Here is a 57,671-nt window from a genome sequence, read left to right as displayed (position 1 = left end):
AACCTGAGTGCGGCGATCCTGTGCGCGCTGTGCGGCATTACCGTGGCGCTATTTCTGCCGCATGTTGCCCCCGAGGCTCCTGCTGCTCCGCCTGCGGACGCGCAGGCGAAAGACATTCCCCGCACACGGCTTTGGGCGCTGTCGCCGATTCCCGGTTTGCTGCTGATTTCCGGCCTGTTGCTGACCAGCCGCATGATCCCGCAAACGCCGTTTTCCCTCTATATGGATGGCTTCTTTCAGGTGGATAAGTGGATTATCGGGCTGTGTTATGGCTTGCAGGCGACGGGCGTGATTGTTTCTGCGTCGCTGTGGGCGCGCTATTTTGAAAACCTTTCGCTGTCGCAGACGCTGAGCCGTCTGTGTGGGGTGATGCTGGCCTGCGCCATCGTGACGTTGACGGCGGCTACGATCCTGAATATTGCGATTTTCATCCCGCTTTATTTCCTGTGGGGCGTGCTGCTGGGGGCGACGACGCCTGTTCTGATGGCGTTGATTTCCCGTGCGGCTGGGGCTGGGCAGCAGGGTTACATACTCGGTGTGGCGCAAAGCGTCAGCCAGTTTGCCTCAATTCTGGGCATTTCTTTGGGCGGATTGGTGCTCTACTCCCCCGGACTACGTTCGCTGTTCTTCTGCGTTGGTGCCGCTTATCTGGTGACCTTTCTGGTCTCTCTGATGCTGCTACGACGCCTGCGGAGACAGGCGGAAAAACATGACTCTCTCTCGACGAAGGGAAATATCGAAAATGTGTAATCGTTGGACGCGGCAACATTGCCGTTGGTTATTGCTGAGTGCGCTGTTGATGGTCGGCCTGTCGCCGCTGGCTGGTCAGGCCGAACAAACTGCGCAAACCTCAACCGTCATCAAGGACGTGTTGGGGCGCGAAGTGAGAGTCAACACGCCGGTGCAGCGCGTTATGCTGGGAGAGGGGCGTCAGCTTTATCTGGTCGCGATGCTCGACAGGGAAGATCCGGCGAAAAGGATTGTCGCCTGGCGGCGCGATCTGATTCAGTCCGATCCAGCAACGTGGCACCAGTATCGCGATCGTTTTCCTCAACTGACGAAAATCCCGACGTTTGACGGCACGGAAAAGGGCACGTTTGACGTGGAACAGGCGGTGTCGCTGAAGCCGGACGTTATCATTATGAACATTGAGGCGCAGCGGGCGATTGTCGATGCGGGCTACGATCGGATATTGGACAGCGTCGGCATTCCGATTGTGTATGTCGATTTTCGCTATCACCCGTTGGAAAACACCGCGCCGACCATGCGCCTGTTCGGCAAGCTGTTTAATCAGGAAGCGCGTGCCGAAGCGTTTCTCGCCTTTCGCGAGGCGCAGTTAAAACGCGTTTCCGACGTGCTGGCGGCGAAAAAACCGCACTCACCACGCATTTTTATTGAGCGATTGGGCGGCTACACCGATGAATGCTGCCTGACCTTCGGCCGGGATAATTTCGGTAAGTTTGTGCAACTGGCCGGTGGCGATAACGTCGCGGCGAAAAGTGCGCCGAACACGTTCATGCAGATGCACCCTGAACAGGTGATTGTGGAAAACCCGGAAATTGTGGTGATCACCAGCGGCAACTTTGAGGCCTTTGTGCCCGGTGGACGCTGGATTGGTCTGGGGCCGGGGCAGGATATGACGGAAGGACGCAAGCGTCTCGAATGGTTTCTGGGGCGACCTGCCTATACCAACACCATCGCAAAACAGAAACGGGCGTTCCACGCCATCTGGCATCAGTTTTACAACGGCCCCTATGATTTCATCGCGATTCAGCAACTGGCTGAGTGGTTTCACCCTGACCTGTTCCGCGATCTCAATGCGGATGACACCTTCCGCCAGCTTCATCAGCAATTTTTACCGGTTGACTACCAGCCGGGCTATTTCGTCAGTCTTGCGCCGTAAATGAAAAGCGGCCCCGGTGTTATGTCGGGGCTGCCGCGCGATCATTACGTCAGGAGGTGGATAATGTTTGAAGGTATGACCTACCAGATTGCTCTTACGCCCGTGCAGTTCCTGCTTCCCTCTGAAAATGTCGATATGTCGAACGTGGAATGTCTGATGGAGGATATTTGCCGCTGCGGATGTTGGACGACGCCTGTACCGATAGAGAAACAAACCGGAATTATTATGGATGGCAATCATCGACTGCGTGCGGCCACCGAATTGGGATTAAAGCATATTCCCTGTGCGCTGCTCGATTACGAAGATCCCCGCGTGTCTGTTTACCATTGGAAGACCGGGCAGCCTTTTTGCAAGAATTTGATTATGCAGACGATTGTGACAGAAAAGAGTCTGTTTCCTTACAAAACGACGCGTCACCTTTTTCAGCCCGCGCTGCCGTCAGTGAGCGTGGTGCTGGATGAACTTATGCGTTAACCGCTTCACGCTATCGCCCAGTCTTAGGGCGATAGCACCTTCCCGCCTTGCCTTTTCCTGTTTTTGCCGCCAGCCCGTCTTTTTATTAGCGACGACGTTACTATAATCATCGTGGGCGATAGTCTTCGTAAACTGCGGTCTTCGCTCGCTGCAAACTTCGTAACTCGCCGATTATTTTATGACTGACGGCAAAGGAAATGATTGATTACACGAATTTTAATATGCTTTGTAACAATTTTGCCTAGAATGTATACCAGAAACGACTGTCAGTAATTCGTATGTTTCTGAACAATAGCAGCGTCGGCGCTATTACGCCTTTGGAGAAAGAGAATGCAAGAGAACTATAAAATTCTGGTTGTAGATGACGACATGCGTTTGCGGGCGCTGTTAGAGCGTTATCTGACCGAGCAGGGTTTTCAGGTACGTAGCGTAGCCAATGCTGAACAGATGGACCGTTTACTGACCCGTGAATCCTTTCACCTCATGGTGCTGGATCTGATGCTGCCGGGCGAGGATGGGCTGTCCATCTGCCGTCGCTTGCGTAGCCAGAGCAACCCAATGCCGATCATCATGGTGACGGCGAAAGGGGAAGAAGTGGATCGTATCGTCGGACTGGAAATTGGTGCGGACGACTATATTCCTAAACCTTTCAACCCGCGTGAACTGCTGGCTCGCATCCGTGCGGTGCTGCGTCGTCAGGCGAATGAACTGCCAGGCGCGCCGTCGCAGGAAGAAGCCATTATCGCGTTTGGCAAATTCAAGCTGAATCTGGGCACGCGCGAAATGTTCCGCGATGATGAACCAATGCCGTTAACCAGCGGCGAGTTTGCGGTGCTTAAGGCGCTGGTGAGCCACCCGCGTGAGCCGCTGTCTCGCGATAAGCTGATGAATCTGGCACGTGGTCGCGAATACAGCGCGATGGAGCGTTCCATCGACGTACAAATTTCCCGCCTGCGCCGCATGGTGGAAGAGGATCCGGCGCACCCGCGCTATATCCAAACCGTGTGGGGGCTTGGCTACGTGTTTGTTCCGGACGGCAGTAAGGCATGATGCAATGGCGCTTTTCTCCGCGCAGCTCATTTGCACGGACGTTGCTACTGATTGTCACGTTATTGTTTGTCAGTTTGGTCACCACCTATCTGGTGGTGCTCAACTTCGCTATTCTGCCGAGTTTGCAGCAGTTTAATAAGGTGCTGGCATACGAAGTAAGAATGCTGATGACGGACAGTCTGCAACTGGAAGATGGCACCACGCTTGAGGTGCCGCCAGCGTTCCGGCGTGAGATTTACCGCGAATTGGGTATATCGCTGTACACCAATGCGGCGGCGGAAGAAAGCGGCCTGCGTTGGGCACAGCACTACAAGTTTTTGAGTGACCAGATGGCGCAACAGCTGGGTGGCCCGACGGATGTGCGGGTTGAGGTCAGCAAGAATACGCCGGTGGTGTGGCTGAAAACCTGGCTGTCACCGGATATCTGGGTGCGCGTTCCCCTCACTGAAATTCATCAGGGCGATTTCTCACCGCTCTTCCGCTATACGCTGGCGATCATGCTGCTGGTGATTGGCGGCGCATGGCTATTTATTCGGGTGCAGAACCGACCTTTGGTTGAGCTGGAGCATGCGGCGTTGCAGGTCGGGAAGGGCATTATTCCGCCGCCGCTGCGTGAATATGGTGCCTCCGAAGTGCGTTCCGTGACGCGAGCCTTTAACCAGATGGCCTCCGGTGTGAAGCTGCTGGCCGATGATCGCACGCTGTTAATGGCAGGCGTCAGCCACGATCTGCGTACGCCGCTGACGCGAATTCGTCTGGCGACGGAAATGATGGGCAAGGAAGATGACTATCTGGCGGAGTCGATCAATAAGGACATTGAAGAGTGTAATGCGATTATTGAACAGTTCCTCGACTACCTGCGCACCGGTCAGGAAATGCAGACGGAAGTGGCTGACCTGAACGCCATTATGGGCGAAGTGGTGGCCTCGGAAAGCGGTTATGAACGCCAGATCGACAGCGAGTTTGCTGCCGGCGAGCTGCTGGTGCGTATCAGTTCGCTTTCGATCAAACGTGCGGCGTTGAATCTGGTCGTGAATGCCGCGCGTTACGGGAACGGCTGGATAAAAGTCAGTACCGGACGAGAGCTACAGCGCGTCTGGTTTCAGGTAGAAGATGACGGAGAAGGCATCGCGCCCGATCAGTTGAAGCACCTGTTCCAACCGTTCGTTCGCGGCGACAGCGCGCGAACCACCAGCGGTACAGGTCTGGGGCTGGCGATTGTGCAGCGTATTATCGATGCGCATAATGGCGTGCTGGATGTCGGCAGCAGCGAACGCGGTGGGCTCTGCGTCCGTGCGTATCTGCCGCTGCTCTCGGACGTCGCAGTAGCGGATACGGGGGCTGCGAAAGAGTCATAAGTATGTTGGGCAGTACTGGCAAGCTATTCAGATATGAATAAAAGAAAGGCGCGGAGTCCGCGCCTTTCTTCGATTACGACAAAAACCGTCGAGCGGTAGTAACGGATAGATCGTAAAGACGCTGTGAATACGTCCATGTACGCTCGGCTTGCGCCATCCCTGGCGCAAACGCTTTACTCTTCTATTCCGTTACTCCCGTTTTCATTCGGCAAATAGGTTGTCAACGATCTGAAGGCGCGGAATCCGCGCCTTTTTCGTTATAGGCTTTTCTGCAAGCCGTTTACCGTTTTGGTCCGGCTTTCACCAGCGCCGCACCGGCTGGTGCATCGGTGTATTTATCGAAGTTGGTGATAAAGCGCTGTGCCAGATCGTCCGCTTTTTCCTGCCACTGTTCGACGCTCGCGTAGGTATCGCGCGGGTCGAGAATGTCAGGATTGACGCCGGGCAGCGAGGTTGGGATAGCCAAATCGAAGACAGGCAGCGTCTGCATTTCTGCATCATCAATACTGCCGTTCAGAATGGCGTCAATAATCCCGCGCGTATCCTTAATAGAGATACGTTTGCCGCTGCCGTTCCAGCCGGTGTTCACCAGATAGGCCTGTGCGCCAGCCGCCTTCATGCGCTTCACCAGCACTTCAGCATACTGCGTTGGGTGCAGCATCAGGAATGCCGCGCCGAAGCAGGCAGAGAAGGTCGGTGTGGGTTCCGTCACGCCGCGCTCGGTTCCTGCGAGTTTGGCGGTAAAGCCGGACAGGAAGTGATACTGCGTCTGATCGGACGTCAGGCGGGAAACCGGTGGCAACACGCCGAACGCGTCCGCTGTCAGGAAGATCACTTTGGTCGCATGACCCGCTTTAGAGACCGGTTTAACGATATTCTGAATGTGGTAGATCGGGTAAGAAACGCGGGTGTTCTCAGTTTTGGAACCGTCGTTAAAGTCCACGTTGCCGTCAGCCAGCACGGTGACGTTCTCCAGCAGCGCATCGCGTTTGATGGCGCCAAAGATATCCGGTTCGGCTTCCTTAGACAGCTTGATGGTTTTGGCATAGCAGCCGCCTTCAAAGTTGAAGACGCCATCGTCGTCCCAGCCGTGCTCGTCATCGCCAATCAACTGGCGTTTCGGATCGGTGGACAGCGTCGTTTTACCCGTACCGGACAGGCCGAAGAAGACGGCAACATCGCCTTTTTCACCGACGTTTGCTGAGCAGTGCATCGAGGCGATGCCTTTCAGCGGCAGCAGGTAGTTCATGATGGAGAACATCCCTTTCTTCATTTCGCCGCCGTACCAGGTGCCGCCAATCAGCTGGATACGCTCTGTCAGGTTGAACGCGACAAAGTTCTCGGAGTTCAGCCCCTGCTCCTGCCAGTTCGGGTTGGTGCATTTTGCGCCGTTCATCACGATGAAATCCGGCTCAAAGCCTTCCAGCTCTTCATCGCTCGGGCGGATAAACATGTTTTTGACGAAATGCGCCTGCCAGGCCACTTCCGTCACGAAACGTACGCTGAGGCGGCTGTCAGGGTTGGCACCGCAGAAAGCATCGATGATGAACAACCGCTTGCCGGACAACTGCGTAGTGACGAGCTGTTTCAGGTGCGTCCAGGTTTCCTGGCTCAACGGGTGGTTATCGTTCTTACCTTTACCCTGATCGGACCACCACACGGTGTCGCGCGTAACGTCGTCGCGCACGATGTATTTGTCTTTCGGGGAACGGCCGGTAAAGATGCCGGTATCGACGGCTACTGCACCCAGTTGGGTTTCGATGCCGCGTTCATAGCCTTGTAGGGTAGGGGAGCGTTCTTCTTCAAAAAGCAGTTCATAGCTGGGATTGTAGACAATATCGCGGACATCGTGGATTCCATAAGCCGTCAGGGCTTGCGGGGTAATACCGTTGATCTGCATGTTGCTACTCCTCAAGTTATAGTCGTACTACTAAACATTGTAGGGAGTGAGCTTATTTTAACCGCGATAGCAATCATAAAATTAAATAAATTCATTAATAACTTTGCTTATTTAGGCTGTTTGAAAAATAATCACGGCAGTTTACTGATGGGAAAATAAGCAAAATAAAACGGGTACTTTCGTACCCGTTAAAACAATTAATGCAACAGATTTCCTGATGAATCGTGCCGTATAGCGCGGATGTCCAGCGAATTAAACAAGTAGTGCGTACCGCAATAATCACAGTGCATATCGATTTCACCGTCCTGCTCGATCATCTCATTCACGTCCTGATCGGACAGCGTCATTAATGCATCTGCGCAACGATCGCGCGAACAATGACAGCGAAACTCGACATCCTGCGGTTCGTACACGGTAACCTCTTCCTGATGGTAAAGGCGATACAGCACCTCGGTGGCGGGCAGGGTAAACAGCTCGTCAGCTTTGACTGTCGTAGTGAGCTGGGCCAAATGATCAAAATCATTACGATCGGCATCCTGTGCGGGCAATACCTGAAGCAGCATGCCTGCGGCGGCCTGCTTGCCCTCGTGCTGTCCCGTACGGATAAACAGCCGTGTCGGCAACTGCTCGGACTGCTGGAAATAGCTCTCCAGACATTCAGCAACGGTTTCACCTTCTAAACCCACGACGCCTTGATAACGCTCACCCTCAGTCGGCGTAATAGTTATGACCAGATAGCCATTGCCAACCATCTCTTTCAGCGAACTCTCCGGTGCGATATCCCCTTGCAGACGGGCAACACCGCGCATCTGCTGCTGGTGATTACCGTTAATCACCGCCAGTTTCAGGGGGCCATCGCCCTGAAGCTGAACGGTAATATCGCCGCTGAATTTCAGCGTGGCTGTCAGCAGGCTGGTGGCAACCAGCATTTCGCCTAACAGCGTTTGTACCGCAGCCGGGTAGTCGTGGTTGGTCAAAATACGTTGATATGTTTCGTTAACTGTCACCAACTCGCCACGAACGGCATAATTTTCAAACAGATAACGGTATAGTTGGTCGTGAGCCATAATATTTTCTCGTAGTGGTGCGACGATGAATGGTGCGGCGATCGCGGGGTCTTCTCTGAAGGGCGGAGTGCTATTCCTGATCGCTGTATTTAAATTTAATCAGATCGCGTCGCTCTTTTTTATCAGGGCGGCGATCGGGGTGTGGCATCGTCAGCGCATTCATTTTCCGCGCCTGCGCCAGCTTTTCTCGTTTCTCAATACTTGTAGCCGTTTCCTGATACAGCGCCTGTGCCTCTGTTGCGCTTCTACGCTGGCCGCTGATAGCCAAAATGACTACGGTGCGTTCATCATTGCCCTGACGCAGTTTGATCTCGGCATTCAGTTCGACCTGTTTGCTTGGCTTGCCGCGTTGTCCGTTATAGTGCACCTTGCCGCCGTCGATCATCTCACGAGCCATCGCCCGGGTTTTATAGAAACGGGCAGCCCAAAGCCATTTGTCCAGACGAACGGCGTCATCGGCCTGCTCGGTAGCTTTCACCATAAATCCCCCTGATTACCCTAATGACGATCGTTTAAGAATCGAGATACTGGGGTCGACCACGCGCGAGGCGTCCCTGCGGGGACCTCATCGCCGTGTTTTCCCCCTCAGGCCACTGCACTATCCGGCGTTAACGGAGTCACGCAGGGCTGGTAGCAGCGCAAGGTAGTCGTTCATTGACGGATGTTGCAGGAATGCCTTTTCCTGCTGGCCGGAGTCGGGATTACGTACGCCCAGACAGTAATGGATGCCGAACGTTTTCGCGGCATCCAGAATCGGTTCGCTGTCATCCACGAATAACGTTCTGGCGGGGTCGAAGCCGGTCTGCTGCTGTACGGCCTGCCACAAGCGCTGATTCTCTTTCGGATACCCATAAGTATGGGTGGAAAGTAATAAATCAAGGTGCTGATCCAGCCCCGTATGTTCGATTTTTACCGCCAGACTGTGTGGGTGAGCGTTGGTCAGCAGAATCGTCTCTTTGCCGCATTCGCGCAGCGCCGCTAAGAACGGCGTCGTGTCATCACGCAATCGGGCTCGCGTGCCGATATCCGTCGTCATTTGATAGATATCCAGGTCGAGACGTTCTGACCAGTAATCGAAACAGTACCAGTTTAGCGTGTGCTGAACGGCCCGGTACTCCTGTTCGATAAGCTGGTGCGCCTGTTCAAGGCTGATGCGACGTTTTTCACTGAGCGACTGCGGCACCAATTGAAGCCAGAAATAGCTGTCAAACGCCAGATCGAGCAGCGTGCCATCCATATCCAGTATTACGGTGTCGATGTCGTGCCAGTTAACGTGGGGATTCATAACGACTCCAGATGTCGCGCCGCGCTATGGGAATCATGCAGCAGACGCGCAATGCAATAGTGACGGGGAACTATTCCGCTAGGTTAGCATAACCGCAGGGCGGGCACGATGCCGCTAGCGGGGGAGCAGTGGGCGATTATCCGGGAACGAATTCGTCATCATATTAAATCGTGAGGCGTAATAGCGCTGAATATCGGCCACTCGCTTCTGGCTTTTACGCATCTTAACGCCCGTCAGAACCGCATTAACGATAAACGTCGCGGAAAAGAGCAGTAGCAGCAGGCAAGTGCCGAGATAGCGCCAGACGGTAATGACGTCGGGTTCGCTGTGCAGGCTGATGTGCTGGGTTCCGTTAGCATCGATATTAAGCTGCGTGATGACGCCCGTGGCATTAAACGGCGTATGCAACAGCATCGCGGAAAGCCGCTGGAGTTCCTGCCACTGATCCGATGGACGATATTCATTCAGCGGCATCGGCGGGAGCGGATGGTTAACGAATTGTCGGCCTTCGTCACTGCGAATCAGGAACCCTCCCGGTGGTGGGCTGTTCAGTGAGTCTGCCGCGTTATTGATTTCCTGATAGAAGAATTGATCGGTAGAACTGTTGACCAATGACTCCAGCGTCTCTGCGCTGACGGCGGGCAGCACCACATTCATGCCTTTCAGCGTGCCGGAATTGGCGTCTTTTACCAGCGTACTCCAGTTCTTGACGTCGCTCAGGTTCACCAACGCATTTTTCAGGCGAGAGCAATCGTTTTCCTGCCGACACAAATCTTGTGTTCTCAGGACAACTTCAGCGAAGTTTTTCATCAGAATCAACCCGGATTTCTGGATCGTAGACGCTAATTGAGAGTTAACCTGACCTTCTTTGTCCGCTTGCGGATGGAGTTGACTGTTGACGGATTTTAGCAAGGCAGAGGCTTTTTCAATCGTCTCGGATTCCGGTAATGGCAGTGGCTCGGCTTTATTCCAGTAAATAGCGGAACAGTCGAAAGGGCTGAACGCATAGGGCGACGGTGCGGAGACGGGGTGAATGCCTGCTGGCACATAGCACATGCCGTTGCCCTGAACAGCCAGTGTGTCGCCAATGCGGAGCGGAGCGGTTTCCAGATCGCTGACCTGTGTGACCTCAATACGCTGTGCACCCTGAAGCCAGGCCAGGCTGAGCTTAAGCGGCAGTTCAAGCGGCACGTTAGTGACGAGCAAAATCAGGCTGAGTAGCGAACCAACGGCCAGCAGCAGATTCTTGCTCCAGCGCTGTAGCGGAAAATGTTTTACTTCATCATGCAGAGAAAGGTGCTCTCCCTGACGGATGACTTGTCGGTTGAGATAGATATCGACATCTGTTTTTCGCCCGAGATCCTGCGTGATATAGGGCTGCCAATGCGGTGGGTAAATCAGATCGATATTCCCGAGCGAGATATTGCCGAGCGGCCCCTGATTGGATTCGCCAAACAGACCCAATCCTTGCGGCGTGCCATGAAGGCAATGCACATCGCGCAGTTCCTGAGTGGACGGCGATCGGAAAAGCTGCCACAGGCTCCAGCCTGCTAATAATGATGCGGTACCGATCAGCCAGGGGAGCAGGGCGATAGGGCTATTCAGGCTAATGAACAAAAGTAGAAAAGACACGCAGAGCACGGCCGTTTCCTTTAAGCCCCCAGAGTGGTGTATGGCGTGTTCTTCACGTGTTTCCTTGCGGATGGTGACCAACTCGGCATGCTCACTGTCTTCCTGACGGATGGAGGCATTCGGAACCGGGACTTCACTCGGCAGCGGGGCGAGTGGACGATCGTCGAGACACTCGGTTAGCGAGTGTCCATTCAAAGAAATGACCAGCGGGATCGAGCGCGTCTTAATCAGTTCGACGGTGTTATTTTCGGTAATAAACGGTTCCCAACTGGGAGGCAGATGGATTTCTTGTGTATCAATATAGTAGCGCCACTTATTCTGAGCATCAGTGCTCAGGCCGTAGCGCGTAATCGTATGGGTGATGGGGTAAACCCGATTACTTTGCAGGGAACGCGGCAGTTTGGGCTGCGCATTGGGGGTATCAAGCGGTGTGGTTTGCTGACTGTTTTCCTGAGCCAGATAACGCTCAATGGCGATGCGTTCATCTTCAGTTAACCGTCGGGGAAGCGATTGCGAAACGGGTAACGGCGGAGTGGATAAGAAACGGTGTCGCATACGGTAGGCCACAAGACCTCCGACAACGAGCAGACAGGCAAGCAATATCGCCAATAGGGTAAATATTGTGCTCATGTCATCTCCATTCCAAAACGCAATGCTCCTTGTTCTCGTGGGAGTTTAACAAAATTATACAATCGATGATAACCCGTATGGCATTGTTTTCTTAGATTAATAACGTAATTGTGAGCAGAATTAATCGCATAAGGTGATGATAGTAACAAGCCAAAAACGCCTCTTGAATGAGGATATTCCTATTTTTTTAAAGTTATTGACTTTTGCTGGTGATTTCTTATACCGGATGTATTCTTCATGTTGCCCACACGTAAATTCATCGTCACGATAGTTGCAGCGAAGGTGACTGTTAACGCACAATGTGAACAGAATCAAAAAAGAATATTTACGATCTCTTCTTATTCAACAGCATGTCATGTTCAGGTTGTGATAAACCCAGCCTCTCATGCACGTTGGGCTAAGGTGCCGTTCTGGTCGTAATTCTCTGGGGGCATCAATGAGTCATAACCTGAAAAAACCTAAAATCCTCAAGGTGGAAACCATAGCGCGTTCGCGCTTGTTCAATGTGGAATCCGTCGATCTTGAATTTAGCAACGGGGTTCGTCGGGTTTATGAACGGATGCGTTCGAGCGGCCGACAGGCGGTGATGGTTGTCCCGATCATTGATGATGAACTGCTGTTGATCCGTGAATACGCCGTCGGCATTGAAGAATACGAACTGGGTTTTCCCAAAGGGTTGATTGATCCCGGCGAAACGGTCTTTGAAGCCGCTAACCGCGAACTGATGGAAGAAGTCGGTTTTGGCGCGGAAAAGCTGGAATTGTTGGCGACGTTAACGATGGCACCCTCCTATTTTTCCAGCACGATGAATATCGTGGTGGCACGCGGACTGTATCCGCAGAGCCTGGAAGGCGATGAACCGGAGCCGTTGCCGCAGGTCCGCTGGCCAGTAGATAACATGATGTCGCTGTTGCAAGAGCCTGATTTCCGCGAAGCACGTAACGTCAGTGCGCTGTTTCTATCCCACGACTGGCTGCGTCGGACATCCCGCTAATTTTCATGTCTAGCGTATCAGGGTCATCAAAAAATCAGCGTAAAAAAAGAAGAAGGTGCCACACTGGACACCTTCTTTTTATTTCTGCGTTACGACATTGAACGCCGACTAGAATAGCTCTTCGCTTTGCCCGTTATCCATCAGCGTGGTGCCGACTTCATGCACTTCGTATTCTTTCGGCTGCGTTCCATCAATGAAGTATTCGGAACGGCTGTTTCCGCCACCGCTAGACAGCTTGCCGCTGCTGCGGTCAATTACCACACTGACGATGCCGGGCGGCGGCGTCAGCGGTTGTTCCGGTACGCCATCCAGCGCGGCTTTCATGAAATCATCCCACGCAGGCTGCGCCGATTTCGCCCCGCCTTCATAGCCGGAAATCTGATCTTTGATGACGCCAGATGCGCTGCTGGCACCCAGATCGCGACGGTGATCGTCGAAGCCAATCCACACCGATGTCACCAGATTTGGGCCATAGCCGGAGAACCAGGCGTCTTTGGAACTGTTCGTTGTACCGGTTTTACCGCCGATATCACGACGTTTCAAGTCACGGCCCGCACGCCAGCCCGTACCCATCCAGCCCGGTTCGCCAAAGACGTTGCTGTTCAGCGCGTCTTTAATCAGGAATGCCAGCGGCGTGTTGATCACGTGTGGTGCATAAGGTTGTGCGGCGTTTTGCTGTGCAGCTTCTGGCGTGACAGGCTCCAGCTCGGGCTGCGGCAGACCTACCGGCGGAGCTTCGTTTGACGTGGCAACATCTTCAACGTTAGTGGTCGCTAATACTGGCGAGCGCGGTGTTTCACCGTAGACCAGCGGGAGATTACAGCTATCGCAGACCACTTTAGGCGTAGCGGTAAACACCGTGCCGCCCGCCTCGCTCTCTATCTTACTAATCAGATAAGGGTCGACCAGATAGCCGCCGTTTGCCATGACGGCATAACCACGTACGACTTGTAGCGGCGTAAATGAGGCGGCGCCCAGCGCCAGCGATTCGGTATGGACGATATTCTGCGCCGGGAAACCGAAGCGTTGCAGGTAATCCGCCGCATAGTCCACGCCCATTGCACGCATGGCACGTACCATCACTACGTTTTTGGATTGACCCAGCCCCTGACGCAAGCGGATTGGACCATCATAGGTTGCCGGTGAGTTTTTCGGCCGCCAGTCAGAGCCTGCACCGGCATCCCAACGGGTGATCGGTACGTCGTTCAGAATCGTTGCCAGCGTTAAACCTTTGTCCATCGCCGCGGTGTACAGGAACGGTTTGATGTTGGAACCAATCTGACGCAGTGCCTGAGTCGCACGGTTGAATTTGCTGTGGTTAAAGTCAAAACCGCCAACCAGTGCTTCTATCGCCCCGTTTTTCGGGTTAAGCGAGACGATGGCAGAGTTGACGTCCGGCACCTGTGCCAGCCACCAGTCATTGTTCACTTTACGTACCCAAACCTGCTGGCCTGCCTGTACCACATCCGTGACGCGTTTTGGCGTTGGCCCTTGCTGCGTATCGGAACGGTATGCACGTGCCCAGCGCATGCCCGACATCGGCAGGGCAATGTTGCTGCCGTCAGACATGAGCGCAATCGCGTTGTCCGCCGTGGTGCTGGTGACTATGGCCGGATAGAGCGGGCCGTAGACCGGCAACGCTTTCAGTGCGGCAATCATCTTCGCCTGATCCCAGACACCTTCACCTACTTTCCAGAGCACTTTACTCGGGCCGCGGTAACCGTGGCGCATGTCATAGGCGAGGATGTTATTACGCAACGCATCCTGTGCAGCGGTTTGCAATTTTTTGGTGACCGTCGTGTAGACCTTATAACCGTCGTTATAAGCATCTTCGCCGTAGCGTTTGACCATCTCCTGTCGTGCCATTTCTGCGACATACGGGGCGGAGAACGAAATATCCGGTGCGTGATAATTCGCGACCAGCTTTTCGTTACGTGCCGCATCGTATTGCGACTGCGTGATGTAGTTTTCATCCTTCATACGAGCAAGGACGACGTTGCGACGAGCAACGGCACGGTCGTAGGAATAGAGCGGGTTGAACGTCGATGGCGCCTTCGGCAGACCGGCGATCATTGCCATTTCGCTCAGCGTCAACTGGTCAACAGGCCGGCCAAAGTAAACCTGTGCCGCCGCGCCAACGCCATAGGCGCGATAGCCGAGGTAAATCTTGTTCAGATAGAGCTCAAGGATTTCATCCTTGGTCAGCAACTGCTCAATACGGATAGCGAGAAACACTTCCTTGATCTTACGAATCAGGGTGCGCTCTGGGCTCAGGAAGAAATTCCTGGCGAGCTGTTGCGTAATGGTACTTGCCCCTTGAGAGGCGTGACCCGATGTGAGCGCGATAGAGGCGGCACGGATGATCCCGACGGGGTCGACACCGTGGTGATCATAGAAGCGGCTGTCTTCGGTCGCGATAAAAGCGTGTACCAACTCAGGGGGAACCTGGTCTAGCTTGAGCGGGATACGGCGCTTTTCACCAAACTGAGCGATCAGTTCGCCATCGGCGCTGTAGACCTGCATAGGCGTTTGCAGCCGAACGTCTTTCAGCGCGGCGACATCGGGCAGTTGAGGTTCGATATAACGGTATAAACCATATATCGAGGCAGCTCCCAGCAGAATGCAAGAGACTGCAAGGATGAATAGATACTTTACGAACTTCACCTGGGATTTTCCATTCAGTAGCGTTTGGACAGTTTATAAACAATCGGGCGCTAGTATAAAGGTAAGCCAGCACTGTGGATATGTTTATTGGATAAGGAAATCGGGTTGAACATGGCTTATCACATCTGGCAGGTTGGAGTAGATATACAAAACGGCTTCATGCGCGCGCTGGCGGTTCAACGCCGCCGCGATGGCTGGCAGCTTCGTCACTGGTGGCAATGTCCGCTACCAGACGATACGTTGCGCTCGGGTAGTTTACACCATACTGAGGCGCTTTGTGAGGCCTTACGTACATGGCGTCGTTTACTGCCTGGACACATTTCTCTACGGGTGGGGTTTCCTGCTCAACTGATTTTACAGCAGCATTTACCGCTGCCTGACCAGCGTTTACAGGAGCCGGAGCGCAGCCTCTACATCGAAACGATGGCGGCTCGCAAGCTACCGATCGGCAGCGAATCGCTGGCGATAGACTATCGGGAAGACCCGCAGATGCAGGGTTCGCTGCTGGTAACCGCCGCACGTCGGCAGGAAGTCGATAAATGGCTGGCATGTCTGAATAACGCAGGTCTGCATCCTGATGTGCTTGAGATTTCAACGTGTGCGCTTCGAGCAATGGCGCAGCGAGCTGGGCTTGAAGCTAACCGCCTGTTGTTGCATCGCCTGTTGGATGGCTGGCTGTGGGTCTCTCCGTTGAACCACGCTTTTCACTCAGGCGTGATACACCTTGACGAGCTGAATGACGAGACGGATATCTTATCAGTAGTAAGTACTCGCTATCAGCATGATATCGATGGAATAGCTTATTACTCTAGCGTCTCGCCTGATTTACCTAGCCAGCAGACCGACGTATTACAGACGTGGTCGCCGTTAACGGTGTTTAATCACATGCAGCCTCCTCTGCCAGGTTTCCCTTCGGCTTTTGCGATCGCGGGTGGGTTGGCACTGCGTCCTGAGGATGCCTGGCTATGCTGCTGATTAATCTTTTACCCTGGCGCAAAAACCGGATGCGTCAGCGGGCACGTCGTTGGTTAGGGCTGCTGTGGCTACAGACGGGGTTGATGCTATGCCTTATCGCCGCGAGCTATCTGTTTTGGCAGCACAAACAGCAACGTGCACAGGATGAACTCAATGTAGCGCTGGCTCAGAAACAGCAACTGACGGCGCTGTATCAACAAACGCATCAGGCGCGGGAAACACTACGTCGCTATCAGGCGCAGGAACGCGACGAGGTGATAGTCCGGCATGGTAATCGTCGTAACCTCCACTTGCTAGAACAGCTAGCTGGCATGATGCCCGCGCGTCTGTGGCTGACAGAAATTGTCGACCGCGGTTCGCATCTGCTGCTTTCCGGTTTGGGTGAAAATTATCACGATATCATTACGTTACAGCACGCGTTATTACGCCATGTTTCCGTCGAGCGCGTACAACTGCTGCATACGTCCCGAGAGCGTGGTGTGAATACTGGGCTGCGTTTTTCCTTTCAGGCCAACTGGCGCGATACAGACGTTTCCCAGCGGGAGGAAGGCCATGATTAATAAAACGATCTTGATTGACGTCGTGATGAATCAACCTGGACTGGCGAATAAACCGCTCTGGCAGCAGATAGCCCTTCAACTAGTGTTTGTCGCCGCTGCTGGGCTGCTATCTGGTTGGTTTCTCATCGGTGAGGTACGGCAGACGGTAATTGGCATAGAGGAGCAAACTGTTCAGGCGCGTCTGGATAGACAGGGCGTCCAGCAAAAGCTCGATGCGATGCCTTTACTGTCAGTGCTACGCGAGCAATTAGCGGGGAAAACCACGCAAGACGAACGTTTCCAGCCTGACAAACTGTTGCAGCTTATCGTCGAGCCACTGTCACAGGCAGGGGCTTCGCTTCTATCCTGGCAGCCCGCGCCGCCTCAAGTGGGGGGATCGCATCAGGAGCGTTGGCAATTGGCATTTAGCGCGGATTACACCGGTGTGTTGCAGGTGCTTCGTGCGCTGACGGCGTTACCTTATGTGCTGCGAATAACGCAACTGACCGTAAAGCCTGATGCCGTGCCAACGGAGCCGTCGTCAGAAATACCACGGTTACAGGTTGAGCTATTGCTAATCAGGCCGGAGAGAATGCCATGAGTCATATCTCGATCTGTATCGCATTGATGTTGCTCTTCGTGCCCCATAGCGTGCAGGCAGAAAAGCTCGCAGAACGCCTCGACCCTTTTCAGCCTCTGGATGCTGCACGTTGTCTGACCTCTGCGACATTGCGACCGTGCCAGCTAAAAGGCGTGATTGGCTCTGGCGATCGCTGGGTTGGTTGGCTGGCACAGCCGGAGGTCGGTTGGATCAGGCTGACAAGTGGCGAAACGATTCCCCCAGGATACTGGCTAGTCAGCCAATTGGATAAATCAGGAGCCAAGCTTATCCCAACAGCGCGTGAGGCTGGCTGTGATGGCCTGCCGGATAGCCTGCTGCTGGTTTCTCCGTTTATCAATAAGACAGAGGAATAGGCGAAGTCTGACTGATGCTGCGTATTCGTTTTTTAGCAGATCTCTTTTGACCGATTTCTTTTGACCACAGCGTATCTCAATAACAAGGAAAGTGATGAACATGAGGATGTTATGTCAGGTGGTGGCGTGGATTGGACTACTTCTTCTCGCCGCGCCGTTTCAGTCCAGTGCGGAAAGTTCGGTATCGATGGCGTTTGAAGACTCACCGATACCTCGGGTGCTACAGGCATTAGCCGATCACCAGCAGCTCAATGTGGTGATCGCACCGGGCGTGACGGGGAATCTTAGCCTAAGGCTGGCAGATATTCCCTGGCAGCAGGCACTGGATATTGTTTTGCGCATGGGGAAGCTCAGCGCTGAGCGTAACGGCAACGTGCTGATGATTTTCCCGGCCGATCACCTTCAGGCCTTGCAGAAAGAGCAGGACGAGCGTGTAGCGGAGCAGGCGCAGAAACTGCCGTTGCACAACCTTTCTGTGGCGTTGCAATACGCTGATGTCACTGACGTTGCGACGAGTGTTCAGGCTCAACGTGGGACGCTGCTGTCTACGCGTGGCAGCGTAACCGTGGATAAACGGACGAATACTTTATTGATTCGCGATACGGAAGAGGCGCTGGCACAGCTCGAGTCGTGGGTGAAGGAACTTGATCTGCCCTTAGCGCAGGTACAACTGGCGGCGCATATCGTCACCATCAGCAGCGAGCACCTACAGGCGCTGGGTGTGAACTGGGGGCTGGGAGAAGGAGACGCGGCAAACAAGGCGCTTAGGCTGAATAATTTTAACGTTGGCCTGCCTGTGGATACGCCAGCGATCAATGCCGGATTCCATTTGGCGCGATTGAATGGTCGCCTGCTGGATCTGGAGTTAATGGCGCTGGAACAGGAAAGTCAGGTCGAGATTATCGCCAGCCCTCGCTTGTTTACTGCACACCAGCAGACCGCCAGTATTAAACAAGGCACGGAAATTCCGTATCAAGTCTCCAGCGGCGCCAGCGGATCGACGTCTATCGAGTTCAAAGAAGCGGTGTTAGGGATGGAAGTTACGCCGGACATTCTGCGTGCCGGACGGATTACGCTGAACCTGAAAATCAGCCAAAACATGCCGGGGCAGACGATCAAACAGGGCGATAATGGTGAAGCGTTAGCGATCGACAAACAGGAAATCCAAACTCAGGTGACGGTCGCTGATGGGGAAACTATCGTTTTAGGCGGCATTTTCCAGCAGCAAAAAAAGAACAGCGACAGACAGGTGCCACTACTGGGTGAGGTTCCCGTATTTGGTCATCTGTTCAGAAACCATACTCAGCAGCATACGCGACGAGAATTGGTCATTTTCATTACGCCGACGCTGATACCCGCGTCATCGTGAGTAAACCCAGGCGGGCTCTGATGTCATACGGTGTTTTTTATTCGGATTGGGCGCAATATTTTGTCACGTTCGTCGCTTATGAGTTTGACGCTGCGGCGGATTTAGCTTACAAGGGTTAGCGAATTGAGCACTGAAGTGTTGTTCCTCCGAAAATGTCGATAAAACATACTGCATTGACCCCCTGTGGTCGGTGTGACATTTTATTCGGTTGCCAAACTACCCTGAGTCTTGAGATAATTTTTTGTCTGATTCTCGCACTATCGCTCATGAGGTTTCAGTTTAGGTCCCGCCGCTGGGTTGATTGGCGGGGCGGGTTATCATTAACGAATTGTCTTAGTAATACCAAAAAACATGGCAGAGAAACGCAATATCTTTCTGGTTGGGCCTATGGGTGCCGGCAAAAGCACTATTGGCCGTCAGTTAGCTCAACAACTCAATATGGAGTTTTTCGACTCCGATCAAGAAATTGAGCGACGCACTGGGGCTGATGTGGGCTGGGTATTCGATGTGGAAGGCGAAGAAGGCTTCCGCGATCGTGAAGAGAAAGTCATTAATGAATTGACGGAAAAGCAAGGCATCGTACTGGCGACAGGCGGTGGCTCAGTCAAATCACGTGAGACGCGCAATCGTCTTTCCGCGCGCGGCGTTGTCGTTTATTTGGAAACGACAATCGAGAAACAGCTGACCCGCACGCAGCGTGATAAGAAGCGTCCGTTACTTCAGGTTGAAACCCCTCCACGTGAAGTATTGGAAGCGTTGGCGAAAGAGCGGAATCCGCTTTATGAAGAAATCGCTGACGTGACCATTCGGACTGACGAGCAAAGTGCCAAGGTCGTTGCTAACCAGATTATCAATATGCTGGAAAGTAACTAAGAGCATACCTTATCCGCATTGAGCGGATCCTGAACGGGTTGTTTAACGCGCATGGAAAGAATTACCGTAACACTTGGGGAACGTAGTTACCCCATTACGATAGCCGCTGGATTATTTGATGATTCGGCTTCTTTTATGCCGTTGAAAGCGGGGGAGCAGGCCATGCTGGTGACGAACCAGACGTTGGCTCCTCTCTACCTTGACCGCGTTCGTGGTGTGTTGGAAAACAGTGGCGTGCATATCGATCAGGTTATCTTACCTGACGGCGAGCAGCACAAATCGCTGACCGTATTGGATCAGGTTTTTACCGCGCTGTTGGCGAAACCGCATGGTCGTGATACGACGATTGTTGCCTTGGGGGGCGGTGTCATCGGCGATTTAGCCGGTTTTGCCGCGGCCAGTTATCAGCGTGGCGTCCGGTTTATTCAGGTGCCAACAACGCTGTTATCGCAGGTAGATTCTTCTGTCGGTGGTAAAACCGCCGTCAATCACCCATTGGGTAAAAACATGATCGGGGCGTTCTACCAGCCCGTATCGGTCGTAATCGATCTGGACTGCCTGAAATCTTTACCGGCACGGGAATTGTCATCCGGGCTGGCGGAAGTCATTAAATACGGCATCATTCTGGATCGCGATTTCTTTCTTTGGCTCGAAGAAAACATTGAAGCCGTACGTGCGCTACAGCATGACGCGCTGGCTTACTGTATTCGTCGCTGTTGCGAGATTAAAGCGGCGGTGGTTGCCGCAGATGAACGTGAAAGCGGTATGCGCGCGTTGCTCAACCTGGGCCATACTTACGGGCATGCCATTGAAGCAGAAATGGGCTACGGTAACTGGCTCCACGGCGAAGCGGTGGCGGCAGGCATGGTGATGGCTGCGCATACGGCACGTCGTCTTGGGCAGTTCTCCGCTGAGGATGTTGAGCGAGTTAAGTCTTTGCTAATTCGCGCTGGCCTGCCAGTGAACGGCCCGACGCAAATGACACCTGAATCCTATCTTCCTCATATGATGCGCGATAAGAAAGTGCTGGCGGGCGAGTTACGTCTGGTGCTGCCAACGGCAATAGGTCAATCAGAAGTTCGTGGCGGCGTAGCGCATGACATGGTGTTGGCTTCGATAGCAGATTGCCTTGCCTGATGCGTAATGCTATCGGGTGATGAAAGACGATCGGTTATGAAAGATAAGTATTAACGACAGATACGCCCTGATGGGTTATGGTTAATAAAATACAATGCGTTACGATTCAATGATTCGCCTTGGCGACTGCGTGGCGAATTCGAGCTTTTTAGTGGGGAGATGTTAAATGGATGAGTTCAAGCCGGAAGATGAGCTGAAGCCTGATACCAGTGACCGTCGACCTACTCGTCAACAGAAAAGCAGCAGCTTCGCGGTACCTAAGTTCGCGCTTTCCAGACAGCACCTGATGATTGGTATCGGGATTGTGGTGTTGGTATTGCTGATCGTGGGTATCGGTTCTGCTTTGCAGGCACCTTCTCAGCCACAAACGTCACAGACGCAGAATCAAGCGAATGGCGAGCGCAATATAGACCTGTCTTCCTCGTCCTCCATGACACAGAACGCGCAGCCTTCCTCACCGGGTGAAAGCCCTGCGGCAGTGTCTGGCGAAGCCAGTCATGGGCAAATCCCAGGGCAGGTGTCTTCTCAAACGCCGACGTCGCCTCAGACATTAAGCGCTCCACCGATTTCTGGTACGCCGACGGATGCGCAGGTTCAGCCGCCAGTGGCAGGCCAGCAGCGTATTGAGCTGCCGGGCAATATCACTGATGCGCTGTCGCAACAGCAAGGGCGCGTGAGCGAATTCTCTCAGGGTGTGGCAGGAAATTCGACGTTGCCAACGGCACCTGCGACGGTTGCTCCGACGGGGAAAACGCCAGCGACCTCATCCGCTAAAAATACGCACAGCACGACGCCTGCACACGCTAGCAACACTAAGCCTGCGGCGAACAACGCGCCAAAAGCGTCAGTAGCAAGCAAACCTGCCGCTAATGCAAAAGCGACTCCTGCTGCGGCCGGACAAAATGTCTCTGTACAGAATGCGCCTGCCAGCCACTTTACTTTGCAACTGAGCAGCGCTTCACGCTCGGATACGCTGAAAGCCTACGCGAAACAACATAATCTCGCCCATTCGTGGGTGTATGAAACGAAACGAGACGGAAAATCCTGGTATGTGTTAGTGACCGGAGTCTATGCTTCTTCTGCGGAAGCGAAACAGGCGATTGCCGCGTTGCCCGCAGAGGTACAAGCGAAAAAACCATGGGTTAAGCCGATCCGCCAGGTGAAGCAGGACTTGAATAAGTAACACCAATTTTAGCCCTGATGTGCTGTCTGACACAGAGTACAATCCGCGGCTCTGAAACGTATGAGTAACTAACGACGGCATGAAGAAGAACCGCGCTTTTTTAAAATGGGCTGGTGGTAAATATCCGCTGGTAGAAGAAATTCGTCGCTATTTACCCGCAGGAGACTGTCTTATTGAGCCCTTTGTTGGCGCGGGTTCTGTATTTTTGAATACGGAATACGATCGCTACATACTGGCTGATATTAATAGCGATCTGATTAATCTCTACAATATCGTCAAATCGAATGCAGATGAATTTGTTACCGACGCCCGTAAACTTTTTACGGATGAGGTCAACACGTCAGAGACATTTTATCTGCTGCGTGACGAATTTAATCTTTGCAACGATGCCTATCGGCGCGCGTTGCTGTTTCTCTATTTGAATCGCCACTGCTATAACGGCCTGTGCCGTTACAACATGCGCGGTGAATTCAATGTTCCTTTCGGGCGCTACAAGAAGCCCTATTTTCCTGAAGAAGAAATTCGCTGGTTCGCCTTCAAAGCGCAAAATGCCACTTTCGTCTGTGAGCATTATCAGGACACGTTGGAAAAAGCAGAGAAGGGATCGGTTATTTATTGCGATCCGCCTTATGCACCGCTGTCTGCTACCGCGAATTTTACGGCCTATCACACCAATAATTTCAGCCGTGCCGACCAGCAGAGTTTGGCGCAATTGGCGCGCCGTTTATCAGTAGAAAGCAAGATTCCGGTGCTGATCTCCAATCATGACACTGTGCTGACCCGTGAGTGGTATCAGGAAGCTGTGCTGTATGTTGTTAAAGCGCGCAGAACGATTAGCCGTAATATTTTAGGGCGTAGTAAAGTAAACGAGTTATTAGCCCTATATCGGTAATACCGTTTGGGGTAAACAGAGCGCGGTGAATCGGTTGATGCCGTCTGAGAGGCGTCATTAGCCGGGAAGAGGTTACCCGCAGGCATTCAGACTTTATCGTTTGGAGAAATGAATGAAACCGTTTTTAATCGCGCCGTCCATTTTGTCGGCTGATTTTGCCCGTCTTGGTGAAGATACCGCTAACGTATTGGCTGCCGGGGCTGATGTGGTCCATTTTGATGTCATGGATAACCACTATGTGCCAAATTTGACGATTGGCCCACTGGTTCTGAAATCCCTGCGCGATTACGGCATTACCGCGCCGATTGACGTTCACCTGATGGTGAAACCGGTTGATCGTATCATCCCGGATTTCGCCAACGCGGGTGCCAGTTTCATTACCTTTCATCCCGAAGCCACGGATCATCTCGATCGTTCATTGCAGCTGATTAAAGATCACGGCTGCAAAGCCGGCTTGGTGTTTAACCCAGCGACGCCGCTAAGTTATCTCGATTACGTCATGGATAAGCTGGATATCATTCTGCTGATGTCAGTTAATCCTGGATTTGGCGGCCAGTCCTTTATTCCCAGCACGCTGGATAAGCTGCGTCAGGTTCGTCGCTTGATCGACGACAGCGGTTACGACATTCGACTGGAAGTCGATGGCGGCGTAAAAGTGGACAATATCGGTGCCATTGCTGAGGCGGGCGCGGATATGTTTGTGGCGGGATCGGCTATTTTTGGTCACCCAGATTACCGTGCCGTCATTGATCAAATGCGTAGTGAAATTTCAAGGACGACACATGACTGAATTAACCGCAGTTCGCGGCTTGGCTTTTGATTTGGATGGGACGCTGATTCACAGCGCACCGGGTCTGGCGGCGGCGATCGATCAGGCTTTAGTGGCGCAGTCGTTGCCTGCCGCGGGCGAAGCCCGTGTTGCCACCTGGATTGGTAACGGTGCGGACGTGATGGTGGAACGGGCGCTGCGCTGGGCTGGCGTTGAACCCACTGCTGTGCGCTTGCAGGAAACCCGTGAGCGGTTCGATCGCTATTATGCGCAGACGGTGGATAGCGGTAGTACGCTGTTTCCACAGGTAAAAGAGACGCTGGCGCAGTTGGCACAGCAGGGCGTTCCGATGGCGGTGGTGACCAATAAACCCACGCCGTTCGTTGCACCGTTGCTGGCAGGGTTAGGGATCGGCGACTATTTTTCGCTGATTATCGGTGGCGATGACGTCATTGTGAAAAAGCCGCATCCTGCACCGCTCTATCTGGTACTCGCTAAACTGGGGCTGCGTGCCAGCGAACTCCTGTTCGTCGGCGATTCCCGCAATGATATTCAGGCGGCACAGGCGGCGGGCTGTCGCAGTGTCGGCATGACGTATGGTTATAACTATGGTGAAGCGATCGAGCTGAGTCAGCCTGATGTCGTTCTGGATCGTTTTGCCGATATTTTGCCCCTGATCGGGCATTCTTCTTCACACAATCAGGAACCCTTAGTATGAGCAAGCCCATTGTATTTAGCGGTGCGCAACCGTCTGGTGAATTGACCATTGGTAACTACATGGGGGCGTTACGTCAGTGGGTCAACATGCAGGACGATTACGACTGCATCTATTGCATCGTGGATTTGCATGCCATCACGGTACGTCAGGATCCGCAGGCGCTGAGAAAAGCGACGCTGGATACGCTGGCGCTGTATCTGGCCTGCGGCATCGATCCGAAAAAGAGCACCATTTTTGTTCAGTCTCACGTGCCTGAGCACAGCCAACTGAGCTGGATACTGAACTGTTACGCGTATTTCGGCGAACTGAGCCGTATGACGCAGTTCAAAGATAAATCCGCGCGTTATGAAGAGAACATCAACGCTGGTCTGTTTAGCTATCCGGTGCTGATGGCGGCAGATATCCTGCTGTACCAAACGAATCAGGTACCGGTGGGTGAAGATCAGAAGCAGCATCTGGAATTGAGCCGTGATGTTGGGCAGCGCTTCAACAGCCTGTATGGCGACATTTTCAAAGTGCCAGAGCCGTTTATCCCGAAATCGGGCGCCCGCGTGATGTCGCTGCTGGAGCCGACCAAGAAGATGTCCAAATCTGACGATAACCGCAATAACGTTATCGGGCTGCTGGAAGATCCGAAAGCGGTGGTGAAGAAGATCAAACGCGCGGTGACGGATTCCGATGAGCCGCCAGTCGTTCGCTATGACGTAGCGAATAAAGCCGGGGTATCGAACCTGTTGGATATTCTGTCTGGTGTGACGGGAAAAACCATCCCTGAGCTGGAGCAGGAATTTAACGGCCAGATGTATGGTCACCTGAAAGGCGCGGTGGCGGAGGCTGTATCCGGTATGTTGTCTGAGCTACAAGAACGTTATCATCGCTACCGTAACGATGAGGCTTTCTTGCAACAGATCATGCGTGAAGGGGCTGAAAAAGCCAGTGCTCGCGCACAGGAAACGCTGAAGAAAGTTTACGACGCTATCGGTTTTGTTGCCCGTCCGTAAGTCTTAATGACCGTCAGGAGACTCTCTCCTGACGGTTCCCTACTACTTCTTATCTATCTCTTTGAATCAGCGTCTTATCCCTGTGGGATAGGCGGAAACACGTCGTCTGGAATCGGGTTCTCAAACGGTGTCTGCTGTAATCTTTCCTGATGGTCGGCTTTTGCCTGTGCAATCAGTTCGGGCGTGACCAGCAGATCGATAGCCAGTGATGCCATCGCTTTCGCTGCGTATTCCGTACCTTTGTGTGCGGCACCGGTTTTCCCCTGTGCGACCAACTGCCACGAATGCGCCGGTGTGCCGATGGCATAGGTGGCGCTGCGAATTTGCACGGTCGGCACAACCCAACTCACCGTACCCACATCGGTAGAGCCGATGAAGGCGTCATTCGGGCTATACAGCGGATAAATCCCGTCGTGCAGCGTTAAGCCCGGTTGAGGTTTAACGCCGAAACGCGCGTAGGATTCGGCGATGTCTTCTGCGCTCAGCGCGGTCTGGAACATCGCTGCCATCTTACGGTCTTCGTCATCGAACGGTATTGGGCCAAGCGCCAGCAGATGTTCGTGCATACGCGCTTCCAGCGGCGGATTTGCCAACAGATTGGCATCGCCGCTAATCACTTCGCTACTGACTTCGGTTTCTGTCATCAGCGCCGCGCCCTCTGCAATTTTCTTCACACGTTTGACCAACTGGTGCAGTTCCGGCAACTGACGTGCCCGTACGAGGTAACGCACGGTGGCGTTGGCCTGAACGACGTTCGGGGCGTGGCCACCGCTGTCGGTAATGGCATAGTGGATGCGGGCGGAGGACGGCATGTGCTCGCGCATGTAGTTCACGCCAACGTTCATGAGTTCCACGGCATCCAACGCGCTGCGGCCCAAATGCGGGCTGGCTGCGGCATGCGCGGCGCGGCCTTTGAAGTAAAAATTCAGTTCGTTACAGGCCAGCGATACCGGGCTGTTGACGCCAGTGAAGGTTGCTGGGTGCCAGCAGAGGGCGATATCGACGTCGTCAAAAACGCCTTCCTTGACCATAAAGCCTTTGGATGAGCCGCCTTCTTCCGCAGGGCAGCCGTAAAAGCGTACGGTTCCGGACAACGCGTGCTTTTGCAGATAATCTTTCACTGCCGTCGCCGCCTGTAGCGCTGCGGTACCGAGCAGGTTATGTCCGCAACCGTGGCCATTGCCACCGTTTTCCAGCGGCTTTGGCTCAGCGACATTCGCCTGCTGGCTCAGCCCCGGCAGCGCGTCGTATTCACCCAGAATGGCAATAATCGGCAGACCTTCGCCGAATTCTCCTAATAGCGCGGTTGGCATGTCGGCGATGCCTTTCGTCAGACGGAAGCCTTCTGCTTTGAGGACGGCTTCGTGCTGCGCCGCCGAACGATGCTCTTCGTAGTTCAGTTCCGGCGTATCCCAGATGCCGTCGCTCAGCGTACAGAACTGCTGCCGCTTGGCGGCAATCAGATCGCAGATCTCTTCTACGTTCTGGTGATTGACGGCTGGCAGCGTTCCTTCAGTGTGTATTGCATTCATGCGTGGTGTGCTCGTTTGATTTTTCTGATGGCATTAACGAGGGGCGTGTCACAGCCCGTTAGCCATGACACGCGGTTCAGCGATGGAGTAACGCTTAGAGTGGCGTGGTGTCCATACCGAACCATTTTTCGCTCAGTTTTCTGATGGTGCCGTCTTCTTTGGCTTGATCAATCGCCTTGTTGAACATGGCTTTCAGCTCAGGATCGCTTTTACGCAGGCCAACGGAAGAACCGCTGCCCAGAATGCCGCCGATGAACTGTGGCCCTGGCGTGACGATGTCAGCATTGCCCGGTTTTTCCGAAATGCTTTTGAGATAAGGCGCGGAAGCGATAACCAGATCCACACGGCCCGCTTTCAGATCCAGATCGTGTTCCTGCGTGGTTTTATATTCGCGTACCTTCATCACGCCTTTCATATATTTATCCAAAAAGGCGCTGGCGATAGAGGCGGACTGTACGCCGATGGTTTTGCCTTCCAGCAGCGGTTTCAGCTTCTCAATCTCTGCCTTGGCGGTGGCTTCGTCGGCTGGGTTAATGGAGAAGCGCTGGCCCGCGTCTGGGAAATCTTTAGCGAGTTTGCTGGATTTAAGCACGGCGAACGTCTGCCCTGCCTGCGTGTACGGCTGGCTGAAATCGATCACTTCACGGCGTTTGTCCGTGGCGGACATACCAGAGATGATCGCGTCGAACTTGCCGGCATTCAGTGCAGGAATGGTGCTGGTGAACGGCTGAACCATGATCTCGCATTTCACCTGCATGTTGTTACACAGCACTTTATACAGCTCGATCTCCATACCATCCAACGTGCCGTCTGGTTTGGTGAAGTTGTACGGGTGGTAAGCGCCTTCGGTCGCGATGCGGACGGTCGTCCATTTTTTCTCTTCTGCTGAGGCGGTGAATGAGGCAGCCAGCGTTCCTGCCATACACAGCGAGCAGGCGAGCAGTGTGAGTTTTGATTTGATCATGATGGTGTTCTCCTGGTACTTCATATAATTATGTTTTTCCCACTTTCATCACGTGACAGAGAGATAAATCTGCACATGAAGCTAGCGGGGCTGTGTTTACCAACTGGCAATAAATTGCCGGAAGCGCGCCGACTGGCTGGCGGTGAAAACGTGCTCCGGCGTGCCTTGTTCTTCAATTTCCCCCTGATGGAGGAAAACGATGCGGTTGGAGACTTCGCGGGCAAAATCCATTTCGTGCGTGACGACCAGCATGGTCATTCCTTCATCCGCTAGCGTGCGCATCACGCGCAGCACTTCGCCGACCAGCTCAGGGTCGAGCGCGGAGGTCGGCTCATCAAACAGCATCACTTTCGGTTCCATCGCGAGCGCACGGGCAATCGCGGCGCGCTGTTGCTGACCACCGGATAAATGTGCGGGATAGTAGTGACGCTTATCTGCCAGACCGACTTTCTCTAACAGCTGTTCGGCGTGCTCCACGCACTCCGCCTGTGGACGCTTTAAGACGTGCACGGGCGCTTCGATGATGTTTTCCAGTACGGTCTTGTGTGACCAGAGGTTAAAATTCTGAAATACCATGCCCAGTTGGGTACGAATTCTGTCGATCTGTTTGAGGTTCGACGGACGGTTCTGCCCTTTGCGGTTCGGCTTCATTTCAATCGCTTCTCCGCCGACGATAATCTCGCCCTGATCGGGAAGCTCAAGCAGATTGCTACAGCGCAGCAGCGTCGATTTACCTGAACCGGACGATCCCAAAATTGAGATGACTTCCCCCTGATTGGCCTCAATCGAAATCCCTTTCAGGACGTCCAGAGAGCCGAAGCTTTTATGAATGTTGCGCAGGCTAATGGCGGGTGTCGTCATTGCAGATCTCCCAAGTTCTTCATTTTTTTCGCTGCCGGTTGCGCACCCGGCGCACGGAGATGAGGAGTAAGCGTAAATTCTGTCCACATCAGTAAACGTGTCAGAATAAGGTTAATAAACAGATAAATAGCACCAGCGACCAGGAACACTTCGAGCGCACGGTAGGTTTCCGCGATGAGGCGTGCGGCGATCCCGGTGATTTCCATCAGCGTGATGATGGAAGCCAACGAGGTCGACTTAACCATCGAGATCAGCTCATTACCGTAAGCGGGAAGCGCCTGACGGATTGCCAGCGGAAAAACGATACGCTTGAAAATCATGAACGACGGCATGCCGCAGGCGCGTGCCGATTCGATCTGGCCAACCGGAACGGACTGCAACCCGCCACGGATAATTTCACTGGCATAGGCACCGGTACACAGGCTGAGCGACAGCAGGGCGCACCAGTGTGGCTCCCGCAGGAAGGGCCAAAGCATACTTTCGCGAACCCAGGGGAATTGCCCCAGCCCGTAGTAAATCAGGAACAGCTGCACCAGCAACGGCGTACCGCGGAAAAACAGGACGTAGGTCCGTGCAATTGAGCGCAGGATGGCAAAGGATGATAGCTGCATCAACACCAAGCCCAACGCCAGAAAGAAGCCCAGAAAGACCGAGCTGACCGCCAGTTGCAGGGTTAACGGGATACCGGGAATAATCTCCAGAAACGTTTCGTACAGAAAAGGAAAATCCATCAGCGTTTCACACCCCGGGAATAATGAGACTCGGCACGGCGCATAATCCAGCCGGAACAGATTGAGATAGCCAGATACAGCAGTGCGGCCGCCATGAAGAAATCAAACGGTTTACCGGTAGAACCTGCGCCGGTTTGCGACTGCGTCATTAGCTCTGCGACACCAGTAACGGAAACCAGCGCGGAGGTTTTCAGCACCAACTGCCACACATTGCCGAGTGGCGGGATCGCGTGGCGCAGCAGGAGCGGTATGATGATGCGGCGCAGGCGCAATAGTGTTGGCATACCACAGGCTTTGGCGGCCTCAATTTCCCCTTTGGAGACGGCGTAGAACGCGCCGCGATAAACTTCCGTCTGCTGTGCACCGGAGGAAATACCAACGGCGAATACCCCGGCGAGGAAGCCCGGAAAACCAAAGAATTCATTGCTGCCAAACAGTGTGGCGAGCAGGGTTAATGCAGAGCTTCCGCCGAAATAAAGCAGGTAGATGATGAGGAGATCGGGGACGCCACGGATGAGAGTGGTGTAGCCATCGGCCAGATAGCGCACGGGGCGGTTGCCGCAAATTTTGGACCAGGCACCGATCGTGCCGATCACCGCCCCCAGCAGGAAGCCGCCGATCGCCAGTGCGATCGTCATTCCTGCCCCAATCAGTAATAATTTCCCCCAGCCATGTTCACCAAAACTGATGAGCTGCCAGAAAGTAACGTCTTCCACAAGTGACTCCAAACTGCTTACTTATTGTTCTGCTGAACAGAACTGTTTTTGTGATGAGAGGACGACATACTCCGTTCAGGAACGAGAGTAGAAATACGTCATGATGCGATGCATCACCCTTCGATATGTACGTATTCGATGAGGCACTCATTTCGATAAAGCACGATGGCTTGACGATGAAATCGGTTCGATAGGAACGCTTCAGAGGTCGTGCCGCGAATCTATTAGAAAGCTAAGCAATAGTCGGGCCACGTTTTACGTAAAAGATTATTGATTATTTATTCATATAGTCTGCTTATTAATGAGTTTTGTTTTAGTCAAAATAAGGCAGATGTGGCCTGCGGTAAAGCATTAAAGTGACATTTTGTAAGGGAGTATGTTCAAAATAGTGCATTATTATGCTATGTGGCGGGGCGTTGCATTATGATGGTGCAATAACCGCTATCCGGTAGAACGGATAGCGGGTGAGTAGAGTATCAGGGAGAGGATTATGCTGTCTGGTCAGAGAACCAGTTCAATTTTTCCCGTAGACCAACGACGTCGCCGATGATGATCAAACTCGGGCTGCTGGCCTGCTGTGCTAATTCGCTCAGTTGGGAGAGCTGTCCACTCAGAACGCGCTGCTTGGTTGAGGTGCCGTTTTCAATAATCGCGACAGGTACGCTTTCCGGTAACTGCTGTTCGATTAACTTGCTTTGAATGTACTCAGCCTGCTGAAGCCCCATGTAAAACACCAGCGTCTGTTTTTCCGCTGCGAGGCTAGACCAGTCCAGATCGTTGTCGTGCTTAACGTGTCCGGTGATCAACCTGACGCCCTGCGAGTGATCGCGATGGGTGAGTGGGATACCGCTGTAAGCGGAACAGCCTGACGCGGCGGTAATACCAGGTACGACGGAGAACGGTACACCGGCCTGTTGCAGGTGTTCCAGCTCTTCGGCACCACGGCCAAAGATAAAGGGATCACCGCCTTTCAGCCTGACGACCCGGTGGCCTGCTCGCGCCTTTTCTTCCAGCAACTGATTGATTTGATCCTGAGGAACGCTGTGATAGCCAGATGATTTACCGACGAAGATGCGCTCGGCGTCACGGCGTGACAGGTTGAGAATCTCTTTCGATACCAGTCGATCGTAAACGACGATGTCGGCCTGCTGGAGATGCTGTAGGCCTTTTAACGTCAGTAATCCTGCGTCGCCTGGCCCAGCGCCGACCAGCGTGACTTCACCTCTGTCATCCAACGGTGCGGAGAAAAGCAGTTCTGTTAGTTGTTGAACGCGCTGACTGTCTTCATTGGCCAGCGCCTGCGCCAGCCGATCGTGTACGAAGAGTTTTTCCCAGAAGCGGCGGCGTGCGCTCATCTTGCAGAAGCGTTTTTTTACCCGGCTGCGCAATTCGCCAGCGAAGGCTGCCAGCTTACCGAGATTTTGCGGCAAAATACTTTCCAGCTTTTCCCGCAGTAGCCGAGCCAAGACCGGGGCGGCACCGCCAGAGGACACGGCGACCATCAGCGGTGAACGGTCGATGATCGACGGCATAATGAAACTGGCGCGTTCGGGTGAATCAACCACGTTGCAGAAAATCCGGCGCTCGCTGGCGCTGGCATAGACATGGTTATTGACATCCTGATCGTCGGTGGCGGCAATCACTAGCCAGACTTCGTCCAGTAACGTGGGATCGAAGGTGCCGTGTACCAGCGTTAATTGAGCATCCTGCTCCCACGCCCGAAATTGATCGTTAAAATCGAGCGCATTGACGGTAATCACTGCGCCAGCATCTAGCAATAGCCGGGCTTTGCGCTCGGCTATTTCACCACCACCTACCAATAGACAGGGTTTATCATGCAACTGACAGAATATTGGCAGGTAATCCATGTAACGCCTCTTGAAAGCTCAGGTTGTCTTGAAAAATCAAATGGTGATGTGTCCTGCGCGGTATGCAGGACACAGATCATTAAGGTAATGGTTGGCTATTATCAACCGCGCTATCACGATCTGCGATGGATATTTGCACATTACCGTTGGTTACCTGAGCATCATAAGCGGCAACAGAATAGGCTCCATCCTCCAGGCAGAAGCCATCATAAAGGCGGAAATGCTGTTTTTTCAATGGGCTGGCTACCCAAAGATCGTCCTGATGTTCGGCCAGTATCCCACGGCTTAACACGCTAGCCTGTGCGAATGGATCGATATTGCTGATGGCGTACACCTGCTCATCGTTACGTGGGCGGAACACGGCAATCTGTTGCTGCTCGACGAGTGCACAAACGCCGGTGCCGGGCAGGATGTCGTCTAACTTACATACAGTAGTCCACTGGCTCATGCGCTTTCCCCCTCCAGTTCAATCTGTTTTACCGGAATGCGCTCGGCAGGGCGCGCCGGACGGTGCTGTTGACGTTCACCGACCATTTGCACATTCGGATCACGTTCAGGGCTGTTAATGAAGTGGGCAAAGCGTTTCTGTGCCTCTGGATCTTCCAGCGTCGCCTGCCATTCGCAGATATAGCCTTCTCGCAGCCGTGCGATATCGGCTTCAAGCTGATCGTTAATGCCCAGCTTGTCTTTCACAATCACATTGCGCAGATAGTCGATGCCGCCTTCGAGGTTATCCAGCCAGACGGACGTACGCTGGAGCTTATCGGCTGTACGGATGTAGAACATCATGAAGCGGTCCAGATAGCGGACGACCGTTTCGCGATCTAAGTCGGCTGCCAGCAGGTCGGCGTGGCGCGGCTTCATCCCGCCGTTGCCGCATACATAGAGGTTCCAGCCTTTTTCGGTGGCGATAATCCCCACGTCTTTACCCTGTGCTTCTGCACATTCCCGCGTACAGCCGGAGACACCAAATTTCATTTTGTGCGGCGTGCGGATACCTTTGTAGCGGTTTTCTAATTCTACGCCAAAGCCCACGCTGTCGCCGACGCCAAAGCGGCACCAGGTGCTGCCGACGCAGGTTTTTGCCATACGCAACGCTTTGGCATAAGCGTGGCCGGTTTCAAATCCGGCTTCGATGAGCTGAGCCCACACGTCAGGCAGGTCGTCTTTCTGTACGCCAAATAGCGCCATGCGCTGAGAGCCGGTCATTTTGGTGTACAGGTTGTATTGCTTCGCGATGCGACCAATGGCGATCAGGCCATCCGGGGTGATTTCCCCGCCTGCGGAACGTGGGATCACGGAGTAGGTGCCGTCTTTCTGGATATTGCCGAGGAAGTTATCGTTAGAATCTTGTAACGGCGTGTGCTGCGGTTTGAGCACGTATTCGTTCCAGCAGGAAGCCAGCAGGGATGCAACGGTCGGTTTGCAGACTTCACAGCCGTAGCCTGAACCGTGTTTCTCCAGCAGTTGATCGAACGTTTTGATTTTTTCGATTTGGATGAGGTGATACAGCTCTTGGCGCGAATAGGCGAAGTGATCGCACAGGTGATTATTGACTTCGATCCCCTGCTTGCTGAGTTCCGCGTTCAACACCTGTGTAAGCAGTGGGATACAGCCGCCGCAGCCAGTACCAGCTTTGGTGGTTTCCTTAAGCGCCGCGACGGTATGACAACCGCCGTTAATCGCTTTGATGATGTCGCCTTTGGACACGTCGAAGCAGGAGCAGATTTGCGCACTTTCCGGCAGCGCATCGACACCCAGCGTCGGTTTCGCACTGCCAGCGGATGCAGGAAGAATCAGTGCTTCGGGGGAATCCGGCAGCGGGATTTTGTTCAGCATGAATTGCAGCAGGTTGCCGTAGTCCCGCGTGTCGCCGACCAGTACGGCACCGAGCAGCGTTTTATTATCGGCGCTGACGATCAGACGTTTGTAGGTTTCTTTGTTTTCATCCAGCCACATGTAACTGCGAGATCCCGGCGTATGGCCGTGCGCATCGCCAATCCCGCCGACATCGACGCCCATCAGCTTGAGCTTGGCGCTCATGTCGGCACCCTGGAATCGGTTTTCATGCCCCAACAGGTGGTCGACGGCAACCTGCGCCATCTTGTAGCCGGGGGCGACCAGCCCAAATGGCCGGCCCTGCCAGGCGGCACATTCGCCGATAGCGTAGACGTCCGGATCGGAGGTTTGGCACCAGTCGTTAATCGCGATACCGCCGCGTGGGCCGATTTCCAGCGCACACTGGCGCGCCAGTTTGTCCTGTGCGCGGATGCCGGTAGAGAACACGATAAAGTCGACTTCCAGCGTGCTGCCGTCGGCAAACACCATCGTCTTGCGGTTTTCCAGACCGGAATGCTGAATGGCCTGCGTATTCTTGCTGGTGTGTACACGTACACCCATGTTTTCAATCTTGCGTTGCAGCAGGGTGCCGCCCTGTGCATCCAGCTGTTCGGCCATGAGCACCGGAGCGAACTCGATGACGTGTGTTTCCACGCCAAGGTGTTTCAGCGCACCAGCAGCTTCCAGACCTAATAGACCCCCGCCGATTACCGCGCCGCGTTTGCTGCGGCGTGCGCAGTTTTCGATGGCGTTCAGATCTTCAATCGTGCGGTACACGAAACAGTCTTGCCCGTTTGATCCTTTAATGGCCGGGATCCACGGATAAGAGCCGGTGGCCATGATTAACTTGTCGTAATACACGGTACGGCCGGAAGTGGAGTGAATGGCTTTTTCACTGCGGTTGATGGTGATGGCGCGTTCACCGAGCAGGACGTTAACGCCATTTTTTTCGTAGTAGCCTTCTCGCACTAAAGAAAGCTCTTCTACCGTGTGGTGAGCGAAGTAAGAAGAGAGGTGGACACGATCGTAGGCGACGCGGGGTTCTTCACAAAAAACGGTAATATCGTAGGTGGACGTTGGAGCCTTATCCAGCAACTCTTCGATAAAACGGTGGCCAACCATCCCGTTACCGATAACAGCGAGTCTAACTTTGTTCATTTTTGCCTCAAAATTGCTTCTTCTGAGGTTACCTTATCGCTCCACCGTGGGCGCTTATTGATGTACATCAAATTGTCTTTTATATACTACTTTATGAGTATCTTGATGATTTTACTTATTTTTTATTAAGCCTTGGTTTTTGTTGGGGTTTTAGTGACGGACAAAAATGAGGCCTATAGCACGCTTTTGGTCAGAAGCCGACTGGTTAGCGGCCAATCTGCTATCAGAGTAATTGTCCCTCTCGTCAATCATTCACGCTCCTGAGCGCTTAAAAATAAATCTAAGGGATTATCCATTCATTTAATAAGGATATGAAATTTTCTGGTGATAATGCTCACAAACTTATGGGCATTTGCACAGTTATCCGCGACATAATTTCTTCATATGAAAGAAATTGCCTAATGACTAACGGCGTTACAACCTTAATAATTGAAAATAAAACGCCATTTTTTTTTAATTAGCACACTATTTCTTTTATGTGACTCTGATCGACTTATAAGGTCGTACCAGAGAAATATCGGCGTTTTTTATCAACCCGTTCCAACACCGTGAGTGGAGTTATTCTTTAATTATTTATATGGCTTACATGCGCAAATCGTGTACATGAGTTGTGTTAAATATCAAGGCAGGTAACAACGTGAAAATAGAATCAATTGATGTCACCGTCTTCACTTATCCCACTCGTCGGGTTTCCGACAGTGCGGGTCATTCACACCCGGGAGCCGAGAATCAGGCCAAGATGGCGCTGTTAACCATCACGGCAGATGACGGCCAAAAAGGTTATGCTTTCGCTCCGCCGGAAGTGATTCGTCCTCATATCGTTAATGCTTTCTTCCGCAAAGTGCTGATTGGGCAGAACCCGTTCGATCGTGAGCGCCTGTGGCAGGATCTGGTGCACTGGCAACGCGGTAGCGCCAACCAACTGACCGACCGTGCGCTGTCGATTGTGGAATCCGCACTGTGGGATCTGCAAGGTCGTGTGCTGAATATGCCGGTGCATAAACTGCTCGGTGGCTATCGTGAAAAAGTCCCCGCTTACGGCAGCACCATGTGTGGTGATGAGCTGGAAGGTGGCTTATCTACGCCAGAGGAATACGGCCAGTTCGCAGAAAAACTGGTGCAGCGTGGCTATAAGGCCATCAAATTGCACACCTGGATGCCACCGGTGTCGTTCGCGCCTAGCCCGAAGATTGACGTACAAGCCTGTGCGGCAGTGCGTGAAGCGGTCGGCCCGGATATCTGTCTGATGCTGGATGGCTACCACTGGTACAGCCGCAGCGATGCGCTGTATATCGGCCGTGAACTGCAAAAGCTCGATTTCACCTGGTTTGAAGAACCGATGGAAGAACAGAGCATGGCGTCCTACAGCTGGCTGACCAAGAGTCTGGATATCGATGTTATCGGGCCGGAAAGTCTGTCAGGCAAATACTTCAGCCGTGCTGACTGGGTTAAAGAAGGCGCATGCGACATTTTACGCGCGGGCGTGCAAGGCGTGGGCGGTCTCTGGCCATGTATGAAGGTCGCGAGCCTGGCGGAATCCTTCGGTATGGACTGCGAAGTTCACGGTAACGGCGCGCCAAACCTCAACGTCGTTGGGGCGATCAAAAACTGCCGCTGGTATGAGCGCGGCCTGCTGCATCCTTTCCTCGATTATGACGAGCCCGCTGCGTATCTGAATTCGATTGTCGACCCGATGGATGACGAGGGCTTTGTGCATCTGCCGCAACGTCCAGGACTGGGAGAAGATATCAACTTTGACTGGATTGAGGAGCACACCCTAAGTAAAGAATAGCGTTGTATTTTATATGAATAGTTTTGTTCGACCTGAAAGATAGCCTTACCTAAAAAATAAAAAGTTGTCGTCTTCCATGCTCCCACACCTGGAGAATAATGATGAAAGCACGCGCAATACTCCGTACCCTGCTGTTAGGTTCACTCTGCATGGCCGCCACGCCGGCCATTCTATCGGCAAAAACCCCTGATGATCAGCTGATCGTGGGGATGAACATGAACAACATGCTCTCACTCGATCCGGCCGCCATGACCGGTAACGAGGTGGTGGGCATTATCGTCAACCTCTATGACTCGCTGGTGGTGCTGGATCCCGCCAACCTGAGCAACGTTCTGCCTTCTTTGGCGAAAAGCTGGAGCGTCAGTGATGACGGCAAAGTCATCACGTTCAATCTGGTGGATAACGCCAAATTCCATTCTGGTAACCCCGTGACGGCGCAAGATTTCGCCTGGTCGATGAAACGTCTGCTTAACCTCAATATGGCACAGGCCACGACGTGGAAATCCTACGGCTTCACTGCGGAAAACGTGGAGAAAATGATCCGCGCTAAAGACGCGCACACCGTTGAAATCGAACTGCCAAAACCGAACGATCCGAAACTGGTGATCTACTCGCTGGCGACACTGGGTAGCGGCTCCGTGCTGGACAGCAAAACGGTGATGCAGCATGAGAAAAACGGCGACTGGGGCAACGGTTGGCTGACCACGAACGAAGCCGGTTCTGGCCCGTTCAAGCTGGACGTGTGGCAGGCGAAAGACGTGCTGCGTATCAGCAAGGTTGAGAACAACTGGCAGGGCGACGCGAAAATGCGCCGCGTGATTTTCCGTCACATGACCGAGTCACAGGCGCTGCGCCTGATGATTGAAAAAGGTGATATTGACGTGGCCTCTGGGATGTCGGTGCCGGATATCAACGCGTTGAAACAAGATAAAGACGTTGTGGTTGATGAGGTGAAAAAAGGCACGCTGTACTACGTTGCCATGAGCCTGAAAAACGAATACTTCGCTAAACCGAAAGTGCGCGAAGCGGTTCGTTACCTGATTGATTACGATGGCGTCAATAAGACGGTCATGCCTGGCTATGGTTTCTATCATCAGCGCCCTATCCAGAAAGGGATGGATGCGACGTTGCCGGATCCTGGCTACAAGTTAGACGTGCCACGCGCCAAGGCGCTGCTGGCCGAGGCAGGCTACCCGAATGGATTTGAAACCACGCTGCGTGTCCTGTCCGATCAGCCGTTCCTGAATTTGGCGACGTCGGTACAGTCCACGCTGGCACAGGCGGGCATCAAGGCCAAAATCATCTCCGGTACCGGTAATCAGGTTTACGGCGCGATGCGCGATCGTAAATTCGATATGCTGGTCGGTCGCGGCGGTGGCGGCGTCGATCCGCATCCTCACTCCAGCCTGCGTTCTGTTGTCTATAACCCGGATAACAGCGACGAAGCCAAACTGACCAACTTCCAGGGCTGGCGCACCTCATTCTACGACAAACCGCTGAACGACCTGATCGATCAGGCGCTGTTGGAGAAAGATCCTCAGAAACAGAAGCAGATGTATATCAACGTACAGAATCGCTATGAAGAACTGTTCCCGGCCATCATTCCGGTGTCGCAGATGATCGATTCTGTGGTGTTGCGTAAGGACGTGAAAGGCTATGTGCCGCACCCGTCTTCTACGACGCATCTGCGTGAGGTGTATAAGCAGCGCTAGTGTCCATACGTTAAACCGGATGAGTAGCCGATACGTTCCCGGTGACTCATCCCGATCAGATACGTTAAAAAGAGATGACCGCGTGAGTGGTGATTTGCTGTCGCCGCTCACCGGGATCTCAGGAGAAAGAACATGGTTTTCTCTGATTGGATCAAGCCGGGTGGAGTACTGCGTCGTTTGGCAAAACGTCTGTTTCAGGTCGTCGTCACGCTGTTCGGATTATTAATCCTGACTTTCGTGATCGGCCGCGTGATGCCCATCGATCCCGTCCTGGCTATTGTCGGACAGGATGCCGACCAAAGTACCTATCAACAGGTTTACCAACAGCTGGGGTTGGATAAGCCGCTGTATGTGCAGTTCTTTATTTACTTCAATTCACTGATGCATGGGGATTTGGGCAATGCCCTCCTGACCGGGCGACCCGTCATGGATGACATTATCCGCGTTTTCCCTGCCACCATCGAACTTGCCACTATGGCGATTATCGTGGGTGCCGGTCTGGGCGTGCCGCTAGGCGTGCTGGCTGCGGCGCGACGCGGCAAATGGGCGGATTATGTGGTGCGTTTTATCAGTCTGGCCGGTTATTCCACGCCGATATTTTGGGTCGGGATGATGGGGCTGCTGGTGTTCTATGCCTGGCTGAACTGGGTTGGCGGTGCCGGACGGGTTGATATGGCCTACGACGGTCTGGTGGAGAACCGTACCGGTCTGTTGCTGCTGGATTCACTGCTGGCGGGCGAGTGGGATGTGTTCCGCAGCGCGCTGAACCATCTGGTGTTACCTGCCACGATCCTCGGTTTCCATTCACTGGCTTATATCAGCCGTATGACACGTAGCTTCATGCTGGCGCAGCTTTCGCAGGAATACATTATTACCGCGCGGGTGAAAGGGCTGTCTGAGTTCCGCGTTGTCTGGGCACACGCGTTTCGCAATATTCTGGTTCAACTTCTGACGGTGGTGGCGCTGGCGTATGGCTCGCTGCTGGAAGGGGCGGTACTGATCGAAACGGTCTTCTCATGGCCAGGCTTTGGTTCCTATCTGACAGGCAGCCTGCTGCTGGGGGATATGAACGCGGTGATGGGATGTGTGCTGCTGGTCGGGTTGATCTTCGTGACGCTTAACCTGCTGTCGGACATGTTGTATCAAATCTTTGATCCGAGGACGAACGCATGAATATTTCCTCTGAGCAGCCGGTCGGTCGTGAATCGGTAATGCGGACACCGCCGGAAAAACGCGTGAGCCGCCTGCGGCTACGCGGTGCGCGAATCGGCGGGTTTCTCTTGACGATGATGCGAAATCCGCTTACCGCGATTGGTTCTGCGATTGTGCTGATGTTGATTCTGGTCGCCATTTTCGCCCCGTGGATCGCCACGCACGATCCGCTGGTACAGGATTTGGCTAATGCATTACAGGCGCCGAGTGCGGCGCATTACTTTGGCACCGATGAGTTTGGGCGCGATGTGTTTAGTCGTCTGGTCTATGGTTCACGCATCACGCTGTATATCGTGGCGCTGGTGTCGGTCACCGTTGGGCCTATCGGGCTGGCGCTGGGTGTCGTTGCTGGGTATTACGGCGGCATTGTTGATACCATCCTGATGCGTATCACCGATATCTTCATCTCTTTCCCCAGCCTAGTGTTGGCGCTGGCGTTCGTTGCGGCGCTTGGCCCAGGTCTGGAGCATGTGGTGATCGCGATTACGCTGACGGCCTGGCCGCCGATTGCCCGTCTGGCAAGGGCGGAGACGCTGTCACTGCGTCATGCGGACTTTGTTTCTGCCGTGAAGCTGCAAGGCGCATCGTCTATCCGCATCCTGCTGCACCACATTGTGCCGCTGTGTCTGCCGTCGGTGATTATTCGTATCACTATGAATATGGCCGGCATCATTCTGACCGCGGCGGGTCTGGGTTTTCTGGGATTGGGGGCACAGCCGCCCGATCCTGAATGGGGCGCGATGATCTCTGCGGGTCGTCGTTACATGATGGAGTGCTGGTGGTTAGTAACTATTCCGGGGCTGGCGATTTTAATTAACAGCCTGGCGTTCAACTTCCTTGGAGACGGCCTACGTGACATCCTCGATCCCAGAACTGAATAAGTCTTCTCAACGTGTGCCGGGAAGCTCGCCCCTGATGGAAGTGGAAAATCTGCGGGTAAGCTTCGTGAACCGTGGTGCGGTGACGGATGCCGTGCGCGGCGTCTCCTTTACGCTTGGCTGTGAAAAGCTGGCAATTGTCGGCGAATCCGGCTCCGGTAAATCGACGGTCGGCCGAGCGCTGCTGCAACTGCATCCGCACAGCGCGCGGATTACGGCAGATAAACTGCGCTTCGGCGATACCGATCTGCTGAAAGCGGATGAGGCGCGGATGCGTCAGATTCGCGGCAAGCGCATATCCATGATTATGCAGGATCCAAAATATTCGCTGAACCCGGTGGTGTGCGTGGGCGATCAGATTGCTGAAGCCTATCTGGCGCACCATAAGGTGTCGCACCGCGAGGCGAAGGAAAAGGTCATGGCAATGCTGGATGTGGTACGTATTCGCCAGCCAGAGCGCGTATACAATCTGTATCCTCATGAAATCTCGGGTGGGCAGGGGCAGCGCATCATGATTGCGATGATGCTGATTACTGAACCTGAAATCGTGATTGCCGATGAACCGACCTCTGCACTGGATGTGTCCGTGCGACTGCAAGTGCTGGCGATGCTGGACGATCTGGTCAGCGAGCGCGGTCTGGGGCTGATTTTCATCAGTCACGATATCAATCTGGTGCGTAGCTTCTGCGATCGGGTGCTGGTGATGTATGCCGGACGCGTCGTGGAGTCCATTGCTGCCGCGGATCTGGACAACGCCCAGCATCCGTACACGCGTGGGTTGCTGAATTCGCTGCCGGATATCGACCATCGACGCCCGCGTTTGCCGGTGATGAATCGCGATCCTGCCTGGATCAATGGATAAAGGGGATAATCATGGCAACTGAAGCAATGCGTCAGCGTAAGCCGATGATCGAAGTGAATAACCTGAATCTCTCTTTTGGTCAGGGCAGCGCGAAGAATCAGGTGTTGTACGATGTGAACCTTACCGTCAACGACGGCGATATCTTCGGTCTGGTCGGGGAATCGGGTTCCGGCAAAACCACGGTGCTGAAGTGTCTGGCCGGGCTATTTAATCATTGGGAAGGCACGCTGCATATTGATGGGAAGAAGCTGGCACACCGAATCGATCAGGCGCGCTGCCGCCGGGTGCAGATGGTGTTTCAGGATCCGTATGGATCGCTGCATCCCCGTCATACGGTCGAGTCGATTCTGGAAGAGCCGCTGTCGATCCACCGTTTTGACGATCGTGACGATCGTATTGATACCTTGCTGGAGAAGGTGGGGCTGGGAACGCAATTCCGCCGTCGTTATCCGCACCAGCTTTCGGGGGGGCAGCGTCAGCGTGTGGCGATTGCCCGCGCGCTGATTCTGGAACCGAGAGTTCTGCTGCTGGATGAGCCGACGTCGGCGCTGGATGTGTCGGTGCAGGCGGAAATCCTCAATTTGCTGACGGAGTTGCAGCAGCAGGAAAAGCTGACCTACCTGATGGTGACGCATGACTTGGGCGTGATTTCCCACCTGTGTCATAAAGTGGCGGTGATGCAATACGGTAAGATACTGGAAACGCTGGAAACCGACGACCTGACCAGCGATGTACCCAAGGACGCGTATACCTCAATGCTGGTGGACGCCAGCCGTCAGTACAGCCGCGATCTCGCGGTGCGTTCGGAGCGGATGGGCTAGGTACGTTTGGACTCGTCGCGCTGCGCAGTAATCATCATGAGGGCTGAGCATTCATCATTAAGCCCGTTATTAGGGGAAACACAGGGGGAGGTTCCAGGCCTCACCCCTGTGGTCGCCCCATGTTCCTCGATGCTTAAACGATCGGGATGAGGGCAAGCGACCCTTTTTTATCTTATGCACAGGTTTTCGCTCACAGTTAGTTACGAACAGACTTTTATACGTAAAAAAAGGTAAATGGGTAGCGTTGAAGAGTGCGGATACTTACAATCATTACGCTTTCTGTAGTCGGTCTCTTCAAAAAGGAATTCTCATGTTCAAACGTACTCTGGTTGCTGCGGCAGCCCTTATTTCACTGACGGCATTTTCTCCAGCCTTTGCGGCTTCCGACACCACCACGCGTGTGCTGTTGACGACATCAGCGGGCAATATCGAACTGTCTTTAGATAATCAAAAGGCACCGGTTTCGGTAAAAAATTTCGTCGAGTACGTTAACAACGGTTTTTATAACGGGACGACATTTCACCGTGTGATCCCTGGCTTTATGGTGCAGGGCGGTGGTTTTTCTGGCGAAATGAGCCAGAAAGCGACCAATGCGCCAATCAAGAATGAAGCCGATAACGGTTTACGTAACCAGCGCGGTACGATCGCCATGGCGCGCACGTCTGATAAAGACAGTGCGACCAGCCAGTTTTTTATCAACATCGCGGACAATGCGTTCCTCGATCACGGCCAGCGTGATTTTGGTTACGCGGTGTTCGGTAAAGTGGTGAAGGGCATGGATGTCGTGGATAAGATTTCTCAGGTGCCAACGAAGAATGTCGGGCCTTACCAGAATGTGCCGACTACACCTATCGTGATTCAGTCTGTGAAAGTATTGCCCTGATTCTCTATCTCTACAAGATTAAGCCTATTTCAGCCGCCATGAGACGGCTGAAATAGTGTTGAAATTAAAAGGTTTCCCAGTTCGTTTCGTGTTGACCAGCCTGGGCTTTCTGCGGCGCAATAGCCGCCACGGCTTTTTGGACTGATGGCGCGGCTTTCGTTCTCGCCGCCTCATCTGCGGCAGAGAGTTTAAATATCGACACAATTTCCGTCAGGTGACGTGCCTGTTCTTCCAGAGAAGCAGAGGCGGCGGCTGACTCTTCGACGAGCGCGGCGTTCTGCTGCGTAACATTGTCCATTTCCACGACAGCAGCCCCAACCTGAGTAATGCCTTTGCTCTGTTCGCTGGAGGCGGAAGCGATTTCTCCCATAATATCGGTGACGTTAGTGATGGCTTTCATGATGTTGTCCATCGAATTACCTGCCAGCGTAACCTGCTGCGAGCCGATGGTGACGTTATTTGCCGCTTCGGCGATGAGCCCTTCGATCTCTTTTGCTGCCTGCGCACTCCGCTGCGCCAGATTGCGCACTTCGCTTGCCACAACAGCGAACCCTCTACCTTGTTCTCCCGCCCGTGCGGCTTCCACCGCAGCGTTCAACGCGAGAATGTTAGTCTGAAAGGCAATACTATTGATAACCGTGGTGATGTCGGAAATTTTCTGCGAGCTGCCAGAAATGCTGTTCATTGTCTTGATTACGCCGTCCACGATATCACCGCCTTCGTTAGCCGTTTTGGAGGCATTTTGCGCCAACATACTGGCCTGACCGGCGTTTTCCGCATTTTGTTTTACTACGGCGCTCAGCTCTTCCATGCTGGCGGCGGTTTGTTCCAATGCGGAGGCTTGTTCCTCGGTACGGGAGGAGAGATCCGTATTGCCGGAGGCAATCTCGCCCGCGCTACGGTAGATCTGTTCGGCGCTAGAACGAATGTCGGACACGGTTTTTACCCAGTTATCCTGCATCTGCTGGACAAACGGGATCAATTTACCCACGCAGTTTTTTCCGCTCTGTTCAAGATAGGTGTGTAACTGCCCGACCGATAGCACCTGAAGGTGCTGTTTAATTAAATCGAGTGGGCGGATGACAAATTGCGCCAGATAACGATCCGTCAGAATCACGATAATCAGACCGGCAACTAATGCCGCAATCAGCATTTTTTGACACCAACTCACCCAGTCGGCAATGCGGGATTGTGCTTCATCTTTCAGACGACCAATCACACCGTTGTATTGATCTATCGCCGTGGTGAAATTCCTCCGCAGGTCGCGGTATTGCACGCTGGAGAGCTGCTTGAACTCGTCGAAGCGTTCTGCCTTTACAGCATCATACATGGGGACGATAGCTTTACTGAATAGCTCATAAGAACTGTTGTAAATGATGTCTACTGTCTTTGAGTCTATGTTGCCGTGATCAATGACTTGAAACTCTTGTAAACCGGCTCTGAGTTTATCAATGTCAGCAGAGGATGCTTGTAGTTCCTGAGTGAATGCTTCTGCGTTGTTCTTCTCTCTGGCTTCTACTGCCCGATCCATTGAGTTCTTGACGCGATAATACTGCCCACTGGCACCGTTAATGATGTCGCCGTTATTTTGCTGAACGTTAGTGAGATCAATTTCCGAAGTTAGCTGGTTTAATGAATAGAGCGCGAATATCGATACGCCGCCCCAAAGAAATGAGAATAGAACGAGTATCAGAATCATCATTGTTCTGATTCTGGTATTGCGAATGAAATTCATAATGTAAACCCTGGTAAGGTTATGATTTTTAAGTTCCCACTTTTGAAAGGGGATTTATTTGCCTCCATGCTGTGTACTTGAAAATACAGGCTTTCCCAGAACGCGATGAGCCGTTCTAAGTGTGTTATCGGCATGTTATATATGAGCTTGAATTGTTTCTAATTACTTATGTATTTTTGCGGAAAAAAATAAGGCCACTGATGTGGCCTTTTGCGATCTTAACGCACCAACTGCTGCATTATTCCAGCGCTTTTGCCATCTGCTGTAGCCAGGCATCTACGCCAGTGCTTGGCACGTTCAATTGGCGATAGGTCGCCGTTGCAACGGGATAGCCACCGACGTCTTCCTGGCTGTTCACGAAGCCACCTTTCCGCTGTTTGAAATTCTCCACGATACGCTTATCAACGGCATCACGATCTTTAGGGCGTGCGCCTGCGCTTTGCAGTACCTGATTGGTGATGGCGCTGGCGGGCGATGCCGTTAAGCCCGTTGGCCAAATAGGGGACACTTTGAGTAAATTAATCCCACTGCCTGACGTTTGCGGTGCGGCTTTTCCTTTGGCATCGTAAGCGAGGTTATCTGACATCCAGACATCGCCGGAGCTGTTGCTGCCTACCAGCCCTAAACCTGCTTTGGTATTCGCGCCGTAGTGCATCACGTTACCCGCAACCGAGACGCGTGGGCTGGCGGGCATGGTTTTCCCTTCCCACTCTCCTTTTACGCCACCAACGCGAACGCCCCAAATGCCGGGGTTATAGATCAGGTTATTGACCATAACGCCCGTAGAACCCGCTTTGAACCAGGCGTTACGCTCGTTGTTGTGCGCATACAGGCTGCCCACGATCGAGACGTCGGTCACGTTATCGTGAACCAGCGTCCCCATCGAGTGAATACCTTTGGTGTGAGCTGAATCGTATAGGCCTTCAGCAACGATATTATTCGAGAGCGTGATGCGGTGCGCGGTGCCCTGCGGCCCGTCATAGCGTGGGCCGGAAATAGACAGGTTTTCGTCCGTACCCCAGGCAAAGCTAGAGTGGTCGATCACGACGTTGTAGGCATCTTTGCCGTTGATGGAAACATCGCGTTCAAAGCCGCTTTTTTTACCCGTACCGGCATCGCCGATGCGAAAACGAATATGTTGCATGAGCACATCATGTGTGCTGATCCCCATTCCGCCGCGAATGATGGTGATACCGGGAGAGGGAGCGGTTTGGCCGGCGATGGTGACAAACGGCTCAGTTAACCGGAGGTCACTTTTATTCAGGTCGATAATGCCGCCAACCTCAAAAACGATAATGCGTGGCCCTTTGGCGGCGAGCGCTTCCCTGAGTGAACCTGCCCCAGAAGAAGCCAGCGTGGTGACGCGAATAATGCGTCCACCGCTGCCTGCAACGGTATCCGTTCCGAACCCTTTCAACTCTGGTGCTGCCGGTGTGGCGGCGTTAGCCATCGGTACTCCAACACTGAAAACTAAGCCAGTGCTGAACAGTGCAGCGAACAGAAGAGAACGTTTCATTTCATTTCCTTGAATATTAACGATAAAAATGAGCGAGCCCTTAGGACTCGCTCAGGTGCAGCCCGAGTCATAAATCGACGGGCGTTAAGCTCGCTTGCAGGCCCCGCTTAGCACAGGACAATGAGGGGCGGAGCCTGAAGCCCGCTTATTTACCTTTCATGCTTTACACATCGCAACTAGTTGCAATTTGCTGCCGTGAGCACCGCAAGGTTTTTGTTCACGCCAGCATAGTTCGCCAGTTTGTCCTTCACGCACTGTGCTGAAACAGGAGAGTAGCTGTAAGGAACAGAAGCGAATGTGCCGGTGCTTTTCCAGTCTTCCGCATTCACGTAGGGCTTGGAATCTTTATCCCAGGTGATGTTGTATTTAGCGAAATCTGCCGGGCTCATGACGTTGTTATTACGCAACTCCCAGGTACCGAAGTTGGAACCGTCGTAACGTGAAGTCACTGGGTTTTTCGCATTCTCGAACCAGTTACGTTCGATCAGCGCAATCCCTTTCTGACGCACGTTCAGGCCAGAACTGGTGATGCCGGTATACAGGTTGTTGTACGCGTGAACCTGGCCGCCACGTTGCAGCGGGAGGCGGGCGTTAACATCGTCGTAGATATTGTGGTGGTAAGTCAGGTCACGACCCGTATCGCTACTGCTGAAGCCGCTCAGGCCGACCTTTTTGATGCCGTGAATATAGTTGTACGACACCGTGACGTTGGTTGACGCTTTCTTGATATCAATTGCGGATTCGAAGGTCGTGTCACCGTCTTTTGTACCTGCGCATTCGAAGTTTTTCGCGAAGATTTCGTTGTGGTCAATCCAGACGTTCGGCGTGTTATCGATACGAATCGCATCACCATCCTGCGCGCCGCCCGGCATGTAACCAAAACGCATGTTACGTATGACGATATCGGATGATTTCGTCAGCCAGATCCCGAAGTTGGCGGACGATCCGTTGGTTCCGAGGATGGTAATCCCTTTGGTGAACTCTTTGATTTCCACACCGCGTGCGTCTTTCTTCCACTGACCGCAGATATCGTTCTCTGCGGCTTTGATCAGTGCGTCTTCATTGCCGTTATAGGTAATGACGAGTGGGTAAGCACCACCTTTGACTTTCTTACCATTGGAGTCCAGCTTCGCGGCTTCGATGATGTCGATAATATCTTGCATGGAACGCGCTGTTTTTTTCACGGCACCGGCAACGTCACCGCCGTCAGTGGTGGCATAACCCCCCGTATTTGCCGCCATTGTCGGTTGAGCCGCAAGTAATAACAGCCCAGCGGCTGCAGAAGGCAGTAGGTATTTCATTCAGGTACTCTCCTTGGAATTGAATTATTGTTTGGGTATTAATGCTCCACATAACCCAGATTATATTTTTTTGGCGTTTCAATAAAAATGAAATCAAGGTTTATTGAAATCCGACTTAAGTCTTATCATAAAAATAAAATAATTCAATGTTTAGACGGTAAATATGTATGGCGAATAGCGATCGGAATATTAATGGTTGATAAGTGTCTATTTTACAAAGTGATATTTTTTTCATTTTTTCTAAAATAAAGGTGCTGAAGATTTTTATGAAAAATAAAATTATATTTCTTTTTATGCCTCTGTCATGGATGTGATTTGATAAAGGTGATAACTGTGAGCGACATCAATAAATAAGTGAAATCCCGTTGTTGAGATGATGCTGTCATAAATTTTTGATGCCGATCAAATTATCAGTTAATCACGCGTTGATGAATGGCGATTATTTTAATCATTTAATCCTTAATTAAATGATGGTTATGTTTATTAATAAATACAGCTATTGATTTCTATATTAAATAATTAGCATGTTATTTAATTGGTGCTTATTTTAGAATACCGATCCATACTCGCGCCTGAATTTCTATAAAAAATGAGCGAGCTCTTAGAGCTCGCTCGGGTCTCGGCGTGAAGAATCACGGTTGCTGGACATTCAGGCTTATCGCTTCCTGTTTTGGTACGGCCCAGAAAGCCTAACGACGTTTATTTGCAGTTAGCTGCTGTCAGTACTGCCAGGTTTTTGCCTACGCCAGCATAGTTTGCCAGTTTATCCTTCACGCACTGTGCAGAAACCGGGGTGTACTTATAGGAGACGGTAGGGAACTTACCGGTGCTCTTCCAGTCATCCGCATTGATGTGAGGAGAGGAAGGTTTTCCCCAGGTGATTTTGTATTTGGAGAAGTCTGCCGGTTTCGTAATGTTGTTGTTACGCAGCTCCCAGGTACCAAAGTTGGAGCTGTCGTTACGTGCTGTCACTGGGTTGAGTGCATTCTCGAACCAGTTGCTTTCAATCAGTGCGATCCCTTTCTGACGGACGTTAAAGCCTGAACCGGTGATGCCGTCATACAGGTTGTTGTACGCGTGAACCAGACCACCACGCTGTAGCGGCAGACGTGAGTTAACATCGCGATAGATATTGTGATGATAAGTCAGGTTACGACCCGTATCCGTATTGCTTGAACCGCTCAGGCCGACTTTCTTGATGCCATGAATATAGTTGTAGGATACCGTGACGTTAGTTGACCCTTTCTTGATATCGACAGCCGACTCAAAGGTCGTGTCATTATCTGGCGTGCCTTTACACTCAAAGTTCTTGGCAAAGATCTCGTTGTGGTCGATCCAGACGTTTGGTGAGTTATCGATACGAATGGCATCACCGTCTTGCGCGCCGCCCGGCATATAGCCAAAGCGCATGTTACGTACCACAACGTTAGAAGAGTTCACGATCCAAACACCGAAGTTGGCGGATGAGCCATTGGTGCCCTGAATAGTAATGCCTTTGGTGAATTCTTTGATTTGTACGCCGCGAGCGTCTTTGCTCCACTGGCCGCAGATATTCTTTTCAGCCGCTTTGATTAATGAATCTTCATTACCACTATAGGTGATGAAGAGCGGGTAAGCACCGCCTTTGACTTTCTTGCCTTTTGAATCCACTTGTGCGGCTTCAATTATATCCACAATTTCTTTCATAGAACGTGCCGTTTTTTTCACGGCGCCAGAAACGTCGCCACCATCCGTAGTGGCATAACCGCCCGTATTTGCTGCCATGGCTGGCTGAGCTGCAAGCAATAACAACCCAGTGGCTGCAGTAGGTAATAGATATTTCATTATGACTGTCTCCTTGGAATAGAATTTTCGTGGGCATTTATCGATCCCTATGCCCGATGTAACAGGTACAAATTTTTCAACAAAAATGAATATCGGTTTGATAAAAAACCAAGGGGAGTGTGGTCAAAAAATAAGGTCAGTTCAAGGGTGAAATATTAAATGTATCAGAGCGGAAACATTTCGTAATACTGATGGTTGGGTAATTTGGATTTTATGAGAAACGATTTTCTTTTAAAGTAACCGAAAATCATAAGGTTATTTTTTTTGGTAAAAAATAAATGCACTCGGGTTTCTTTATTGGTTGGGGTTTAAAGGGTTATTTTTATTGTGGCAATCGCTGCCGCTAGCGTAAGGAAATCATCTTAAGTCAAAATATACTATCACAGGCATATTCAATATTTTTTACGTGATGAGTAAAATTTATCGTGAATTTTAGTTTGTAAAAATATAATTATTATTAATCATTATATGGCGTTTATTTAGTGATGAAAAATAGGCCTCCTTGTTCGTAGCCGCTTATGGGGGAAACTATCATTAGCATGACGTCTATTTTCATGAAGTGATAATCCTGCGCGGGCCTCTTAAAAATGAGCGAGGCCGAAGCACTCGCTCAGGAAGAGACCGATGCAGGATGAATGCAATACATCGGTCTTAACGCGTTTATTTACAGTTGGCTGCTGTCAGTACCGCCTGGTTTTTACCTACGCCAGCGTAGCTTGCCAGTTTATCCTTCACGCATTGTGCAGAAACTGGAGAGTAGCTATATGAGACAGCTGGGAATTTACCGGTGCTTTTCCAGTCATCCGCATTGATGTGAGCTGAAGAAGGTTTACCCCAAGTGATGTTGTATTTAGCAAAATCAGATGGGCTGGTAATGTTGTTGTTACGGAGTTCCCAGGTACCGAAATTGGAAGTATCGTTGCGTGCCGTTACTGGGTTTTTCGCATTTTCGAACCAGTTGCTTTCGATCAGCGCAATCCCTTTCTGACGGACATTCAGGCCTGAATCTGTAACACCGCTATACAAGTTATTGTATGCGTGTACCTGACCACCACGCTGTAGTGGCAGACGTGAGTTAACATCGCTGTAAATGTTGTGATGGTAAGTCAGGTTACGGCCGGTATCCGTGTTGCTTGAACCGCTCAGACCGACCTTTTTCACGCCATGGATATAGTTGTACGACACCGTGACGTTGGTTGATGCTTTTTTAATATCAATAGCAGACTCAAAGGTCGTGTCACCGTCTGGCGTACCTTCGCATTCGTGGTTCTTGGCGAAGATCTCGTTGTGATCGATCCAGACATTTGGTGTGTTATCGATGCGGATGGCATCGCCATCTTTTGCTCCGCCCGGCATGTAGCCGAAACGCATATTACGCACGACAACATTGGAAGAGTTAACCATCCAGATACCGAAGTTAGCGGAAGAACCGTTGGTACCGAGGATGGTGATCCCCTTGGTGAACTCTTTAATTTCTACACCGCGCGGATCTTTGCTCCACTGGCCGCAGATGTTAGCTTCAGCGGCTTTGATTAGCGCATCTTCATTACCGTTGTAGGTAATGACGAGCGGATAGGCTCCGCCTTTGACCGCTTTACCGCTTGAATCTTTTTTCGCAGCTTCAATGATATCGACGATCTCTTGCAGAGAACGCGCTGTCTTTTTCACCGCACCGGAAATGTCGCCGCCGTCCGTGGTGGCATAACCCCCTGTATTTGCCGCCATCGTAGGTTGGGCAGCAAGCAGCAACAGCCCAGCGGCTGCAGAAGGCAGTAGGTATTTCATTGTGTACTCTCCTTGACATAGATTTTTTGGGTATTTATCACTACACACCCTGTGTAATAAAAAAGGCTGTTTCAACAAAAATGAAATTAAGGTTTGTCTATAAAGCCGAGATAAGTGTTAACAGAAAAAATAAACAATACAAGATGGGGCGTTAAATATATATATTAAATAACAGAGGACAGTTGAGAGGATTTGTGTCTACTGCTTTTAAATAGAAACTAATTTCCATTTAAATCATTTAAATTCATTGTGTTATGTTTTTTTATCTCTGTTGTTTCAATCTGGATTCTTTATTTTCATCCATCTTATATGTGTGGTTTATTCTCTTCATGGACAATTGTGATCGCCATCAAATATTAAAAATAAGCATCACGTGGAAAGATAAATCCTCTGATTTCCTCTGACTTATTTAAAAAGGTTAATTAATTCATGAGGTTTTTTTGTTTGTTATTTTTTTTTTGTTAAAAATGATTTCAAATAAATCTTTTTCTATCGATATGAATAATCAATAAGGCCTATTGATAAATAGGATCGTTATAGGAATAAATGATTTATTATCAACAAAATAATTATCTTGCTAACTTAATGCTTTGGATCAGGATAAACACACAGGTCAATTTTACTCCGTTTGCAGAGAGAGTAGACCGCTGAACTTCTCGTCTCCTACTGTAGCGCTAAGAAAAAACTAAAAATAGGGAAGCCATCAATAGGCTGTAGGCGTTGAGATGTATAAATATTTTTCGCCACATATTTTTTGTTGACAAGATAGGTTTTTCTTGACTGTTAAATGTGTGAAAGGTAGCGTTAATAGAACGCATGGAAGCTATTTTCAAACATACCATTAGGATCGTAATATGTTTATCTCGGATAAAAAAATTGCAGCAAGTTTAATTGAAAAATCAATCGTTCTTATCGAACAAATCAAAGCAGAGTTAGCGGTGCTGAAAACAACCTTGCCTCAGGAAGAGTATGAAAAATGCCTACATGTGGCAGGTCACTTAATTTATACCTTAACAGGTAAAGTGATAAATGATATTTCAATTGACCATCCCGATTTAAAACCAGACGGCTTCACGGTTTATGTGAATAAGGATGTGAGTGAATAATAAAGGTTAGTTTTTCATGATGAAATTCCAATAACTAATATAGTTGCATTTTATATTTTATTTAACATATTTTTAAAGGATTTATTTATGTTAAGGTCATTTGTATTATCAATTTCTTTGCCCGTTTTTATGTCTTGTTTTTTATTTTCCAGTAATGCGATTGGATCGGAAGGGAAAGTTATTCCTATCGATTTTTTAAATCAAAAAATAAATGTTATAGACAGGGATACATCTTGTTTTTTTAAGAAAAAAACACTGGAAGATATTATTGTAAATAATAATATTTCAACCTCAGATATAGATCGTTGTATTGCTGAGTGCTCTTATCTACTTGGTATTCCTGGTGATTATGGAAGTACGCGCTTCCACAGTTGTCTTGCCCAATGTAAGGGAATGATTCCGATGTGTGATTTCTGATTTTTTAAATGAGACAATCTCTATTTCATCATGATTAATATAATTATTTTTTTATTGATCGCATGAGTGGTTTTTTATCGTTGGATGAGAATGGAATAGGTTTTTTAAAATATACTAATTAAAGTTAGTACGATGGATTGCGATGTTAATTATTTATAAAGGATGATTTTTTATGGCTGAATATGAAATAACAATTTCAGGGAACAGTGGAAAGCATAAAATAACATGCAGCGATGATACCTATATACTTGACGCTGCTGAGGAGGCTGGAATAGATCTTCCCTATAGCTGTCGGGCTGGGGCCTGTTCATCATGCTTATGCAAGGTGACTTCTGGGAGCTATAATGATAGTGACCAGTCTTTCCTCAATGATTCCCAAAGGGAAAAGTATATATTGTCTTGTGTTACGTACCCTTCATCAGATATGACAATAGTTAGCCATGTTGAGGATGAGCTGGTTGACTCGGAGTGTTGAATAATGATTAGCAGAAGGAATTTTATTTTATCTGGTGTAGCACTTAGTCTGTGCGGTCTGACATATCGTGCCAATAGTGAACCCAATGGGGAATTTATAATAATAAATGCAGCATTAATTAACAATAAGGATGATATTAATAAACGGTTGGATAAATTTATATTTAAAAACGGGCAATGTGATTCCGTTAAATCAACACAGCAGGACGCTGTAAAAGTTATTATTAATGTCATCCGTAAGTCTACGATGGAGCCTTTAATCGGAAGCAGAGTTGGCTTATGCCTTTCAGATGCTTTCAAAGCGAAAGGGAAAGTTGCTTCTGCGAATCAGAGTTGCAATCTCACATGGGCCGAAATTAGAGATGAAACCCCAGTCGAGTTCACAACCTATATTCCTAAGCTGTCATTAAAGGGAAGTAAGGTGATGAATCCTATGGATATTGTTATTAGAGAGGGTAATAAATTTGGCGTCTATCGATTTAATTTCCCCCTAGATTATCTATCATCAATCGGTTTATTCCAGTCTAGCGCAAAAGAGGCGGTAACGGCTAACACCCTGACAGACATAGCCATCGAGTTATATGGAGAAAAGCCTGGTAGCTCAGTTGCGGAGCTAAGGCCTGAATATGTTGATGGTTTTTATCAGGTACCGATAACCTTTATTCTGGATGATGTTTAACAATTGTTAATGATCGTACTCGTCACTTAAATCAATATCGAACCAAAGCAGGGATTCCATGCTGTTGTCAAACTATACGGAATCCCTGTCTCCTGTCATCTATATGTCTCTGGATGAAGTCAGCATCAATTTCTTGTCATTCTTCTCATCACGTATACAGGTACAATAGCCTGTGTTACACCCGCTTATGAAAAACGCAGCGACATAAATTTCGGGTATTATTGCGGGTATCAAAAGTAGGATAAATTTAAATAACCAATATCTATCAATACATTAAGTCAATATGCTGCTAATTATCGATAACTACGACTCCTTTACCTACAACCTTTACCAATACTTTTGTGAGCTTGGCGCGCAGGTTGTGGTGAAGCGTAATGATGAACTGACGCTGCGTGAGATCGAACAGCTTGCGCCCGAACGATTGGTCATTTCACCGGGCCCTTGTACGCCGGATGAGGCGGGCATTTCACTGGCTGCTATTCGTCACTTTGCCGATAAGTTGCCTATTTTGGGCGTGTGCCTTGGCCATCAGGCGATGGGGCAGGCGTTCGGCGCGCGCGTGGTGCGAGCACGGCAGGTCATGCACGGGAAAACCTCAGCGATTGCGCACAGCAGCACGGGCATTTTTACTGGTTTAGCTCAGCCTTTGACGGTCACCCGCTACCATTCACTCATCGTTGATTCTGCCTCGCTACCCGATTGCTTTGAGGTCACGGCCTGGAGCGAACATGAAGGTAAGCGTGACGAGATTATGGGGATCCGCCATCGCTCGCTTCCGCTGGAAGGCGTGCAGTTTCATCCTGAAAGCATCCTTAGCCAGCAAGGGTATGAGCTTTTGGATAATTTCCTTAAAATTTAGTGAGATAGAAAGTTATTCTCTCCAGTAGCCGATTTAATATTGCCTGTAATTGATTTTTTATGCATATTTATTGACTATATTTTCATTCCGACATGATGGACAGCAGAGTGAGGCAGCAAATGGCAGCAGAGCAGAAAGCAGTGACACGGGATACTCACGATAAAGTGATTTTGCCGGTTTATGCACCCGCGAAGTTTGTACCAGTGAAAGGTAAAGGGAGCCGCGTCTGGGATCAAGACGGCCGTGAGTATATCGATTTCTCCGGCGGCATTGCGGTTACGGCACTGGGTCACTGTCATCCTGCGCTGGTGAATGCATTGCAACAGCAGGGTGAAAAGCTGTGGCACACCAGCAATATCTTCACCAACGAACCTGCGCTACGCCTCGCCAGCAAATTGATTGATGCCACTTTTGCCGACCGCGTGTTCTTTGTTAATTCCGGTGCTGAGGCTAACGAAGCTGCCTTTAAGCTGGCGCGCCACTATGCGGTTAAACGCCATAGTCCGTATAAAACCAAGATCATCGCTTTCTATAATGCGTTTCATGGCCGGACGCTGTTCACCGTCTCGGTTGGCGGACAGCCTAAATATGCCGATGGTTTCGGGCCTAAGCCTGCGGATATTGTCCATGTTCCCTTCAACGATCTGGCGGCGGTCAAAGCGGTGATGGACGATCACACCTGTGCAGTCGTGCTGGAGCCGATTCAGGGTGAGGGTGGTATTACGCCTGCGACGCCTGAATTTTTACAAGGCGTGCGCGATCTGTGCGATCAGCATAAGGCGCTGCTGGTGTTTGATGAAGTACAGAGCGGGATGGGACGTACCGGTAAATTATTCAGCTACATGCACTATGGCATCACGCCGGATATTCTCACGACCGCGAAAGCGCTGGGTGGCGGCTTCCCGATTAGTGCAATGCTGACGACGGAAGAGATCGCATCGGCCATGACGGTTGGGGTACACGGCACCACTTATGGCGGTAATCCGTTGGCTTGTGCCGTAGCGGAAGCGGCGCTGGATATCATTAACACGCCGGAAGTGTTATCAGGCGTGGCGGATCGTCACGATCGGTTTGTCAGTGAGCTTGAGAAAATCAATCAGCAGTACGGCGTATTCGAACAGGTTCGCGGTATGGGGCTGCTGCTGGGTGCAGAACTGAAACCGCAGTGGCATGGCCGTGCGGGTGAGTTTCTGGCCGCAGCAACGGCTCAGGGGTTGATGGTTCTGATGGCTGGGCCTAACGTGATCCGTTTTGTACCCTCGTTGATCATTGATGAAGACGATATTGCGCAGGGGATGGAGAAATTCGCCAACGCCGTCGCGCAGGTCGTTAAGACAGCAAACTGATTAGACATAAAAAACGTAGGGAACGTTTTAACGTTGCGTTAGCAACGACCCGAAAGGGGGCGGCCAGGGATGGCATGCCATAAAAAAAGCGTGAGGCCGAGGCTTCACGCTTTTTTATTGGTAGGGTACAGCGACAGCGGGTTAGCGAGTGCCGTAAACGACAATCGTTTTACCGTGTGCAGAGATCAGGTTCTGGTCTTCTAACATTTTCAGAATGCGACCCACGGTTTCACGCGAGCAGCCAACGATTTGCCCAATTTCCTGACGGGTAATTTTAATTTGCATGCCATCTGGATGCGTCATGGCATCAGGTTGTTTGGCCAGGTTGAGTAGGGTTTGAGCAATACGGCCAGTCACATCAAGGAAGGCGAGGTTGCCGACTTTCTCAGAGGTAACTTGAAGTCTGCTTGCCATTTGGGCTGACAGACGCATGAGGATATCCGGGTTAACCTGGATGAGCTGGCGGAATTTTTTATAGGAAATTTCAGCCACTTCACAGGCGGTTTTTGCCCGAACCCAGGCGCTACGCTCCTGACCTTCTTCAAACAGGCCTAGCTCGCCGATAAAATCGCCCTGATTGAGGTAGGAGAGGATCATCTCCTTGCCTTCTTCATCTTTGATTAGCACTGCGACAGAGCCTTTCACGATGTAGTAAAGCGTTTCTGCTTTTTCACCTTGGTGAATAAGCGTGCTCTTCGATGGATACTTGTGGATATGACAATGGGAAAGGAACCATTCGAGAGTTGGGTCTGTTTGCGGTTTGCCGAGAACCATTCGCTATCATCCTCTGTTGTAATTCACTGCGCAAATTACAGGGGTCAGAGTTCCCTGTACGGCGTGTTTAACTGCTAAAAAATAAAATTCAGTCTAGGCAGAATGACGTCAGGGAATATACTGGAACCACTGTACCCTTGATTTTCCGGTTGCTGCCTTGCCGCATCGTAAACGTGGCTGGGTATATCTGGCCACGTAATCATCTTCTTCGTTTCTGGGTTTGTCCAGAAAAGGTCTATTCTATTTTCGTTTTAACACAGCTTTAAGGATGTGTCTTGTGTTGTCTCGCTTCAGCATGACAAAGCTCTGATTAACGCTGGTTTTTGTACAGTAACGATATAAATTTTCAAAAAATTTTTAGTGGAGAGGCATCATGCAGGCTCGGGTAAAATGGGTTGAAGGCTTAACGTTTTTGGGCGAATCCGCATCAGGGCATCAGATTTTGATGGACGGCAATTCTGGCGATAAAGCGCCCAGTCCGATGGAAATGGTATTGATGTCCGTAGGAGGATGCAGTGCGATTGACGTGGTGTCGATTCTACAAAAAGGTCGCAACGATGTGGCGGATTGTGAGGTGAAATTAACGTCAGAGCGTCGGTCTGACGCGCCGCGTTTATTTACCCACATCAATCTGCATT

At 51.5% G+C, this 57,671-nt stretch carries 52 protein-coding genes (2 of these 52 cut by a window edge); 32 read left to right on the top strand and 20 right to left on the bottom strand.

Going from position 1 to position 57,671, the window contains the following annotated elements; genetic code table 11:
- The 5 genes from KKH3_RS18095 to envZ form a co-directional block, all read left to right on the top strand.
- A protein-coding gene (locus KKH3_RS18095; RefSeq protein WP_039362888.1) for an MFS transporter crosses the window boundary here: on the top strand, positions 1-750 show its 3' portion. The gene continues 501 nt to the left of window position 1, outside the view; only the last 750 of its 1,251 coding nucleotides appear in the window; its start codon lies beyond the left edge, outside the window; it ends in the stop codon at positions 748-750.
- Positions 743-1,903: an ABC transporter substrate-binding protein gene (locus KKH3_RS18090; protein ID WP_039362885.1), complete on the top strand. Its 1,161-nt coding sequence runs from the start codon at positions 743-745 to the stop codon at positions 1,901-1,903. The genes KKH3_RS18095 and KKH3_RS18090 overlap by 8 nt, the downstream gene beginning before the upstream one ends.
- 63 nt (positions 1,904-1,966) lie before the next feature.
- Positions 1,967-2,377 (top strand): ParB N-terminal domain-containing protein, encoded by a 411-nt coding sequence (locus KKH3_RS18085; RefSeq protein WP_039362882.1) that lies wholly within the window; start codon positions 1,967-1,969, stop codon positions 2,375-2,377.
- Between the two features lie 330 nt (positions 2,378-2,707).
- Positions 2,708-3,427 carry an osmolarity response regulator transcription factor OmpR gene (gene ompR / locus KKH3_RS18080; RefSeq protein ID WP_005969424.1) on the top strand — a complete coding sequence of 240 codons (720 nt, stop codon included), beginning with the start codon at positions 2,708-2,710 and terminating at the stop codon, positions 3,425-3,427.
- Positions 3,424-4,785 carry a two-component system sensor histidine kinase EnvZ gene (gene envZ, locus KKH3_RS18075; RefSeq protein WP_039362880.1) on the top strand — a complete coding sequence of 454 codons (1,362 nt, stop codon included), beginning with the start codon at positions 3,424-3,426 and terminating at the stop codon, positions 4,783-4,785. Before ompR ends, envZ begins: the two co-directional genes overlap by 4 nt.
- Positions 4,786-5,065: 280 nt before the next feature.
- Here envZ and pckA read toward each other — a convergent pair whose 3' ends face one another.
- From pckA to KKH3_RS18050, 5 genes are all read right to left on the bottom strand, one after another.
- Positions 5,066-6,685, bottom strand: coding sequence for a phosphoenolpyruvate carboxykinase (ATP) (gene pckA, locus KKH3_RS18070; RefSeq protein WP_039362877.1), 1,620 nt, complete (start codon positions 6,683-6,685; stop codon positions 5,066-5,068).
- A gap of 197 nt (positions 6,686-6,882) precedes the next feature.
- The gene (gene hslO / locus KKH3_RS18065; RefSeq protein ID WP_039362875.1) at positions 6,883-7,752 is read right to left on the bottom strand and encodes an Hsp33 family molecular chaperone HslO; all 870 of its coding nucleotides are present in this window, start codon (positions 7,750-7,752) and stop codon (positions 6,883-6,885) included.
- A 70-nt stretch (positions 7,753-7,822) separates the two neighbouring features.
- Positions 7,823-8,233 carry a ribosome-associated heat shock protein Hsp15 gene (hslR, locus tag KKH3_RS18060; RefSeq protein WP_039362872.1) on the bottom strand — a complete coding sequence of 137 codons (411 nt, stop codon included), beginning with the start codon at positions 8,231-8,233 and terminating at the stop codon, positions 7,823-7,825.
- A 117-nt stretch (positions 8,234-8,350) separates the two neighbouring features.
- The gene (gene yrfG / locus KKH3_RS18055; protein ID WP_039362870.1) at positions 8,351-9,037 is read right to left on the bottom strand and encodes a GMP/IMP nucleotidase; all 687 of its coding nucleotides are present in this window, start codon (positions 9,035-9,037) and stop codon (positions 8,351-8,353) included.
- Between the two features lie 114 nt (positions 9,038-9,151).
- Positions 9,152-11,299, bottom strand: coding sequence for an intracellular growth attenuator family protein (locus KKH3_RS18050; RefSeq protein ID WP_039362868.1), 2,148 nt, complete (start codon positions 11,297-11,299; stop codon positions 9,152-9,154).
- 436 nt (positions 11,300-11,735) lie between these two features.
- Here KKH3_RS18050 and nudE point away from each other — a divergent pair, with 436 nt between their 5' ends.
- Positions 11,736-12,293 carry an ADP compounds hydrolase NudE gene (nudE, locus tag KKH3_RS18045; protein WP_039362866.1) on the top strand — a complete coding sequence of 186 codons (558 nt, stop codon included), beginning with the start codon at positions 11,736-11,738 and terminating at the stop codon, positions 12,291-12,293.
- 108 nt (positions 12,294-12,401) lie between these two features.
- Here the strand turns inward: nudE and mrcA are convergent, their stop codons facing one another.
- The gene (mrcA, locus tag KKH3_RS18040; protein ID WP_039362864.1) at positions 12,402-14,957 is read right to left on the bottom strand and encodes a peptidoglycan glycosyltransferase/peptidoglycan DD-transpeptidase MrcA; all 2,556 of its coding nucleotides are present in this window, start codon (positions 14,955-14,957) and stop codon (positions 12,402-12,404) included.
- A gap of 111 nt (positions 14,958-15,068) precedes the next feature.
- On the opposite strand from mrcA, the gene pilM reads away from it, so the two are divergent.
- From pilM to trpS, 12 genes are all read left to right on the top strand, one after another.
- Positions 15,069-15,932: a type IV pilus biogenesis protein PilM gene (gene pilM, locus KKH3_RS18035; RefSeq protein WP_039362862.1), complete on the top strand. Its 864-nt coding sequence runs from the start codon at positions 15,069-15,071 to the stop codon at positions 15,930-15,932.
- Positions 15,923-16,492 (top strand): PilN domain-containing protein, encoded by a 570-nt coding sequence (locus KKH3_RS18030; protein WP_039362859.1) that lies wholly within the window; start codon positions 15,923-15,925, stop codon positions 16,490-16,492. Before pilM ends, KKH3_RS18030 begins: the two co-directional genes overlap by 10 nt.
- The gene (locus KKH3_RS18025) at positions 16,485-17,072 is read left to right on the top strand and encodes a hypothetical protein (protein WP_039362858.1); all 588 of its coding nucleotides are present in this window, start codon (positions 16,485-16,487) and stop codon (positions 17,070-17,072) included. Before KKH3_RS18030 ends, KKH3_RS18025 begins: the two co-directional genes overlap by 8 nt.
- The gene (locus KKH3_RS18020; RefSeq protein WP_039362856.1) at positions 17,069-17,446 is read left to right on the top strand and encodes a DNA utilization family protein; all 378 of its coding nucleotides are present in this window, start codon (positions 17,069-17,071) and stop codon (positions 17,444-17,446) included. The genes KKH3_RS18025 and KKH3_RS18020 overlap by 4 nt, the downstream gene beginning before the upstream one ends.
- A 94-nt stretch (positions 17,447-17,540) precedes the next feature.
- Positions 17,541-18,815, top strand: coding sequence for a DNA uptake porin HofQ (gene hofQ / locus KKH3_RS18015; RefSeq protein ID WP_080756559.1), 1,275 nt, complete (start codon positions 17,541-17,543; stop codon positions 18,813-18,815).
- A gap of 351 nt (positions 18,816-19,166) precedes the next feature.
- Positions 19,167-19,688: a shikimate kinase AroK gene (gene aroK, locus KKH3_RS18010; protein ID WP_039362855.1), complete on the top strand. Its 522-nt coding sequence runs from the start codon at positions 19,167-19,169 to the stop codon at positions 19,686-19,688.
- Positions 19,689-19,739: 51 nt separating this feature from the next.
- Positions 19,740-20,825 carry a 3-dehydroquinate synthase gene (gene aroB, locus KKH3_RS18005; protein WP_039362853.1) on the top strand — a complete coding sequence of 362 codons (1,086 nt, stop codon included), beginning with the start codon at positions 19,740-19,742 and terminating at the stop codon, positions 20,823-20,825.
- A gap of 166 nt (positions 20,826-20,991) precedes the next feature.
- Complete coding sequence (locus tag KKH3_RS18000) at positions 20,992-22,008, top strand: SPOR domain-containing protein (RefSeq protein WP_039362850.1); 1,017 nt, start codon at positions 20,992-20,994, stop codon at positions 22,006-22,008.
- Between the two features lie 79 nt (positions 22,009-22,087).
- Positions 22,088-22,900 (top strand): adenine-specific DNA-methyltransferase, encoded by an 813-nt coding sequence (dam, locus tag KKH3_RS17995; protein ID WP_039362847.1) that lies wholly within the window; start codon positions 22,088-22,090, stop codon positions 22,898-22,900.
- Between the two features lie 112 nt (positions 22,901-23,012).
- Positions 23,013-23,690 carry a ribulose-phosphate 3-epimerase gene (gene rpe, locus KKH3_RS17990; RefSeq protein ID WP_010277661.1) on the top strand — a complete coding sequence of 226 codons (678 nt, stop codon included), beginning with the start codon at positions 23,013-23,015 and terminating at the stop codon, positions 23,688-23,690.
- Positions 23,683-24,387 carry a phosphoglycolate phosphatase gene (locus tag KKH3_RS17985; RefSeq protein WP_039362845.1) on the top strand — a complete coding sequence of 235 codons (705 nt, stop codon included), beginning with the start codon at positions 23,683-23,685 and terminating at the stop codon, positions 24,385-24,387. The genes rpe and KKH3_RS17985 overlap by 8 nt, the downstream gene beginning before the upstream one ends.
- Positions 24,384-25,388: a tryptophan--tRNA ligase gene (trpS, locus tag KKH3_RS17980; protein ID WP_039362843.1), complete on the top strand. Its 1,005-nt coding sequence runs from the start codon at positions 24,384-24,386 to the stop codon at positions 25,386-25,388. Before KKH3_RS17985 ends, trpS begins: the two co-directional genes overlap by 4 nt.
- 74 nt (positions 25,389-25,462) lie before the next feature.
- On the opposite strand, the gene KKH3_RS17975 is transcribed toward trpS, so the two are convergent.
- The 8 genes from KKH3_RS17975 to nirB all read right to left on the bottom strand — a co-directional run bounded on the left by KKH3_RS17975 (position 25,463) and on the right by nirB (position 35,057).
- On the bottom strand, positions 25,463-26,920 hold the full coding sequence (locus KKH3_RS17975) for a M20 family metallopeptidase (RefSeq protein ID WP_039362841.1): 1,458 nt from the start codon (positions 26,918-26,920) through the stop codon (positions 25,463-25,465).
- 94 nt (positions 26,921-27,014) lie between these two features.
- Entirely contained in the window at positions 27,015-27,884 is an 870-nt protein-coding gene (locus KKH3_RS17970) for a transporter substrate-binding domain-containing protein (RefSeq protein WP_039362837.1), read from the bottom strand.
- Positions 27,885-27,980: 96 nt separating this feature from the next.
- Entirely contained in the window at positions 27,981-28,745 is a 765-nt protein-coding gene (locus KKH3_RS17965; protein WP_010277637.1) for an ABC transporter ATP-binding protein, read from the bottom strand.
- Positions 28,742-29,476: an ABC transporter permease gene (locus KKH3_RS17960; RefSeq protein WP_039362835.1), complete on the bottom strand. Its 735-nt coding sequence runs from the start codon at positions 29,474-29,476 to the stop codon at positions 28,742-28,744. Before KKH3_RS17960 ends, KKH3_RS17965 begins: the two co-directional genes overlap by 4 nt.
- The gene (locus KKH3_RS17955; protein WP_039362833.1) at positions 29,476-30,192 is read right to left on the bottom strand and encodes an ABC transporter permease; all 717 of its coding nucleotides are present in this window, start codon (positions 30,190-30,192) and stop codon (positions 29,476-29,478) included. Before KKH3_RS17955 ends, KKH3_RS17960 begins: the two co-directional genes overlap by 1 nt.
- 488 nt (positions 30,193-30,680) lie before the next feature.
- Positions 30,681-32,060, bottom strand: coding sequence for a siroheme synthase CysG (gene cysG / locus KKH3_RS17950; protein WP_039362830.1), 1,380 nt, complete (start codon positions 32,058-32,060; stop codon positions 30,681-30,683).
- A gap of 79 nt (positions 32,061-32,139) precedes the next feature.
- Entirely contained in the window at positions 32,140-32,508 is a 369-nt protein-coding gene (gene nirD, locus KKH3_RS17945) for a nitrite reductase small subunit NirD (RefSeq protein WP_039362828.1), read from the bottom strand.
- Positions 32,505-35,057: a nitrite reductase large subunit NirB gene (nirB, locus tag KKH3_RS17940; RefSeq protein ID WP_039362826.1), complete on the bottom strand. Its 2,553-nt coding sequence runs from the start codon at positions 35,055-35,057 to the stop codon at positions 32,505-32,507. The genes nirD and nirB overlap by 4 nt, the downstream gene beginning before the upstream one ends.
- Before the next feature lie 637 nt (positions 35,058-35,694).
- Here nirB and KKH3_RS17935 point away from each other — a divergent pair.
- The 7 genes from KKH3_RS17935 (at position 35,695) to ppiA (ending at position 43,217) form a co-directional block, all read left to right on the top strand.
- Entirely contained in the window at positions 35,695-36,849 is a 1,155-nt protein-coding gene (locus KKH3_RS17935) for a mandelate racemase family protein (RefSeq protein WP_039364310.1), read from the top strand.
- Positions 36,850-36,950: 101 nt separating this feature from the next.
- Complete coding sequence (locus KKH3_RS17930; RefSeq protein ID WP_039362823.1) at positions 36,951-38,561, top strand: ABC transporter substrate-binding protein; 1,611 nt, start codon at positions 36,951-36,953, stop codon at positions 38,559-38,561.
- Between the two features lie 132 nt (positions 38,562-38,693).
- Positions 38,694-39,734 carry an ABC transporter permease gene (locus KKH3_RS17925; protein ID WP_039324730.1) on the top strand — a complete coding sequence of 347 codons (1,041 nt, stop codon included), beginning with the start codon at positions 38,694-38,696 and terminating at the stop codon, positions 39,732-39,734.
- A gap of 38 nt (positions 39,735-39,772) precedes the next feature.
- Positions 39,773-40,654, top strand: coding sequence for an ABC transporter permease (locus KKH3_RS17920; RefSeq protein ID WP_100018545.1), 882 nt, complete (start codon positions 39,773-39,775; stop codon positions 40,652-40,654).
- Positions 40,626-41,513 (top strand): ABC transporter ATP-binding protein, encoded by an 888-nt coding sequence (locus tag KKH3_RS17915; protein WP_080756558.1) that lies wholly within the window; start codon positions 40,626-40,628, stop codon positions 41,511-41,513. The genes KKH3_RS17920 and KKH3_RS17915 overlap by 29 nt, the downstream gene beginning before the upstream one ends.
- Before the next feature lie 44 nt (positions 41,514-41,557).
- Complete coding sequence (locus KKH3_RS17910; protein WP_181939677.1) at positions 41,558-42,334, top strand: ABC transporter ATP-binding protein; 777 nt, start codon at positions 41,558-41,560, stop codon at positions 42,332-42,334.
- A gap of 310 nt (positions 42,335-42,644) precedes the next feature.
- Positions 42,645-43,217 carry a peptidylprolyl isomerase A gene (gene ppiA, locus KKH3_RS17905; RefSeq protein ID WP_039362811.1) on the top strand — a complete coding sequence of 191 codons (573 nt, stop codon included), beginning with the start codon at positions 42,645-42,647 and terminating at the stop codon, positions 43,215-43,217.
- Positions 43,218-43,281: 64 nt separating this feature from the next.
- On the opposite strand, the gene KKH3_RS17900 is transcribed toward ppiA, so the two are convergent.
- The 5 genes from KKH3_RS17900 to pelA all read right to left on the bottom strand — a co-directional run bounded on the left by KKH3_RS17900 (position 43,282) and on the right by pelA (position 51,378).
- A complete protein-coding gene (locus tag KKH3_RS17900; RefSeq protein ID WP_039362808.1) occupies positions 43,282-44,952 on the bottom strand; it encodes a methyl-accepting chemotaxis protein in 1,671 nt (556 codons plus the stop codon).
- A gap of 238 nt (positions 44,953-45,190) precedes the next feature.
- The gene (pelZ, locus tag KKH3_RS17895; RefSeq protein ID WP_039362806.1) at positions 45,191-46,468 is read right to left on the bottom strand and encodes a pectate lyase PelZ; all 1,278 of its coding nucleotides are present in this window, start codon (positions 46,466-46,468) and stop codon (positions 45,191-45,193) included.
- A gap of 176 nt (positions 46,469-46,644) precedes the next feature.
- On the bottom strand, positions 46,645-47,769 hold the full coding sequence (pelC, locus tag KKH3_RS17890) for a pectate lyase PelC (protein ID WP_039362804.1): 1,125 nt from the start codon (positions 47,767-47,769) through the stop codon (positions 46,645-46,647).
- Between the two features lie 699 nt (positions 47,770-48,468).
- A complete protein-coding gene (pelB, locus tag KKH3_RS17885; protein ID WP_039362802.1) occupies positions 48,469-49,593 on the bottom strand; it encodes a pectate lyase PelB in 1,125 nt (374 codons plus the stop codon).
- A gap of 660 nt (positions 49,594-50,253) precedes the next feature.
- Entirely contained in the window at positions 50,254-51,378 is a 1,125-nt protein-coding gene (pelA, locus tag KKH3_RS17880; protein ID WP_039362800.1) for a pectate lyase PelA, read from the bottom strand.
- Between the two features lie 854 nt (positions 51,379-52,232).
- On the opposite strand from pelA, the gene KKH3_RS17875 reads away from it, so the two are divergent.
- The 6 genes from KKH3_RS17875 to argD all read left to right on the top strand — a co-directional run bounded on the left by KKH3_RS17875 (position 52,233) and on the right by argD (position 56,259).
- On the top strand, positions 52,233-52,484 hold the full coding sequence (locus KKH3_RS17875) for a hypothetical protein (RefSeq protein WP_039362797.1): 252 nt from the start codon (positions 52,233-52,235) through the stop codon (positions 52,482-52,484).
- Between the two features lie 87 nt (positions 52,485-52,571).
- Positions 52,572-52,901: a hypothetical protein gene (locus tag KKH3_RS22340; RefSeq protein WP_139338655.1), complete on the top strand. Its 330-nt coding sequence runs from the start codon at positions 52,572-52,574 to the stop codon at positions 52,899-52,901.
- Positions 52,902-53,073: 172 nt separating this feature from the next.
- A complete protein-coding gene (locus tag KKH3_RS21955; protein WP_072034566.1) occupies positions 53,074-53,376 on the top strand; it encodes a 2Fe-2S iron-sulfur cluster-binding protein in 303 nt (100 codons plus the stop codon).
- A 3-nt stretch (positions 53,377-53,379) separates the two neighbouring features.
- Positions 53,380-54,054, top strand: a complete 675-nt coding sequence (locus tag KKH3_RS17870; RefSeq protein WP_039362795.1) for a hypothetical protein — start codon at positions 53,380-53,382, stop codon at positions 54,052-54,054.
- A gap of 283 nt (positions 54,055-54,337) precedes the next feature.
- Positions 54,338-54,913, top strand: coding sequence for an aminodeoxychorismate synthase component II (locus tag KKH3_RS17865; RefSeq protein WP_039362794.1), 576 nt, complete (start codon positions 54,338-54,340; stop codon positions 54,911-54,913).
- A gap of 119 nt (positions 54,914-55,032) precedes the next feature.
- A complete protein-coding gene (gene argD, locus KKH3_RS17860) occupies positions 55,033-56,259 on the top strand; it encodes a bifunctional acetylornithine/succinyldiaminopimelate transaminase (RefSeq protein ID WP_039362792.1) in 1,227 nt (408 codons plus the stop codon).
- A 141-nt stretch (positions 56,260-56,400) separates the two neighbouring features.
- Here argD and crp read toward each other — a convergent pair whose 3' ends face one another.
- A complete protein-coding gene (gene crp / locus KKH3_RS17855; RefSeq protein WP_004090925.1) occupies positions 56,401-57,033 on the bottom strand; it encodes a cAMP-activated global transcriptional regulator CRP in 633 nt (210 codons plus the stop codon).
- A gap of 373 nt (positions 57,034-57,406) precedes the next feature.
- Here crp and KKH3_RS17850 point away from each other — a divergent pair, with 373 nt between their 5' ends.
- Positions 57,407-57,671, top strand: the 5' portion of a protein-coding gene (locus KKH3_RS17850) for an OsmC family protein (protein WP_039362789.1). 143 nt of this gene lie beyond the right edge of the window; only the first 265 of its 408 coding nucleotides appear in the window; the start codon lies at positions 57,407-57,409; its stop codon lies off the right edge, out of view.

The organism is Pectobacterium actinidiae, from assembly GCF_000803315.1.
GTDB classification, from domain to species: Bacteria; Pseudomonadota; Gammaproteobacteria; order Enterobacterales; family Enterobacteriaceae; genus Pectobacterium; species Pectobacterium actinidiae.
This window is presented reverse-complemented; position numbering and strand designations above follow the sequence as displayed.

Bases quoted from the DNA above. Each gene is read 5' to 3' on its own strand.
- KKH3_RS18090 (WP_039362885.1), top strand. From the start codon at position 743: ATGTGTAATCGTTGGACGCGGCAACATTGCCGTTGGTTATTGCTGAGT.
- KKH3_RS18085 (WP_039362882.1), top strand. From the start codon at position 1,967: ATGTTTGAAGGTATGACCTACCAGATTGCTCTTACGCCCGTGCAGTTC.
- ompR (WP_005969424.1), top strand. From the start codon at position 2,708: ATGCAAGAGAACTATAAAATTCTGGTTGTAGATGACGACATGCGTTTG.
- envZ (WP_039362880.1), top strand. From the start codon at position 3,424: ATGATGCAATGGCGCTTTTCTCCGCGCAGCTCATTTGCACGGACGTTG.
- pckA (WP_039362877.1), bottom strand. From the start codon at position 6,685: ATGCAGATCAACGGTATTACCCCGCAAGCCCTGACGGCTTATGGAATC.
- hslO (WP_039362875.1), bottom strand. From the start codon at position 7,752: ATGGCTCACGACCAACTATACCGTTATCTGTTTGAAAATTATGCCGTT.
- hslR (WP_039362872.1), bottom strand. From the start codon at position 8,233: ATGGTGAAAGCTACCGAGCAGGCCGATGACGCCGTTCGTCTGGACAAA.
- yrfG (WP_039362870.1), bottom strand. From the start codon at position 9,037: ATGAATCCCCACGTTAACTGGCACGACATCGACACCGTAATACTGGAT.
- KKH3_RS18050 (WP_039362868.1), bottom strand. From the start codon at position 11,299: ATGAGCACAATATTTACCCTATTGGCGATATTGCTTGCCTGTCTGCTC.
- nudE (WP_039362866.1), top strand. From the start codon at position 11,736: ATGAGTCATAACCTGAAAAAACCTAAAATCCTCAAGGTGGAAACCATA.
- pilM (WP_039362862.1), top strand. From the start codon at position 15,069: ATGGCTTATCACATCTGGCAGGTTGGAGTAGATATACAAAACGGCTTC.
- KKH3_RS18030 (WP_039362859.1), top strand. From the start codon at position 15,923: ATGCTGCTGATTAATCTTTTACCCTGGCGCAAAAACCGGATGCGTCAG.
- KKH3_RS18025 (WP_039362858.1), top strand. From the start codon at position 16,485: ATGATTAATAAAACGATCTTGATTGACGTCGTGATGAATCAACCTGGA.
- KKH3_RS18020 (WP_039362856.1), top strand. From the start codon at position 17,069: ATGAGTCATATCTCGATCTGTATCGCATTGATGTTGCTCTTCGTGCCC.
- hofQ (WP_080756559.1), top strand. From the start codon at position 17,541: ATGAACATGAGGATGTTATGTCAGGTGGTGGCGTGGATTGGACTACTT.
- aroK (WP_039362855.1), top strand. From the start codon at position 19,167: ATGGCAGAGAAACGCAATATCTTTCTGGTTGGGCCTATGGGTGCCGGC.
- aroB (WP_039362853.1), top strand. From the start codon at position 19,740: ATGGAAAGAATTACCGTAACACTTGGGGAACGTAGTTACCCCATTACG.
- KKH3_RS18000 (WP_039362850.1), top strand. From the start codon at position 20,992: ATGGATGAGTTCAAGCCGGAAGATGAGCTGAAGCCTGATACCAGTGAC.
- dam (WP_039362847.1), top strand. From the start codon at position 22,088: ATGAAGAAGAACCGCGCTTTTTTAAAATGGGCTGGTGGTAAATATCCG.
- rpe (WP_010277661.1), top strand. From the start codon at position 23,013: ATGAAACCGTTTTTAATCGCGCCGTCCATTTTGTCGGCTGATTTTGCC.
- KKH3_RS17985 (WP_039362845.1), top strand. From the start codon at position 23,683: ATGACTGAATTAACCGCAGTTCGCGGCTTGGCTTTTGATTTGGATGGG.
- trpS (WP_039362843.1), top strand. From the start codon at position 24,384: ATGAGCAAGCCCATTGTATTTAGCGGTGCGCAACCGTCTGGTGAATTG.
- KKH3_RS17975 (WP_039362841.1), bottom strand. From the start codon at position 26,920: ATGAATGCAATACACACTGAAGGAACGCTGCCAGCCGTCAATCACCAG.
- KKH3_RS17970 (WP_039362837.1), bottom strand. From the start codon at position 27,884: ATGATCAAATCAAAACTCACACTGCTCGCCTGCTCGCTGTGTATGGCA.
- KKH3_RS17965 (WP_010277637.1), bottom strand. From the start codon at position 28,745: ATGACGACACCCGCCATTAGCCTGCGCAACATTCATAAAAGCTTCGGC.
- KKH3_RS17960 (WP_039362835.1), bottom strand. From the start codon at position 29,476: ATGGATTTTCCTTTTCTGTACGAAACGTTTCTGGAGATTATTCCCGGT.
- cysG (WP_039362830.1), bottom strand. From the start codon at position 32,060: ATGGATTACCTGCCAATATTCTGTCAGTTGCATGATAAACCCTGTCTA.
- nirD (WP_039362828.1), bottom strand. From the start codon at position 32,508: ATGAGCCAGTGGACTACTGTATGTAAGTTAGACGACATCCTGCCCGGC.
- nirB (WP_039362826.1), bottom strand. From the start codon at position 35,057: ATGAACAAAGTTAGACTCGCTGTTATCGGTAACGGGATGGTTGGCCAC.
- KKH3_RS17930 (WP_039362823.1), top strand. From the start codon at position 36,951: ATGAAAGCACGCGCAATACTCCGTACCCTGCTGTTAGGTTCACTCTGC.
- KKH3_RS17925 (WP_039324730.1), top strand. From the start codon at position 38,694: ATGGTTTTCTCTGATTGGATCAAGCCGGGTGGAGTACTGCGTCGTTTG.
- KKH3_RS17920 (WP_100018545.1), top strand. From the start codon at position 39,773: ATGCGGACACCGCCGGAAAAACGCGTGAGCCGCCTGCGGCTACGCGGT.
- KKH3_RS17910 (WP_181939677.1), top strand. From the start codon at position 41,558: ATGATCGAAGTGAATAACCTGAATCTCTCTTTTGGTCAGGGCAGCGCG.
- ppiA (WP_039362811.1), top strand. From the start codon at position 42,645: ATGTTCAAACGTACTCTGGTTGCTGCGGCAGCCCTTATTTCACTGACG.
- KKH3_RS17900 (WP_039362808.1), bottom strand. From the start codon at position 44,952: ATGAATTTCATTCGCAATACCAGAATCAGAACAATGATGATTCTGATA.
- pelZ (WP_039362806.1), bottom strand. From the start codon at position 46,468: ATGAAACGTTCTCTTCTGTTCGCTGCACTGTTCAGCACTGGCTTAGTT.
- pelC (WP_039362804.1), bottom strand. From the start codon at position 47,769: ATGAAATACCTACTGCCTTCTGCAGCCGCTGGGCTGTTATTACTTGCG.
- pelB (WP_039362802.1), bottom strand. From the start codon at position 49,593: ATGAAATATCTATTACCTACTGCAGCCACTGGGTTGTTATTGCTTGCA.
- pelA (WP_039362800.1), bottom strand. From the start codon at position 51,378: ATGAAATACCTACTGCCTTCTGCAGCCGCTGGGCTGTTGCTGCTTGCT.
- KKH3_RS17875 (WP_039362797.1), top strand. From the start codon at position 52,233: ATGTTTATCTCGGATAAAAAAATTGCAGCAAGTTTAATTGAAAAATCA.
- KKH3_RS22340 (WP_139338655.1), top strand. From the start codon at position 52,572: ATGTTAAGGTCATTTGTATTATCAATTTCTTTGCCCGTTTTTATGTCT.
- KKH3_RS21955 (WP_072034566.1), top strand. From the start codon at position 53,074: ATGGCTGAATATGAAATAACAATTTCAGGGAACAGTGGAAAGCATAAA.
- KKH3_RS17870 (WP_039362795.1), top strand. From the start codon at position 53,380: ATGATTAGCAGAAGGAATTTTATTTTATCTGGTGTAGCACTTAGTCTG.
- KKH3_RS17865 (WP_039362794.1), top strand. From the start codon at position 54,338: ATGCTGCTAATTATCGATAACTACGACTCCTTTACCTACAACCTTTAC.
- argD (WP_039362792.1), top strand. From the start codon at position 55,033: ATGGCAGCAGAGCAGAAAGCAGTGACACGGGATACTCACGATAAAGTG.
- crp (WP_004090925.1), bottom strand. From the start codon at position 57,033: ATGGTTCTCGGCAAACCGCAAACAGACCCAACTCTCGAATGGTTCCTT.